The 55,844-nt window shown below is 72.9% G+C and carries 57 protein-coding genes and 1 riboswitch (1 of these 58 running past the window's edge); of the genes, 26 read left to right on the plus strand and 31 right to left on the minus strand.

All coding sequences use genetic code 11. The annotated features are described in order from the left end of the window. Window positions 1-606: 606 nt before the first annotated feature. Window positions 607-1,218, minus strand: coding sequence for a DNA-3-methyladenine glycosylase (locus tag C593_RS0117065; protein ID WP_018848515.1), 612 nt, complete (start codon window positions 1,216-1,218; stop codon window positions 607-609). 366 nt (window positions 1,219-1,584) lie between these two features. Here C593_RS0117065 and C593_RS31820 point away from each other — a divergent pair, with 366 nt between their 5' ends. The 4 genes from C593_RS31820 to C593_RS0117085 all read left to right on the plus strand — a co-directional run bounded on the left by C593_RS31820 (window position 1,585) and on the right by C593_RS0117085 (window position 5,014). Further along, the gene (locus C593_RS31820) at window positions 1,585-2,820 is read left to right on the plus strand and encodes an ABC transporter substrate-binding protein (RefSeq protein WP_078521627.1); all 1,236 of its coding nucleotides are present in this window, start codon (window positions 1,585-1,587) and stop codon (window positions 2,818-2,820) included. Between the two features lie 79 nt (window positions 2,821-2,899). Next, a complete protein-coding gene (locus tag C593_RS0117075; RefSeq protein ID WP_018848517.1) occupies window positions 2,900-3,682 on the plus strand; it encodes a sporulation protein in 783 nt (260 codons plus the stop codon). 86 nt (window positions 3,683-3,768) lie between these two features. Then, entirely contained in the window at window positions 3,769-4,305 is a 537-nt protein-coding gene (locus C593_RS0117080) for a YbhB/YbcL family Raf kinase inhibitor-like protein (RefSeq protein ID WP_020610333.1), read from the plus strand. Window positions 4,306-4,501: 196 nt separating this feature from the next. Further along, complete coding sequence (locus C593_RS0117085; RefSeq protein WP_026277781.1) at window positions 4,502-5,014, plus strand: HNH endonuclease; 513 nt, start codon at window positions 4,502-4,504, stop codon at window positions 5,012-5,014. Window positions 5,015-5,038: 24 nt separating this feature from the next. On the opposite strand, the gene C593_RS0117090 is transcribed toward C593_RS0117085, so the two are convergent. The 4 genes from C593_RS0117090 to C593_RS0117105 all read right to left on the minus strand — a co-directional run bounded on the left by C593_RS0117090 (window position 5,039) and on the right by C593_RS0117105 (window position 8,379). Beyond that, complete coding sequence (locus tag C593_RS0117090; protein ID WP_199790052.1) at window positions 5,039-5,812, minus strand: sulfite exporter TauE/SafE family protein; 774 nt, start codon at window positions 5,810-5,812, stop codon at window positions 5,039-5,041. An 83-nt stretch (window positions 5,813-5,895) separates the two neighbouring features. Next, on the minus strand, window positions 5,896-6,849 hold the full coding sequence (locus tag C593_RS0117095) for an SPFH domain-containing protein (RefSeq protein ID WP_018848521.1): 954 nt from the start codon (window positions 6,847-6,849) through the stop codon (window positions 5,896-5,898). 175 nt (window positions 6,850-7,024) lie between these two features. After that, window positions 7,025-7,453, minus strand: a complete 429-nt coding sequence (locus C593_RS0117100) for an NfeD family protein (RefSeq protein ID WP_026277782.1) — start codon at window positions 7,451-7,453, stop codon at window positions 7,025-7,027. Window positions 7,454-7,587: 134 nt separating this feature from the next. Beyond that, the gene (locus C593_RS0117105) at window positions 7,588-8,379 is read right to left on the minus strand and encodes an ABC transporter ATP-binding protein (protein WP_018848523.1); all 792 of its coding nucleotides are present in this window, start codon (window positions 8,377-8,379) and stop codon (window positions 7,588-7,590) included. A gap of 213 nt (window positions 8,380-8,592) precedes the next feature. Between C593_RS0117105 and C593_RS0117110 the strand changes: the two genes are divergently transcribed. Further along, complete coding sequence (locus C593_RS0117110) at window positions 8,593-9,384, plus strand: hypothetical protein (protein ID WP_020610334.1); 792 nt, start codon at window positions 8,593-8,595, stop codon at window positions 9,382-9,384. A gap of 72 nt (window positions 9,385-9,456) precedes the next feature. On the opposite strand, the gene C593_RS0117115 is transcribed toward C593_RS0117110, so the two are convergent. The 3 genes from C593_RS0117115 to C593_RS0117125 form a co-directional block, all read right to left on the minus strand. Then, window positions 9,457-9,705, minus strand: coding sequence for a chaplin (locus C593_RS0117115; RefSeq protein WP_018848525.1), 249 nt, complete (start codon window positions 9,703-9,705; stop codon window positions 9,457-9,459). A 200-nt stretch (window positions 9,706-9,905) separates the two neighbouring features. After that, window positions 9,906-10,550 (minus strand): response regulator transcription factor, encoded by a 645-nt coding sequence (locus C593_RS0117120; protein WP_018848526.1) that lies wholly within the window; start codon window positions 10,548-10,550, stop codon window positions 9,906-9,908. Further along, complete coding sequence (locus tag C593_RS0117125; protein ID WP_020610335.1) at window positions 10,543-11,688, minus strand: GAF domain-containing sensor histidine kinase; 1,146 nt, start codon at window positions 11,686-11,688, stop codon at window positions 10,543-10,545. The genes C593_RS0117120 and C593_RS0117125 overlap by 8 nt, the downstream gene beginning before the upstream one ends. Before the next feature lie 206 nt (window positions 11,689-11,894). On the opposite strand from C593_RS0117125, the gene C593_RS0117130 reads away from it, so the two are divergent. From C593_RS0117130 to C593_RS0117140, 3 genes are all read left to right on the plus strand, one after another. After that, window positions 11,895-12,590 carry an SDR family oxidoreductase gene (locus C593_RS0117130; protein WP_018848528.1) on the plus strand — a complete coding sequence of 232 codons (696 nt, stop codon included), beginning with the start codon at window positions 11,895-11,897 and terminating at the stop codon, window positions 12,588-12,590. Window positions 12,591-12,595: 5 nt separating this feature from the next. Beyond that, window positions 12,596-13,693: an S-adenosylmethionine:tRNA ribosyltransferase-isomerase gene (locus C593_RS0117135; RefSeq protein WP_018848529.1), complete on the plus strand. Its 1,098-nt coding sequence runs from the start codon at window positions 12,596-12,598 to the stop codon at window positions 13,691-13,693. A 281-nt stretch (window positions 13,694-13,974) separates the two neighbouring features. Continuing rightward, window positions 13,975-14,697 (plus strand): transglycosylase SLT domain-containing protein, encoded by a 723-nt coding sequence (locus C593_RS0117140; protein ID WP_018848530.1) that lies wholly within the window; start codon window positions 13,975-13,977, stop codon window positions 14,695-14,697. Window positions 14,698-14,840: 143 nt separating this feature from the next. Here the strand turns inward: C593_RS0117140 and C593_RS0117145 are convergent, their stop codons facing one another. Continuing rightward, window positions 14,841-17,402 (minus strand): ABC transporter ATP-binding protein/permease, encoded by a 2,562-nt coding sequence (locus C593_RS0117145; RefSeq protein WP_026277784.1) that lies wholly within the window; start codon window positions 17,400-17,402, stop codon window positions 14,841-14,843. A 368-nt stretch (window positions 17,403-17,770) separates the two neighbouring features. Between C593_RS0117145 and serB the strand changes: the two genes are divergently transcribed. After that, window positions 17,771-18,991, plus strand: a complete 1,221-nt coding sequence (gene serB / locus C593_RS0117150) for a phosphoserine phosphatase SerB (protein ID WP_026277785.1) — start codon at window positions 17,771-17,773, stop codon at window positions 18,989-18,991. Between the two features lie 80 nt (window positions 18,992-19,071). Here the strand turns inward: serB and C593_RS0117155 are convergent, their stop codons facing one another. The 4 genes from C593_RS0117155 to C593_RS0117170 form a co-directional block, all read right to left on the minus strand. Beyond that, window positions 19,072-19,623, minus strand: coding sequence for a SixA phosphatase family protein (locus C593_RS0117155; RefSeq protein ID WP_037746180.1), 552 nt, complete (start codon window positions 19,621-19,623; stop codon window positions 19,072-19,074). Between the two features lie 72 nt (window positions 19,624-19,695). Beyond that, on the minus strand, window positions 19,696-19,908 hold the full coding sequence (locus C593_RS0117160) for a hypothetical protein (protein ID WP_018848534.1): 213 nt from the start codon (window positions 19,906-19,908) through the stop codon (window positions 19,696-19,698). A 195-nt stretch (window positions 19,909-20,103) separates the two neighbouring features. Then, a complete protein-coding gene (locus tag C593_RS33840) occupies window positions 20,104-20,214 on the minus strand; it encodes an SGM_5486 family transporter-associated protein (protein ID WP_486591150.1) in 111 nt (36 codons plus the stop codon). 7 nt (window positions 20,215-20,221) lie between these two features. Further along, window positions 20,222-21,610 (minus strand): CynX/NimT family MFS transporter, encoded by a 1,389-nt coding sequence (locus C593_RS0117170; protein ID WP_037746233.1) that lies wholly within the window; start codon window positions 21,608-21,610, stop codon window positions 20,222-20,224. Window positions 21,611-21,738: 128 nt separating this feature from the next. Between C593_RS0117170 and C593_RS0117175 the strand changes: the two genes are divergently transcribed. Then, entirely contained in the window at window positions 21,739-22,425 is a 687-nt protein-coding gene (locus C593_RS0117175) for a FadR/GntR family transcriptional regulator (protein WP_018848537.1), read from the plus strand. Here the strand turns inward: C593_RS0117175 and C593_RS0117180 are convergent. The 3 genes from C593_RS0117180 to fabG form a co-directional block, all read right to left on the minus strand. Then, complete coding sequence (locus tag C593_RS0117180; protein WP_018848538.1) at window positions 22,388-22,768, minus strand: hypothetical protein; 381 nt, start codon at window positions 22,766-22,768, stop codon at window positions 22,388-22,390. The two genes, C593_RS0117175 and C593_RS0117180, sit on opposite strands and share 38 nt — an antisense overlap. Window positions 22,769-22,947: 179 nt before the next feature. Continuing rightward, entirely contained in the window at window positions 22,948-23,715 is a 768-nt protein-coding gene (gene fabI / locus C593_RS0117185; protein WP_018848539.1) for an enoyl-ACP reductase FabI, read from the minus strand. A 4-nt stretch (window positions 23,716-23,719) separates the two neighbouring features. Beyond that, the gene (gene fabG, locus C593_RS0117190) at window positions 23,720-24,439 is read right to left on the minus strand and encodes a 3-oxoacyl-[acyl-carrier-protein] reductase (RefSeq protein ID WP_018848540.1); all 720 of its coding nucleotides are present in this window, start codon (window positions 24,437-24,439) and stop codon (window positions 23,720-23,722) included. A gap of 173 nt (window positions 24,440-24,612) precedes the next feature. On the opposite strand from fabG, the gene C593_RS0117195 reads away from it, so the two are divergent. From C593_RS0117195 to tyrS, 3 genes are all read left to right on the plus strand, one after another. Then, the gene (locus tag C593_RS0117195; RefSeq protein ID WP_486591146.1) at window positions 24,613-26,175 is read left to right on the plus strand and encodes a TldD/PmbA family protein; all 1,563 of its coding nucleotides are present in this window, start codon (window positions 24,613-24,615) and stop codon (window positions 26,173-26,175) included. 186 nt (window positions 26,176-26,361) lie between these two features. Further along, window positions 26,362-27,756 carry a metallopeptidase TldD-related protein gene (locus tag C593_RS0117200; protein ID WP_018848542.1) on the plus strand — a complete coding sequence of 465 codons (1,395 nt, stop codon included), beginning with the start codon at window positions 26,362-26,364 and terminating at the stop codon, window positions 27,754-27,756. A 152-nt stretch (window positions 27,757-27,908) separates the two neighbouring features. Continuing rightward, window positions 27,909-29,177 (plus strand): tyrosine--tRNA ligase, encoded by a 1,269-nt coding sequence (gene tyrS, locus C593_RS0117205; protein WP_018848543.1) that lies wholly within the window; start codon window positions 27,909-27,911, stop codon window positions 29,175-29,177. A gap of 308 nt (window positions 29,178-29,485) precedes the next feature. Here the strand turns inward: tyrS and C593_RS0117210 are convergent, their stop codons facing one another. Next, a complete protein-coding gene (locus C593_RS0117210) occupies window positions 29,486-29,764 on the minus strand; it encodes a GlsB/YeaQ/YmgE family stress response membrane protein (RefSeq protein WP_018848544.1) in 279 nt (92 codons plus the stop codon). Between the two features lie 254 nt (window positions 29,765-30,018). On the opposite strand from C593_RS0117210, the gene C593_RS0117215 reads away from it, so the two are divergent. Together C593_RS0117215 and C593_RS0117220 are read left to right on the plus strand one after the other, a co-directional pair. Next, a complete protein-coding gene (locus C593_RS0117215; RefSeq protein WP_018848545.1) occupies window positions 30,019-30,384 on the plus strand; it encodes a DUF3099 domain-containing protein in 366 nt (121 codons plus the stop codon). Window positions 30,385-30,518: 134 nt separating this feature from the next. Continuing rightward, entirely contained in the window at window positions 30,519-30,746 is a 228-nt protein-coding gene (locus C593_RS0117220; RefSeq protein ID WP_018848546.1) for a hypothetical protein, read from the plus strand. 64 nt (window positions 30,747-30,810) lie between these two features. On the opposite strand, the gene moaA is transcribed toward C593_RS0117220, so the two are convergent. The 3 genes from moaA to C593_RS0117235 form a co-directional block, all read right to left on the minus strand. Continuing rightward, window positions 30,811-31,800 (minus strand): GTP 3',8-cyclase MoaA, encoded by a 990-nt coding sequence (moaA, locus tag C593_RS0117225; protein ID WP_018848547.1) that lies wholly within the window; start codon window positions 31,798-31,800, stop codon window positions 30,811-30,813. Window positions 31,801-31,954: 154 nt separating this feature from the next. Beyond that, window positions 31,955-33,577 carry a sodium/solute symporter gene (locus tag C593_RS0117230; protein WP_018848548.1) on the minus strand — a complete coding sequence of 541 codons (1,623 nt, stop codon included), beginning with the start codon at window positions 33,575-33,577 and terminating at the stop codon, window positions 31,955-31,957. Continuing rightward, a complete protein-coding gene (locus C593_RS0117235; protein ID WP_018848549.1) occupies window positions 33,574-33,942 on the minus strand; it encodes a DUF485 domain-containing protein in 369 nt (122 codons plus the stop codon). Before C593_RS0117235 ends, C593_RS0117230 begins: the two co-directional genes overlap by 4 nt. Before the next feature lie 271 nt (window positions 33,943-34,213). Between C593_RS0117235 and C593_RS0117240 the strand changes: the two genes are divergently transcribed. The 7 genes from C593_RS0117240 (at window position 34,214) to C593_RS0117270 (ending at window position 42,632) form a co-directional block, all read left to right on the plus strand. Next, window positions 34,214-35,743, plus strand: coding sequence for a S8 family serine peptidase (locus C593_RS0117240; RefSeq protein WP_018848550.1), 1,530 nt, complete (start codon window positions 34,214-34,216; stop codon window positions 35,741-35,743). Window positions 35,744-35,950: 207 nt separating this feature from the next. Then, window positions 35,951-37,381, plus strand: coding sequence for a CoA transferase (locus tag C593_RS0117245; protein ID WP_051093721.1), 1,431 nt, complete (start codon window positions 35,951-35,953; stop codon window positions 37,379-37,381). Between the two features lie 434 nt (window positions 37,382-37,815). Continuing rightward, a complete protein-coding gene (locus C593_RS29930; RefSeq protein WP_018848552.1) occupies window positions 37,816-38,844 on the plus strand; it encodes a DEDDh family exonuclease in 1,029 nt (342 codons plus the stop codon). 63 nt (window positions 38,845-38,907) lie between these two features. After that, a complete protein-coding gene (locus C593_RS0117255; protein WP_005319131.1) occupies window positions 38,908-39,141 on the plus strand; it encodes a hypothetical protein in 234 nt (77 codons plus the stop codon). 127 nt (window positions 39,142-39,268) lie between these two features. Then, on the plus strand, window positions 39,269-40,057 hold the full coding sequence (locus C593_RS0117260) for an SURF1 family cytochrome oxidase biogenesis protein (RefSeq protein WP_018848554.1): 789 nt from the start codon (window positions 39,269-39,271) through the stop codon (window positions 40,055-40,057). Window positions 40,058-40,087: 30 nt separating this feature from the next. Continuing rightward, complete coding sequence (locus C593_RS0117265) at window positions 40,088-41,872, plus strand: glycoside hydrolase family 15 protein (RefSeq protein WP_018848555.1); 1,785 nt, start codon at window positions 40,088-40,090, stop codon at window positions 41,870-41,872. A 4-nt stretch (window positions 41,873-41,876) separates the two neighbouring features. Then, window positions 41,877-42,632 carry an SDR family oxidoreductase gene (locus C593_RS0117270; protein ID WP_018848556.1) on the plus strand — a complete coding sequence of 252 codons (756 nt, stop codon included), beginning with the start codon at window positions 41,877-41,879 and terminating at the stop codon, window positions 42,630-42,632. Between the two features lie 218 nt (window positions 42,633-42,850). On the opposite strand, the gene amaP is transcribed toward C593_RS0117270, so the two are convergent. The 8 genes from amaP to C593_RS0117310 form a co-directional block, all read right to left on the minus strand. Further along, window positions 42,851-43,429, minus strand: a complete 579-nt coding sequence (gene amaP, locus C593_RS0117275) for an alkaline shock response membrane anchor protein AmaP (RefSeq protein ID WP_106434690.1) — start codon at window positions 43,427-43,429, stop codon at window positions 42,851-42,853. A 5-nt stretch (window positions 43,430-43,434) separates the two neighbouring features. Then, on the minus strand, window positions 43,435-44,103 hold the full coding sequence (locus C593_RS0117280; RefSeq protein ID WP_018848558.1) for a DUF6286 domain-containing protein: 669 nt from the start codon (window positions 44,101-44,103) through the stop codon (window positions 43,435-43,437). After that, a complete protein-coding gene (locus C593_RS0117285; protein WP_018848559.1) occupies window positions 44,100-44,471 on the minus strand; it encodes an Asp23/Gls24 family envelope stress response protein in 372 nt (123 codons plus the stop codon). The genes C593_RS0117280 and C593_RS0117285 overlap by 4 nt, the downstream gene beginning before the upstream one ends. Window positions 44,472-44,477: 6 nt before the next feature. Continuing rightward, window positions 44,478-44,666 (minus strand): hypothetical protein, encoded by a 189-nt coding sequence (locus tag C593_RS0117290; protein WP_018848560.1) that lies wholly within the window; start codon window positions 44,664-44,666, stop codon window positions 44,478-44,480. A 30-nt stretch (window positions 44,667-44,696) separates the two neighbouring features. After that, window positions 44,697-45,185, minus strand: coding sequence for an Asp23/Gls24 family envelope stress response protein (locus tag C593_RS0117295; RefSeq protein ID WP_018848561.1), 489 nt, complete (start codon window positions 45,183-45,185; stop codon window positions 44,697-44,699). Between the two features lie 265 nt (window positions 45,186-45,450). Next, window positions 45,451-46,242 (minus strand): enoyl-CoA hydratase/isomerase family protein, encoded by a 792-nt coding sequence (locus C593_RS0117300; RefSeq protein WP_018848562.1) that lies wholly within the window; start codon window positions 46,240-46,242, stop codon window positions 45,451-45,453. A gap of 138 nt (window positions 46,243-46,380) precedes the next feature. After that, window positions 46,381-46,602 carry a helix-turn-helix domain-containing protein gene (locus tag C593_RS0117305; RefSeq protein ID WP_018848563.1) on the minus strand — a complete coding sequence of 74 codons (222 nt, stop codon included), beginning with the start codon at window positions 46,600-46,602 and terminating at the stop codon, window positions 46,381-46,383. Between the two features lie 387 nt (window positions 46,603-46,989). Then, window positions 46,990-48,588 carry an ABC-F family ATP-binding cassette domain-containing protein gene (locus tag C593_RS0117310; RefSeq protein ID WP_026277788.1) on the minus strand — a complete coding sequence of 533 codons (1,599 nt, stop codon included), beginning with the start codon at window positions 48,586-48,588 and terminating at the stop codon, window positions 46,990-46,992. A 265-nt stretch (window positions 48,589-48,853) separates the two neighbouring features. On the opposite strand from C593_RS0117310, the gene C593_RS0117315 reads away from it, so the two are divergent. Continuing rightward, complete coding sequence (locus tag C593_RS0117315) at window positions 48,854-49,261, plus strand: VOC family protein (protein ID WP_018848565.1); 408 nt, start codon at window positions 48,854-48,856, stop codon at window positions 49,259-49,261. Between the two features lie 34 nt (window positions 49,262-49,295). On the opposite strand, the gene C593_RS0117320 is transcribed toward C593_RS0117315, so the two are convergent. From C593_RS0117320 to C593_RS0117330, 3 genes are all read right to left on the minus strand, one after another. Then, complete coding sequence (locus C593_RS0117320) at window positions 49,296-50,681, minus strand: hypothetical protein (protein WP_078521631.1); 1,386 nt, start codon at window positions 50,679-50,681, stop codon at window positions 49,296-49,298. Window positions 50,682-51,049: 368 nt separating this feature from the next. Then, complete coding sequence (locus C593_RS0117325; RefSeq protein ID WP_018848567.1) at window positions 51,050-52,177, minus strand: alpha/beta fold hydrolase; 1,128 nt, start codon at window positions 52,175-52,177, stop codon at window positions 51,050-51,052. Window positions 52,178-52,263: 86 nt separating this feature from the next. Continuing rightward, a complete protein-coding gene (locus tag C593_RS0117330) occupies window positions 52,264-52,941 on the minus strand; it encodes a class II aldolase/adducin family protein (protein WP_018848568.1) in 678 nt (225 codons plus the stop codon). 243 nt (window positions 52,942-53,184) lie between these two features. Here C593_RS0117330 and C593_RS0117335 point away from each other — a divergent pair, with 243 nt between their 5' ends. The 3 genes from C593_RS0117335 to C593_RS0117345 all read left to right on the plus strand — a co-directional run. Then, a complete protein-coding gene (locus tag C593_RS0117335) occupies window positions 53,185-54,438 on the plus strand; it encodes an inorganic phosphate transporter (RefSeq protein WP_018848569.1) in 1,254 nt (417 codons plus the stop codon). Window positions 54,439-54,450: 12 nt separating this feature from the next. After that, window positions 54,451-54,672, plus strand: a complete 222-nt coding sequence (locus C593_RS0117340) for a hypothetical protein (protein WP_018848570.1) — start codon at window positions 54,451-54,453, stop codon at window positions 54,670-54,672. Window positions 54,673-54,839: 167 nt separating this feature from the next. Beyond that, a riboswitch (cobalamin riboswitch) is annotated at window positions 54,840-54,981 on the plus strand. A 32-nt stretch (window positions 54,982-55,013) separates the two neighbouring features. Next, window positions 55,014-55,844: the 5' portion of a cobalamin biosynthesis protein gene (locus C593_RS0117345; RefSeq protein WP_018848571.1), read on the plus strand. 222 nt of this gene lie beyond the right edge of the window; the window shows 831 of its 1,053 coding nt (coding positions 1-831); it begins with the start codon at window positions 55,014-55,016; the stop codon falls past the right edge of the window.

Raw genomic sequence — 55,844 nt, forward strand, 5'->3', positions numbered from 1 at the left:
CAAACTCTCCATGAATGTTTACCCGTGATCGGGTCGACACATCACAGGGAGCGGAACCAGCCGGGCGGAAAATACCCGACGGTTCACAGCGTCCTCGCTGTTGTGTTTCTTCAAAGGAACCTCGACCAACCAACAACTCACGTCGGCTGGACGGGGTATCAACTAATCTGGCGTTGATTTTTGGCACGCTGTTGAGTTCTCAAGGAACGGACGCTTCCTTTGTACTCACCCCCAGAACTTCTGTGGGCTTTCCTCCGGGCGCTTCCCTTCGGTCTTGCGTTTCCGACTCTATCAGACTCTTTCGTGTCCGATTCCCGGCCGGCGGGAATGCTTCAAAGGAATCGCTTTCGCGTTTCCCTTTCGGCGTGGTCACTACGTTAGCCGATTTCCCGGGCGACTCATAATCGAGTCATTCGGACTGTATTTCGGCATGCCGAAACAAGACCCGTCCGGGCTTCGTCTTGTAGTAGTGGGTGGCCGCTCCGGGGCTGCCGATCAGCAGCGTCCCGTTCAAACGGCTCGGACTACATTAGGGGCCCATGCGGGACGAGTCAAGTCCGGCGACGTCCCGGGACGTGGGTTGTCGCGTGCCGGGCCCACGGCCGCTCAGATGCCGGCGGACGGCCCGGCCCTCCGGCTGAGCCGGTACGCCGAGACCGTCGGATCACCGGCGAGGGAGAAACGGTGCTGCCAGTCGTGGGCCCTGCTCACGCCGACCCGAGGCCCGACCCGGATGAGGGCGGCGGGTACGGGTTCCCCCTCGGACAGCGTGACCGCCATACCTGTCAGGAGGTTGACGCCGTTGTGCTCCGCCGTGATGCCGAGTGCCTGGCCGAGGTTCCCCGGACCGCGGGCCAGACGTGGGCTCTCGACCCTCTCCCCTCGCCGGTTGCGGGCCAGTTCCTCGCCCTCGATGACTCTGCCTGCACGGATGAGGACGGCCGAGGCGATGCCGTCCGTCCCGGTGACGACGTTGACACACCAGTGCAGACCGTGGGAGAGGTAGACGTACAGGTGTCCCGCGGGTCCGAACATGACGGCGTTGCGGGGGGTGCGGCCCCGGTAGGCGTGGGAGGCCGGGTCCTCCGCACCGGAGTACGCCTCGGTCTCCGTGATGGCGATGCTCACGGCCCCCTCCGGGGTCGTGCTGCTGAGGATGCTCCCCAGCAGTGCGGGGGCGACCTCCTCGGCCGGACGGGCGAGGGCCTCACCGTTCACAGCCACCGCCCCTGAGGGCCCGGGCGTGCCGGCCCCGTCGGACGCCGTGGCTTCGCCCCGCGGTCCGGAACGCCGTTCGTGGAGAGCATGTGCCAGCCCCATCAGACATTCGAAGATCTCCGCCGACGCACGTTCCGCACCTGTGGGGCACCCCCGGCCTCGGCAACTGGTACGACCGTCCGGTTCGACCGTCCGGTCGGGCCGGTCAGACCGAGGCCGCACCCGGCCACCCGGGTCCTGGACCGGGGGCCTTGACGCCCACTGCCGCACGACACCTTACCGTCGTCCCGCCGGGCACCGGCTCCGGCGGCAGGGCCCCAGCGGCTGCGTGCGATCAGCCATGCGGCGCGTGGAGTGTCGCGTTCGATGCGAGGTGTACCGGCCCGGTGGTCCGCCCATGCTCGGGGCGTCCGCCTCGCGGTGGACCAGTTCAACTCCGCCGCCTCCGAGGAGTTCCTCCTGGACCTGGTGGTCCACGACGACGGTGGTGAACCGGAGCGTGCGCGGGCCGTCGCGGGCCGGCTCTCCGCCGACGAGCGGGTCCTCGCCGTGCTCGGGCCGAGCGACGACACCTGCGCGGCGGCCGCGGTCGACCGGTACCAGCAGGCCCTGCTCGCCATGGTGTCGGTGTCCCTGGGACGCCCTCTCGCACGGACGGTGGGCACCCACCGCGTCTTCGTGGCCACCCGCCCCCGCGACGACCCCCTGGCCGCACCGCTGGTGGCCCATCTCTCCCGCACCGTGCGGACCCGGCACACGATGCTGCTCGCGGACGCCGCCCTGGGCGATGCCGGCTGGTTCCTGTGCCGGCACACGGCCGAGGCGCTGGGCGGAAAGGTCCGCACCGGGCTGCGGACCGTCGCGGGCGGCGGCGGTCCCGGGGGTTGGGGTGCCGTGGCCGGTCAGGTCGTGGCGAGCGGCGCGGACGCGGTGGTCTTCGCGGGCGGTACGGAGCCCGCGGCGCGTCTGGCGCGCGCCCTCGGCTCGGCCGGTTCACCGGCGCCCGGCTGGGCACGCACCACGCCATGGCGCCCGGGTTCCTCGACCTCGCCGGGGACGAGGCGCGGGGCTGGGTCTTCGCCGCGCCCTTCCTGGACCCGCGGAGGGAGAAGTCCGCCGAGGCGTTCACCGCCGCGCACCGGGAGCGCTTCGAGGGCGCCGACCCGCCCTGGTACGCGGCCGAGGCGTACGACGCGGCGCTGTTCCTCGTACGGGCCATCACCGAACTGGGTGCGGCCGGCTCGAACGGGGCGGTCTCGTGCGGCAGTTGCGCAGGATCCGCTACGAGGGCATCACCAAGGTGCTGCACTACGACCCCGGGGCCGGGGCCCACAACACCGACGCGCTGTACCTCTTCCGGGTGGACAGGGGCGCCTTCGTCTACCGGGGCAGGGCGCCGGCGCGGGAGCCGAGTCCGGCCCCGGCGACGAGCAGCTGGGCGTGCGCGGGGCGGTTTCCGGTCCGGGCGCCGGGCGCCGCGGCCGTCGCGCCCCCGGTCGGCCGCTGGGCGCCCCACCTGGGAACCGGGGCGGGCCGGGCCGGAGCGAGGCCCTGCTCGCCCACGGCGTACGGTCGGTGGTCCCGGTCACCGCATCGAGGTGACCGGGAACCGACCGCGGGCCCGTCGGCGTAATCGCTACCGGTACCGACGGGACCGACAAGATCGATCTAGGAGTGGGACATGGGCTTCAAGAAGCTGCTCGCGAGCCTGGGCGCCGGCGGCGCGTCCGTGGAGACGGTGCTGTCCGAGGAGAACGTCGTTCCGGGCGGCGTGGTGCAGGGTGAGGTCCGTGTCCAGGGCGGGTCCGTCGACCAGCAGATCGAGGGGCTGTCCGTCGGACTTCAGGCCAAGGTCGAGGTCGAGAGCGGCGACCAGGAGGTCAAGCAGAACATCGAGTTCACCAAGCTGCGGCTCGGCGGCGCGTTCGAGGTGAAGGCCGGTGCGGTGCACGTCGTGCCGTTCGGGCTGGAGATCCCGTGGGAGACGCCGGTCACCGCGATCGACGGGCAGATCCTGCGCGGGATGCACATCGGTGTGACCACGGAGCTGGAGATCGCGCGGGCCGTGGACTCGGGTGACCTGGACCCGGTCAACGTGCACCCGCTGCCCTCGCAGAAGGCGCTCCTCGACGCGTTCATCCAGCTCGGCTTCCGCTTCAAGAGCGCGGACATGGAGCGCGGCCACATCCGCGGGACGCGTCAGCGGCTGCCGTTCTACCAGGAGATCGAGTTCTACGCGCCGCAGCAGTACCGGGGCCTGAACGAGGTCGAGCTGACGTTCGTCGCGGACGACCGCGAGATGGACGTGATCCTGGAGATGGACAAGAAGCCGGGTCTGTTCACCGAGGGCAGCGACTCCTACAAGGCGTTCACGGTGGGTCACCACGACTTCGCCGGCACCGACTGGGCAGGATTCCTGAACCAGTGGCTCGCCGACGTCGGCGGGCGCCGTAACTGGTTCTAGGACACCGGGGCCCGGAGCCCCTGGTGTCCGGGTCCGCGGACAGAGGGTCCGAGGACACGACACAGCCGAACCCGGAGGTTTTCGACGTGGCCGAGCAGCAGCGGGCGCCCCTTCCGCACGACTTCCACCCGCCGGTGCACGAGTTCACCGTGGTGAGCGACGACATCGAGCACGGGGCCGAGCTGGCGGACGCCCAGGTACAGGCCGCGGGCAACACCTCGCCGCACCTGCGCTGGGAGGGGTTCCCCGAGGGGACCAGGAGCTTCGCCGTGACGTGCTTCGACCCCGACGCGCCGACGGGCAGCGGGTTCTGGCACTGGGTGCTGTTCGACATCCCGGTGTCGGTGACCGAGCTGCCCGCGGGCGCCGGCGGCGGGAAGTTCGAGGGGCTGCCCGAGGGGGCGCTCCATGTCCGCAACGACTACGGGACGAAGGACTTCGGGGGTGCCGCTCCCCCGGCGGGTGAGCGGCACCGCTATGTGTTCACGGTCTACGCGGTGGACAGCGAGAAGCTGGGCCCGGACGAGGACGCCTCGCCGGCCGTCGTGGGCTTCAATCTCCGCTTCCACACGCTCGGCCGGGCGCATCTGGTCGCCGAGTTCGAGGAGCCCGCGGCGGGCTGATTGTTCGTTTCCCGTTTGCCCTGCCCTGGTCCTGGAGAGATCAGGGCAGGGCAGTTTTTTGTTGCCGTGGCCGGGGGTTCGCTCCTTGGGCCGGCACGGATATTGCGTTGTCCATCCCGGCGCGCCCGGCCAGAGTTGATGCGAGCCCGAGCCCGTCGACTGGGCCGGCCGGGCCGGTGAACGGGAGGTGGGCATGATGCGGGACACGCTGGTGCTGAACGCGAGCTTCGAGCCGCTGTCGACGGTGACGCTGAACCGTGCGGTGGTGCTGGTGCTCCAGGACAAGGCCGTCGTCGAGCAGGCGCACCCCGGTCTGCGTGTCCGTGCCGCCGCCTTCGATCTGCCGGTGCCGCGGGTGATCAGGCTCTCCCGGTACGTACGGGTGCCCTTCCGAAGACAGGCCCCGTGGTCGAGGCGGGGTGTCCTGGTCCGGGACCAGCACCGGTGCGCCTACTGCGGTGGGCGCGCCACCACGGTGGACCACGTGGTGCCGAAGTCGCGCGGTGGCGCGGACTCCTGGCTGAACACGGTGGCGTCCTGTGCCGCGGACAACCACAGGAAGGCGGACCGGACTCCGGAGCAGGCGGGGATGCCGTTGCTGCGGGAGCCGTTCGAGCCGTCGCCGGCGCAGGCGATGCTGCTCGGGCTGCGGGCCGGTGAGCGGGAGGTGCTGCCGGACTGGCTGGTGACGGCGCGGGCCGCCGCCTGAGGCCCGGTCCGGTCGGCCGGCGGCTCAGCGCAGCAGCAGCTGGACGATCGCGGAGACGCCGACGACCACGATGAAGACGCGCAGAACCGTCGGCGGCAGCCGCCGTCCGACCTTCGCGCCGATCTGCCCGCCGATGGCGGAGCCGATGGCGATGAGGAGGACGGCGGTCCAGTCGAAGTCGGCGACGAAGAGGAAGAACAGCGCGGCGATGCTGTTCACGACGGCGGCGAGGACGTTCTTGACGGCGTTGAGGCGCTGGAGGGTGTCGTCCAGCAGGGTGCCCATCAGGGAGAGGTAGATGATCCCCTGGGCGGCGGTGAAGTAGCCGCCGTAGACGCTGGCCAGGAGGAGTCCGCCGAAGAGGACGGGCCCGCCGTCGCCCCGGACGGCGGTGCCCCGGCGCTCCCGTCGCCGCTGGACGGCGGCCGAGATGCGCGGCTGGAGGACGACGAGGACGAGGGCCAGGGCCACCAGGACGGGGACGATGGTCTCGAACGCGGTCTCGGGGAGCAGCAGGAGCAGTATCGCGCCGCTCAGGCCGCCGATCGCGGCGGCGGCGCCGAGGCGCAGCACCAGGCGGCGCTGGCCTCTGAGTTCCGCCCGGTAGCCGATGGCTCCGCTGATGGAACCGGAGACGAGGCCGAGGGCGTTGGAGACGGTGGCCGTGACCGGGGGGAGGCCGGTGGCGAGCAGGACGGGGAAGGTGATCAGGGTCCCGGATCCGACGATGGTGTTGATCGTGCCGGCGCCCATGCCCGCGGCGAAGACCGCCAGTGACTCCCAGAGGGACAAAGCCATCTCCTCATGTTCGGTGGGGCCTCCCCGCCGTTTAGGTCGAGGGGTCGAGGGGCCTCACCGATCATGCATGACGGCCGTGCCGGTCAGTCGATGGGGGGCTGCTCCCGGCGCTCGGTGCCGCCGGTCTGCTTGGGGACGCTGTTGCCGCCGCCCATGCCGGCCATCGGGTTGAAGTTGCCCATGGCTCCGCTGAGGCCCTTGAGGGCGTCGCCGATCTCGCTGGGGACGATCCAGAGCTTGTTGGCGTCGCCCTCGGCGATCTTGGGGAGCATCTGGAGGTACTGGTAGGCCAGCAGCTTCTGGTCGGCGTCTCCGGCGTGGATGGACTCGAAGACGGTCCGGATGGCCTGGGCCTCGCCTTCGGCCTTGAGGGCGGCGGCCTTGGCCTCGCCCTCGGCGCGCAGGATGGCGGACTGCTTCTCGCCCTCGGCGGTGAGGATCTGGGACTGGCGGATGCCCTCGGCGGTGAGGATCGCGGCGCGCTTGTCGCGGTCGGCGCGCATCTGCTTCTCCATCGAGTCCTGGATGGAGGTGGGCGGTTCGATCGCCTTGAGCTCGACGCGGTTGACGCGGATGCCCCACTTGCCGGTCGCCTCGTCGAGGACGCCGCGCAGGGCCGCGTTGATCTCCTCGCGGGAGGTGAGGGTCCGCTCCAGGTCCATTCCGCCGATGATGTTGCGCAGGGTGGTGACGGTGAGCTGCTCGATGGCCTGGATGTAGCTGGCGACCTCGTAGGTGGCGGCGCGCGCGTCGGTCACCTGGTAGTAGATGACGGTGTCGATGTTGACGACGAGGTTGTCCTGGGTGATCACCGGCTGCGGCGGGAAGGGGACGACCTGTTCGCGGAGGTCGATGCGGTTGCGGATCGAGTCGATGAACGGCACGACGATGTTGAGGCCCGCGTTGAGGGTGCGGGTGTAGCGGCCGAAGCGTTCGACGATGGCGGCGCTGGCCTGCGGGATGACCTGGATGGTCTTGATCAGGGCGATGAAGACCAGCACCACCAGAATGATCAGGACGATGATGATCGGTTGCATCGCGTTCCCTGTGCCCTTCGCTGCGGATGTCCTCGGTGGACCGTGCCGGGGGCCGGTCGATGATCAGTTTCCCAGAACGGATGATCAGTTTCCCAGAACTGGGGCCGTGGTGCGGGCCGTTCCGCGTCTTCGGCCGCGGCCGAAGGTCCGGTGCGGGTCTCCGGCCGCGCGGGCCTCACATGACGAGGGCGGTGGCACCGTCGATCTCGACGACGTCGACCTGGTGACCGACCTCGAAGGCGGCGGTCTCGTCGTAGGCGCGGGCGGACCAGATCTCGCCGGCGAGCTTGATGCGCCCGCTCTGGCCGTCGACGCGTTCGACGACGACGGCCTGACGGCCCCTCAGGGCGTCGACACCGCTGGCGAATCCGGGTTTCTGCGCGCGCTGGCGGGCGGCGAGGGGGCGGACGACGGCGATGAGCGCCACCGAGACCGCCACGAAGACGAGTACCTGCGCCACCACTCCGCCGCCGAGGGCGGCGGTGCCGGCTCCGGCGACCGCTCCCGCCGAGAACATGCCGAATTCGGGCATCGCGGTGAGCACCAGGGGAATGCCCAGTGCGACCGCGCCGATCAGCCACCACACCCATGCGTCGATGTCCACGCCGCCCATGGTAGGTCCGCCGGTCGTGCTCGGGACAGGGGGCGTGGCGGACCGGCGTCGGGGGTCCGGGGCGCTGCTGGGCTCGCAACGGGCTTACGGCGGTCGGGGGTTCGGCCGCCGGGTGCGGGCGGCGGTCAGCCGAGGGGCAGGCCCTGGGCACTCCAGCGCTCGCCGGTGCGCTCGACGACGAGCGGCAGTCCGAAGCAGAGGGAGAGGTTGCGGGAGGTCAGCTCGGTCTCCATCGGGCCGGCCGCGAGGATCTTGCCCTGACGGATCATCAGGACGTGGGTGAAGCCGGGGGCGATCTCCTCGACGTGGTGGGTCACCATGATCATGGAGGGGGCGTACGGGTCGCGGGCGAGGCGGCCGAGGCGGCGGACCAGGTCCTCGCGGCCGCCGAGGTCGAGTCCGGCGGCCGGCTCGTCGAGGAGGAGGAGTTCGGGGTCGGTCATCATCGCGCGGGCGATGAGGGTGCGCTTGCGCTCGCCCTCGGAGAGGGTGCCGAAGCGCCGGTCGAGGTACTCGGTCATGCCGAGGCGGTCGAGGAAGGCGCGGGCGCGCTGCTCGTCGACGTCGTCGTAGTCCTCGTGCCAGGTGGCGGTCATGCCGTAGGCGGCGGTGAGGACGGTCTGCAGGACGGTCTGGCGGGTGGGGAGCTTGTCGGCCATGGCGACGCCGGCCATGCCGATGCGGGGGCGCAGTTCGAAGACGTCGACGCCGCCGAGGCGCTCACCGAGGATCCGGGCGGTGCCGGAGGTCGGGAAGAGGTAGCTGGAGGCGAGGTTGAGGAGGGTGGTCTTGCCGGCGCCGTTGGGGCCGAGGATGACCCAGCGCTCGCCCTCCTTGACCGACCAGGAGACGTCGTCCACCAGAGCGCGTCCGTCGCGGACCACGGATACGTCCACCAGCTCCAGTACATCGCTCATGAGCGCGTTGTCTCCCCATGCGTCGTCTGCGTCGTCTGCGTCGTCTGCGTCCTCGCGGTGCCGCGAGATGTTACGAGGTGTTGCCGGGTGCTGCGGGCGGCGGTGCTCGTACGGGACAGCTGCGGGCACAGCGCCCAGGGGAAAACCTACGCCACCCGCCGGGCGGCCCGGTGCCCGGTCCCCGGGCTCGCGGGAACGCCTACGCTGGTCGCCATGCTGTGGGAACCACGTTCGGGGCGGCTGGCCGCCTGGGGGAACGCCGTACTGGCCGGGCTCGTCGCACCCGACGACGCGGTGGAGGCGATCGTCGGCGACGACGTCCGGCACCGGGTCGAGGATCTGCCCGGGGAGTCGGGCCGGGTCGGGCTGACGCTGGCGCTGGGGCGGCTGCGCGCGCTGGGGGTCACCGGGTTCCGGGTGGCGCTGCCCGCGCCGGGGCATCCGCTGGGGCTGAGCGGCCCGCCGGAGTTCAACGCCCGGGCCCTGGAGGCCGAGGAGGCCGTGGTGGGGACGGGGGCCGCGTGGGGTCTGGTGCCGGAGGTGCACGAGGCCGGTCCGGACGGGGACGTGCACACCGAGGTCGTGTGGCACTGCCTGCCGGTGCGCGAGGGGCCGCCCGCCGACGTGCCCTCCCTCGGTGAGGCGGAACGGGAGCTGGCCGAGGCGCTGCGGGAGGCGACGACGGTGCTGACCCGGCTGGACGTCGCCGGGTCCGGGCCGGTGGCCGAGGCGGCGGTGGACGCCTACCGGGCGCGGGCGGAGCGGGGTGCGGCCGAGCGGCTGGCGCCCGGGTATCCGCCTCGGTCGGTGCGGGTGCTGGAGCTGGCGCAGCGGGTCGGGCTGCTGATCTCGGTGGCGTACGAGAACGGTCACGGCGGGGCGGTGAGCGCCTCGCAGATGGCGGCGCGGGCGGAGGCGTTGCGTCCGGTCGAGCGGGTGGCCCGGCGTGCGCGGGTGGCCGCGTACAACGCGTTCGTCGAGGAGCAGGAGCGCCGGCGGGGCTGAGCGGCCGGCCGCACGGTCACGCGCCCGGTCCCGCGGTGTGCGGGGCCGGGCGCGTACGCGTGGTGCGGGGCGTCAGCCGTTGAGGCCGGCGTTGCCGAACGCGGGGTTCAGCAGGCCGATGACGTTGACGGAGTTGCCGACGAGGTTCACCGGGACGTGGACCGGGACCTGGACGAGGTTGCCGGAGGCGACGCCCGGGGACTTCACGGCCTCGCCGTGGGCGTGCGCGCCGCCGCTGGTGGCGGAGGCGGCGCCCGCGCTCACGGCCACGAGGCTGCCGGCGATCATGGTGAGGGCCGCGGCCTTCTTGACGTTCTTCACTGCTGTCATCCTCCTGAGCGTTCGCCGCGGCCGGCCGCCGCGGCTCGCACTGGAGAACGCCGCACGGCGCACGGGGATGCGCCATGTGAGTGACGTCCACCCGACAGTATGAATCTCGGATCGGAGCGTGACGTTCCGCACGCCTGCTCGTACGGACGCCTGTTCCGGCCGTCCGGCCACCCGGGGCGGCGCGCGGGCGGTCAGCCGGTCAGCCCGTGCCGCACCGCCCAGAGCGCCGCCTGGGTGCGGTCGGCCAGGTCGAGCTTCATCAGGATGTTCGAGACATGGGTCTTGACCGTCTTCTCCGAGAGGACCAGCGCGCGGGCGATCTCCCGGTTGGAGCGGCCGTCCGCGATCAGGCCGAGGACCTCGCGCTCCCGCTCGGTCAGGCTCGGGCCCCGGCCGGTGCCCGGCCCCGGGGCGTCGTCCGAGAGCAGCGCCCCCGCCACCTCCTGCTGGAGCAGGACATGGCCCGCGTGCACCGAGCGGATGGCCCGGGCGAGCGCCTCCGGGTCCACGTCCTTGTAGACATAGCCCGAGGCCCCGGCGCGCAGGGCGGGGACGACGGTGCGCTGCTCGGTGAAGCTGGTGACGATCAGCACCTTGGCCGGGTTCTCCAGCTCACGCAGCTTGCGCAGGGCGTCGATGCCGTCCGTGCCGGGCATTTTGACGTCCATCAGCACGACGTGGGGCTTCAGCTCCTCGGCGCGGGCCACGCCCTCCGCGCCGTCGCCCGCCTCGCCGACGACCTCGATGTCGTCCTGCACCTCCAGGAAGGTGCGCAGCCCGCGCCGGACCACCTGGTGGTCGTCGACCAGCAGCACGCGGATCCTGTCCTCAGCCACCGGGGACCTCCATCTCGATCGTGGTGCCCTTGCCGGGCGCCGATTCCACCGTGAGGCCGCCGCCCACGCCGCCCGCCCGGTCCCGCATGGAGACCAGGCCGAGGTGGCGCCCGGCGCGACGCACCGAGCCCGGCTCGAAGCCCTTGCCGTCGTCGCTGACCCGCAGGACCGCGCCCTGGCCCCGGCGGGCGAGGCTCACCTCGACCCGCCCGGCCTCCGCGTGCCGCAGGGCGTTGTGCAGGGCCTCCTGGGCGACGCGCAGCAGGGCCTCCTCCTGGGCGGCCGGCAGGGCCCGTATCCCGCGGGTCTCGAAGGTGACGCGGGCGGTGTGGGCCCGGTCAAGGACCTGGATCTGGGTGCGGAGGGTGTTGACCAGCCCGTCCTCGTCGAGCGCGGCGGGGCGGAGTTCGACGACGGCGGCCCGCAGCTCGTCGGCGGCCTCGGCGGCGAGCGCGGCGACCTGCTGGAGCTCCCCCTTGGCGCGGGCCGGGTCGCGGTCGACCAGGGCGGCCGCGGCCTGGGCGGTGAGCCGCAGGGAGAAGAGCTTCTGGCTGACGGCGTCGTGCAGCTCGTGGGCGAGGCGGGAGCGCTCCTCGGCGATGGTCAGCTCGCGGCTGCGCTCGTAGAGCCGGGCGTTGGTGAGGGCGATGGCGGCGTGCTGGGCGAGGATGCCGAGGAGTTCCTCGTCGTCCTCGGTGAAACCGCAGCTGCCGGCCGGGCGGGGGCAGCGCTTGTTGGCGAGGAACAGGGCGCCGATGACGTCCTCGCCGTCCTTGATGGGCAGGCCGAGGAAGTCGGACATGTCGGGGTGGGCGGCGGGCCAGCCCTCGAAGCGGGGGTCCTCGCGCACGTCGGCGAGCCGCTCGGTCCGGGCGCCCTGGAGCATCGCGGCGAGGATGCCGTGCTGGCGCGGGAGGGGGCCGATGGCCTTCCACTGCTCGTCGCTGACGCCGTCGACGACGAACTGGGCGAAGCCGCCGTGGTCGTCGGGGACGCCGAGCGCCGCGTACTCCGCGTCCAGCAGGTCCCGGGCGGAGGCCACGATCGTCTTGAGCACGTCGCGCACCTCCAGATGCCTGCTCATGGCGAGGAGCGCGGTGCTCACGGCGGCCAGGCCGGAGCTCGGTCGGTGACTCATGACCTCACCGTACCGGTGGGTTGTGACGGTCCGTATCGGGCCGGGGACGGCCCCGGCCCGGGTCGCTGGTCGTAGGCCGAAGTGCCCTGGCCGGTGGGGTCCGGCGCACGAGGCGGCCGCCCGGCGGGCGTTCCTACGGTGACGGCACAGGTGGCGGCGCAGATGATGCCGCTCACCCCGAGACCCGAGGGAGAGGGGCGGTCGTCATGCCGGTTGCGGTGATCACAGGGGCGTCGAAGGGGCTGGGCCGGGCGCTGGCCGAGCGGCTCGCGGCGCAGGGCTGGGACCTGGTGCTCGGGGCGCGGACCGGGGAGGTGCTGAAGGAGAGCGCCGCGTCCGCCGGGGCGCACGGGACGCGGGTGGTGGCCGTGGCGGGTGATGTCACGGACCCGGCGCACCGGGCGGAGCTGGTGGCCGCCGCGGGGGCGCTGGGCGGTCTCGATCTGCTGGTGAGCAACGCGAGCGCGCTGGGGGCCGAGCCTCTGGTGCGGCTGGCGGAACTGCCGCTGGACGGGTTCCGGGCGGCGCTGGAGACCAACGCGGTGGCCGCCCTGGGGCTGGTGCAGGAGGCGCTGCCGCTGCTGCGGCGCTCGGCGCGGGGCGCCGTGCTGGCGGTCAGCTCGGATGCGGCCGTGGAGGCGTACGGGACCTGGGGCGGGTACGGGGCGTCGAAGGCGGCGCTGGACCTGCTGGCGGGGGTGCTGGCGGTGGAGGAGCCGGAGCTGCGGGTGTGGAGCGTGGACCCGGGGGACATGGCGACGGATCTGTACGCGGCGGCGGTGCCGGACGACGAGGAGCCGCGGCCCTCGCCGGCGCAGGTGGCGCCGGACTTCGCGCGGCTGGTCGCGGAGCGGCCGGCGAGCGGCCGGGGCACCGCCCGGGATCTGCTGGGGTCCCGGTGAGGGCGGTGGCGGCGCTGCCGGCGCTGGAGTCGCTGAGGGTGCCGGAGGGACTGTCGGCCCGGGTGCCCGCGGAGGAGCGCGGCACGGGCCGGGACGACGTGCGGCTGCTGGTCTCACGGGGCGCGCGGGTGACGCACCACGCGTTCCGGGACCTGGGCGGGCTGCTGCGGGCGGGGGACGTGCTCGTGGTGAACACCTCCCCCACCCTGGCCGCCGCGGTCGACGGGCGGATCGGCGCGGAGCCGGTGGTGGTGCACTTCTCGACTCGCCGGGACGGCGGGCGGCAGTGGGCGGTGGAGCTGCGCACGCCGGACGGGTCGGGGACCACGGGGCCGCGTCCGGGCGGGCCACCGGGTCTGGTGGTGCGGCTGCGGGGCGGTGCGCGGTTGGTGCTGGAGGAGCGGCTCGCGCCGGGGGCGGACCGGCTGTGGTGGGCGTCGGTGTCGGTCCCGGTGCCGGGGCTGCTGGCGCGGTACGGGCGGCCGATCCGCTACCGGTACACGGCCCGGGACCAGCCGCTCGCGGCGTACCAGACGGTGTTCGCGCGGCCCTCGCCGGACGGGGCCGGGTCGGCGGAGATGCCGAGCGCGGCGCGGCCGTTCACGGCGCCGCTGGTGGCGGAGCTGGTGAGCCGGGGGGTGCAGTTCGCGCCGGTGGTGCTGCACACGGGGGTGGCGTCGGCGGAGGCGCACGAGCCGCCGTACCCGGAGCCCTTCGCGGTGCCGGCGGCGACCGCGCGGCTGGTGAACGCGGCCCGGGCGGGCGGCGGGCGGGTGGTCGCGGTGGGGACGACAGCGGTGCGGGCGCTGGAGTCGGCGGCGGCGCCTTCGGGGGTGGTGGCGCCCGCGTCCGGGTGGACGGACCTGGTCGTCACCCCGAGGCGCGGGGTGCGGGTGGTGGACGGGCTGCTGACCGGGCTGCACGAGCCGGAGGCGTCCCATCTGCTGATGCTGGGGGCCGTCGCGGGGACGGGCGAGCAGGACGGGGAAGGGGCACTGGCCTCGGCGTACGCCGAGGCGCTGAGGCTGCGCTACCTCTGGCACGAGTTCGGGGACACGCATCTCCTCCTCCCGGATGAGGGCACTCACGGTGTGGGTTGCTGATGCAACAGACGGTGAGGCGGAGGGGCGCCCCGTGTGAGCCCGCGCATAGGGCGTGGGTCACTTACGAACCGCCCTAGTGGATACATAAGGGGCATGTGAGCACGGACAGCGCGGGTGAAACGGACGTATGGGGCAAGGGTGATCCACTACCACGGATAGTACGTCACACCTTTGCCACGGGATTTTGCTGCCGCTAAGAATTGCCGACGTCGCTTCCACGAACAGCGCAGAGCCGAACCGGCCCTGGAGCGACTCCCCGCTATTCGAAGAGGTACATCTGTATGTCCGCGTTCAACACTTCCGCTCTCCGTCGTCTCCGATCGCGCAAGGCCGCGGTCACCGGTGTCGCCGTCGCCGCCTCCGCCGCCGTGGCGCTCTCCCTCGCGCCGGCCGACGCCGAGGCCGGCACGACCGCCGAGGTCGCGGCCGCCCCGGCCGCCTGGAAGGCCAGCCCCGAGCAGGCCGCCAAGGTGCAGGAGAGCATCGCCACGCAGCAGACGTCCTTCGAGGCCCAGCTCAAGGCGGCGCAGGCGAAGAAGAAGGCGGAGGCCGAGGCCGCGAAGAAGGCCGCCGAGGCCAAGAAGAAGGCCGAGGCGAAGGCCGCCGCGGAGAAGCGCGCCAAGGAGAAGGCGGCCGCCGACCGGTCCGCCCGCGCCGCCGCGAAGCCCGCCAAGGTGACCTACCCGAACAACCTGGACGGCTGGATCCGCGAGGCCCTGTCCATCATGAAGAAGCACGACATCCCCGGCTCGTACGAGGGCATCCACCGCAACATCATGCGTGAGTCCAGCGGCAACCCGCGTGCGATCAACAACTGGGACATCAACGCCATCAACGGCGTCCCGTCGAAGGGCCTGCTCCAGGTCATCAAGCCCACCTTCGACGCCTACCACGTCCCGGGCACCAAGAAGGACCAGTACGACCCGGTCGCCAACATCGTCGCCGCCTGCAACTACGCGGCCGACCGCTACGGCTCCATGGACAACGTCAACAGCGCCTACTGAGCCTGCGCGGACCTGCCACCGGGCAGCACCCGCGGCCCCGCGACGGAGCGGAGCGCGCGCCACGACATACGCCGGAGGGCGCACCCGACACGGGTGCGCCCTCCGGGCGTCGCGCGGTGCCTGCGGGCCCGGGCCCGCACGGGTCACTTGCGCATGACCTCCGGCTCGTGGCGGCGCAGGAAGCGCGCCACCAGGAAGGCGCAGAGCGCGCCGAGGGCGAGCAGTGCGCCCATGTCCAGCATCCAGGCCCCGGCGTCGTGGTCCCAGAGCGGGTCCGTGCTGGCCGGGTCGTCCGTGTTGGGGTTGATCCGGTTGAAGTCCAGCGTGGTGCCGGCCGCGGCGACCGCCCAGCGCGAGGGCATCAGATACGAGAACTCGTTGACGCCGACGGTGCCGTGCAGGATGAACAGGCAGCCGGTGAAGACGACCTGGACGATCGCGAACATCACCAGCAGCGGCATGGTCTTCTCGGCGGTCTTGACCAGGGCCGAGATGATCAGGCCGAACATCATCGAGGTGAAGCCCAGCGCCATGATCGGCAGGGACAGCTCCAGCAGGACCGCGCTGCCGAGGATCAGGCCCTCCTCCGGCAGCTCACGGGTGGCGAAGCCGATCGCGCCGACCAGCGCGCCCTGGAGGACGGTGATCGCGCCGAGGACGATCACCTTGGACATCAGGTAGGCGGAGCGCGACAGGCCGGTGGCCCGTTCCCGCTCGTAGATCACCCGTTCCTTGATCAGCTCGCGGACCGAGTTGGCGGCGCCCGCGAAGCAGGCGCCCACCACCAGGATCAGCAGGACCGTGGTCGCCGTGCCGTTAGGGATGACCCGCCCGGTCTGCTCGTTCACGTTGACCAGCAGGCCCTTGTCCGGGTCGATCACCAGGCTGACCGCTCCCAGGACCGCCGGCAGGATCAGCATCAGGGCCATGAAGCCCTTGTCCGAGGCGATCACCGAGACATAGCGCCGGATCAGGGTGAACAGCTGCGAGCCCCAGCTCTGCGGCTTCGGCGGCCGCATCTGCTGCGCGGACGGCATGCTCACCGCCTGCGGGGCGACCGCGTCGAGGTCCGCCGCGTACATCTGGTAGTGCTGGGAGCCCTTCCAGCGGCCCGCCCAGTCGTAGTCGCGGTAGTTCTCGAAGGCGGAGAAGACATCGGCCCAGGTGCTGTAGCCGAAGAAGTTCAGCGCCTCCTCGGGCGGCCCGAAGTACGCCACCGCGCCACCCGGCGCCATGACCAGCAGCTTGTCGCAGAGCGCCAGCTCGGCGACCGAGTGCGTGACCACCAGGACCGTGCGGCCGTCGTCCGCGAGGCCGCGCAGCAGCTGCATGACATCGCGGTCCATGCCCGGGTCGAGGCCCGAGGTCGGCTCGTCCAGGAAGATCAGGGAGGGCTTGGTCAGCAGCTCCAGGGCGACCGAGACGCGCTTGCGCTGGCCGCCGGAGAGGGCGGTGACCTTCTTGTCCTTGTGGATGTCGAGCTTCAGCTCGCGCAGCACCTCGCCGATGCGCGCCTCGCGCTCGGCCTCGGTGGTGTCCGCGGGGAAGCGCAGCTTCGCCGCGTACTTCAGCGCCTTACGGACGGTGAGCTCCTTGTGCAGGATGTCGTCCTGCGGGACCAGACCGATGCGCTGGCGCAGCTCGGCGAACTGCTTGTAGAGGCTGCGGTTGTCGTAGAGGACGTCGCCCTGGTTGGCGGGCCGGTAGCCGGTGAGCGCCTTGAGCAGGGTGGACTTTCCGGAGCCGGACGGGCCGATGACGCCGATCAGCGACTTCTCGGGCACCCCGAAGGAGACGTCGCGCAGGATCTGCTTGCCGCCGTCGACGGTCACCGTCAGGTGCCGGGCCGAGAAGGAGACCTCGCCGGTGTCGACGAACTCCTCCAGCCGGTCGCCGACCAGCCGGAAGGTGGAGTGGCCGACGCCGACGATGTCGTTCGGACCGATGAGGACCGTGGAGGACTTGGCGATCGGCTGGCCGTTGACATAGGTGCCGTTGTGCGAACCGAGGTCACGGATCTCGAAGCGGCCGTCGGGCGTCGCGACGAACTCCGCGTGGTGCCGGGAGACCTGGAGGTCGGAGACGACCAGCTCGTTCTCCAGGGCGCGGCCGATGCGCATCACACGCCCGAGGGCGAGCTGGTGGAACGTGGTCGGGCTGCGGTCGCCGTGGACGAAGCCGCCGCCGTGGTGGCCCTGGCCGCCCTGCTGGTGCGGGACCTGCGGCTGCGCGGCCGGCGGCTGCTGCGGCCAGCCCTGCTGCTGGGGCGGCTGCCCGGGGGCGGGGGCGCCCTGCCAGCCCTGCTGAGGGGCATGCTGGGGGGCCTGGTGGGGAGCCGCCTGCGGCGCCTGGGGCGCGGCCTGCTGGGCGGCGGCCTGCTGCGGGGCCGCGGCCTGCGCGCTGTAGGCTCCGGCCGCGGCGGTCAGATTCAGCCGGGGGCCGTCGGTGGCGTTGCCCAGATGCACGGCGGAGCCGGCGCCGATCTCCAGCTGCTGGATCCGCCGGCCCTGCGCATAGGTGCCGTTGGTGCTGCCGTGGTCCTCGATGGCCCAACTGCGGCCGTTCCAGCTGATCGTGGCGTGCCGCCACGAGACTCTGGCGTCGTCGACCACCACATCACCCTGGGGATCACGGCCCAGGGAGTACGCCCTGGCCGGATCGAGGGTCCAGGTGCTTCCGTTCAATTCCAGTACGAGTTCCGGCACTCCATGCCCCACTAGTTGTCCCCCGAACTTCCCCCGTCGCCGGGAGTCTAGGGATGGCGAACATCGTGGGGAACTATTTCAGGCCCGGTCCCGTATCCGAAAGTCAGGCCCGGTGAAGACCGCCTTCGTCACGGAGTTGGGACCTTCGTCGCCGACCGGGGACGCCGACCGGCGACGCGAAGGAAGGCCTATCCGGTCGGAACACCGCCGAACGCACCCAAACGGAACCAAAACTCCGATTCCTCCCGGACGGTGCTCCGGCCCGCGGGCCCCCACCGGGCCTGTCCGCCCGGCCCGCCCGCCGGGGCTGTCCGTCAGGCGGGACGGCGGGCCCGGGCCCGGCCCGCGCCGGATACGGTGGGAACACCATGAGTGCAGCGCAGACCCCTCCGGGCACAGACGTCCCCACCCTTCTCGTGAAGATCTTCGGGAAGGACCGCCCCGGTATCACCGCCGGGCTCTTCGACACCCTGGCCGCCTACGCGGTCGACGTGGTCGACATCGAGCAGGTCGTCTCCCGTGGACGCCTCGTCCTGTGCGCCCTGGTGACCGCGCCGCGGGGAGCCTCGGAGGGCGATCTGCGGGCGACCGTGCACAGCTGGGCCGAGTCCCTGAAGCTCCAGGCCGAGATCATCTCCGGCACCGGCGACAACCGGCCACGCGGCAGCGGCCGTTCCCATGTGACCGTGCTGGGCAACCCGCTGACCGCCGAGTCCACCGCCGCCATAGCGGCCAGGATGAGCGACATGGGCGCCAACATCGACCGGGTGTTCCGGCTGGCGAAGTATCCGGTCACGGCGGTCGAGTTCGCGGTCTCCGGCGTCGAGACGGAACCGCTGCGCACCGCCCTCGCGCCCCTCGCGCACGGCATCGGGGTGGACGTGGCCGTCGTCTCGGCGGGCCTGCACCGGCGCGCCCAGCGCCTGGTCGTGATGGACGTCGACTCGACCCTGATCCAGGACGAGGTCATCGAGCTGTTCGCGGCCCACGCCGGCTGCGAGGACGAGGTCGCCGCGGTGACCGAGTCGGCGATGCGCGGCGAGCTGGACTTCGAGCAGTCGCTGCACGCCCGGGTGGCGCTCCTCGCGGGCCTGGACGCGTCGGTGGTGGACAAGGTGCGCGCCGAGGTGCGCCTCACCCCCGGCGCCCGGACCCTGATCCGCACGCTGAAGCGCCTGGGCTACCAAGTGGGCGTGGTGTCCGGCGGTTTCACCCAGGTCACCGACGACCTCCGGGAGCGCCTGGGCCTGGACTTCGCCTCCGCCAACACCCTGGAGATCGTCGACGGCAAGCTCACCGGCCGGGTGATCGGCGAGGTGGTGGACCGGGCGGGCAAGGCGCGGCTGCTGCGCCGTTTCGCCGCGGAGGCCGGGGTGCCGCTCTCCCAGACGGTGGCCATCGGCGACGGCGCCAACGACCTGGACATGCTGAACGCGGCGGGCCTGGGCGTCGCCTTCAACGCCAAGCCGGTGGTCCGCGAAGCCGCGCACACGGCGGTGAACGTGCCGTTCCTGGACACCGTGCTGTATCTGCTGGGCGTCACCCGCGAAGAGGTCGAGGCCGCGGACGACGGCACCGAGGAGCACTGACGCCCCCGTACGCCGAAGGTCCCCGGCGCACCTGACCGGTGCGCCGGGGACCTCGGCTTCCGGGCGGGGGCCGGGCGGGGTCAGTCGTGCGGGGCCCAGTAGTCGAGCAGCGTGCCGACGCCGTGCTCCAGGGACTTCCACGAGCCGGTGAAGGACACCACGGCGAACGCGGCGGTCGGGAAGCCGGAACGGGTCATCCGGTTGTGCGCGTCACCCTCCGCGCTGCCGGAGAGGGCGTCGGAGAGCGCGTGCATACCGGGGTTGTGGCCGATGACGAGGAGATCGGCCACGTCGTCGGGCGTCTCGTTGAGGAGGGCGATCAGTTCGCCGAGCGAGGCCTCGTACAAGCGGTCCTCGTAGACGGTCCGCGGGCGCTCGGGCAGCTCGTGGACGGCGAGCTTCCACGTCTCTCGCGTTCGGACGGCGGTGGAGCACAGGGCGAGGCCGAAGGGGATGCCGGTCTCGGCGAGCCGGCGTCCGGCTACGGGGGCGTCCATGCGGCCGCGCTCGGCGAGCGGGCGGTCGTGATCGGCGACCTGGGGCCAGTCGGCCTTGGCGTGCCGGAGAAGAACGATCCTGCGGGACTCGGGAGATCCGGGGGCTTTCCCTCCGGATGACACAGCGGCGCTCATGCATCCCAGCTTCGCATGAAACGCGCCATCGGGCGCAGGGTGTTGACGTCTCTCCCTCGAAGGAGGAGGGCCTCAGCGGACCAGCATGTCCCGCAGGTGCGCCAGCAGCTCGGGGACCACCGGCGCGCTCCCGGCGGCGTGCGCGTCACCGGCCCCGGCGATCAGCGCGAGCAGTGCGGCGAAGGCGACGACGGGGAGGGCGAGCGCCCACCACGGCAACCGCGCGGCGCGGGCACCGACGACCGGGGTCTGCGGGTGGGACCGGGTGCGTGTGCGGGCCGGCATCGCCGCCTCCGTGGGTCGGTTTCCTGTGTATACGGAAACCGTACGGATCTTGGGGCTCGGGCCCCATCCGGAGACCCACCCACTCGACCCTGACCCTGGCCCCCTAGGGGGTAGGGGGAATCCCCTACCGAGGCCGGGGGTGGGGCCCCGGTATCCGTTGGCAGCACCCCGGAGGCGAACCGAGCCCCTGAGAGATCACGGCGCCGCGATGGTGGCGATGACCGAGATCACCACGCCGATGAGGAGGATGAGGCCGAAGATCCCGAGGAGCTTCTTCTGGCCGTTCTGGGGGTTCGGGTCGAGCACCATGCGCTCAGTGTCGCAGACCCTTCTCGTCCTCGATCGTGCGGTCCCGTCCCGCCAGCGTGCCGACGATCATCTGTGGCACCAGCAGCCCGGCCATCAGCAGCAGCGGTACGGTCCAGCCTCCGCTGTGCTGGTAGAGGACGCCGACGAGCAGCGGGCCCGGAATGGAGATCAGGTACCCCGTGGACTGCGCGAAGGCCGAGAGCCGCACCACCCCCGCCCCCGTCCGCGAGCGCATGCCGATCATGGTGAGGGCCAGCGGGAACGCGCAGTTGGAGATGCCGAGCAGCAGCGCCCACGCCCAGGCCCCGGCGGCCGGGGCGAGCAGCAGGCCGAGGTAGCCGGTGAGTCCGCAGAGGCCGAGTGCGACGACGATCGGGCCCTGGTTGCGCAGCCGGGTCGCGAGGCGCGGGATGACGAAGGCGAGCGGGACGCCCATGACCATGGTGACGGCCAGCAGCACGCCCGCCGTGGAGGCGGAGACGCCCGCGTCACGGAAGATCTGCGGCATCCAGCCCATGGTGATGTACGCGCCGGTGGCCTGGAGGCCGAAGAAGCAGCCGAGCGCCCAGGCCGTGGGGCTGCGGGTGATACGCGGCGCCGGGCCGGCGGTCCGAGCCGCGCGCGCCTGCCCGCCTGCGGGCCGCTCCCCTGCCCCGTTCCGGTCGCGGACCAGGGCGAGCCAGGGCAGCACGGCGAGGACGCCGAGGAGCGCCCAGACCGCGAGCCCGGTGCGCCAACTCCCGCCCAGGGCCGAGGTGACGGGGACCGTCGCGGCCGCCGCCAGGGAGGTGCCGAGGGCGAGGGCCATGGAGTAGAGACCGGTCATCGAGCCGACCCGGTCCGGGAAGTACTTCTTCACGATCACCGGCATCAGCACATTGCTGACGGCGATGCCCATGAGGGCGAGGGCGCTGGCCGCGAGGAAGCCCGCGGAGCCGCCCGCGAAGGGCCGGACGGCGAGGCCGAGGGCGATGGCCGCCATGCCCGCGCACACCACGGCGGCCGGCCCGAAGCGGCGGGCGAGCCGGGGCGCGGCGATACCGAAGACGGCGAAGCAGAGCGGGGGCACGGAGGTGAGGAGTCCGGCGACCGTGCCGCTCATGTGCAGGCCGACGCGGGCCTCTTCGAGGAGCGCGCCGAGGCTGGTGATCGCGGGCCGGAGGTTGAGGGCCGCGAGGACGATGCCGAGCACCACGAGCCGGACGGTCCACACCGAGGCCGCCGGACCCGCAAGGTCCGGCGGACCGGCCAGGTCCGCCCGAGCCGCCGGGCCCACCACGCGCCCCGCCGCTCCCCGGGGCGCCTGACGCCCGGCCGGCGGCGCGGCGGGAGAATCGGCGGAGGTACGGGGTGCCGGGTGGGCGGGTCGCAGGGTTCGGATCTCGTCACGCATGGTACCCATCATAGAATCATGGGATGATTGGTTGTCCACCCGCGTCCCCACCGCGTCCCCACCGGGTCCCGACCGGTCCCACCCCCTCCCCGCGCACGCCCCACCCGCGCCCGACGAAGAGGAGCACCATGGCGCTGTCCTCACCCCGCCGTTCCGCGCTCTCCGACCAGGTGATCGCACAGCTGCGGAACCAGATCACCTCGGGCGAGTGGCCGGTCGGTTCGCGCATCCCGACCGAGCCGGAGCTCGTCGAGCAGCTCGGCGTGGCCCGCAACACGGTCCGCGAGGCGGTGCGCGCGCTGGCGCACAACGGTCTGCTGGACATCCGCCAGGGTTCGGGCACCTATGTCGTGGCGACCAGCGAGCTGGCCGGGGTGATGCACCGCCGCTTCGCCGGCGCCGACCCGCGCCATGTGGCCGAGCTGCGCTCCACCCTGGAGTCCTCGGGCGCCCGGCTGGCGGCGGAGCGGCGCACGGACAAGGACCTGGCCCAGCTCGACGCGCTGCTGGCGCGGCGCGAGGAGGCGTGGGCGTCCGGTGACGCGGAGCGTTTCGTCGCCGCGGACGCCACCTTCCACCTGGCGGTGGTCGCCGCCTCGCACAACGAGGTCCTCACGGAGCTGTACGCGGACCTGGCGGACCTGCTGCGCGACTGGCTCCGCGACGACGTGGGGCAGGAGCTCCGGCCGGAGCACCACATGGACCACGCGCGGATGGTGGAGGCGATCCGGGCGGGCGACGGGGAGACGGCCGCCGCGGAGGCCGCCGGCTATCCGTTCATGTGCCTGCGGCGGCCGGAACCGGCTGGTGGCTGACCCAGACCGCGCGTATCTCCTTCCAGCACCGCTGGCTCAGCTCCGTGTACCCGGCGGGGAGCAGCTCGACGGGGGTGGTGTCCGCGTCCAGGTCCCACCAGCGCTCGCACTCGACGTGCAGCCGTATGCGGTCGGCGTTGGGGAAGGGGTTGTGGCAGTGCGCGGTGACCCGGGAGCCGTCGACCACGGTCCGGCAGACGGCCTCGTAGACGGGCTCCTTCTTCGGCGGGGGCTGCTGGGGGCCGCCGGCGCCGGGGAGCAGATGGGAGGTGGCGGTGGGGGTCGCCCAGAGGAGTACCGTCGCCGCGGCAAGCACGGTGGCGTTGCGCCAGTTCGTCACCATCGGCAGGACACCCCCTCGGCCGAACTGCGGCGCGTGCGCCGCAAAAGCACCACAAGGAAGATTGCCCCTCCAGCATCACCGCCGCCCCCGGCCACCGCTCACCCGTAGGGCCGAACGGGGGACGCCCCGCCCTCCGCGCAGGGCGGGGGACGGGGCGTCCGGAAGTGCGTCGGTGCTGGTCAGGCGCCCATGATGTGCACGCCGCCGTCGACGTGGACGATCTCGCCGGTGGTCTTCGGGAACCAGTCGGAGAGCAGGGCGACCACACCGCGGCCGGTGGGCTCCGGGTCCGCCATGTCCCAGGCGAGCGGGGAGCGGTCGTCCCAGACCTTGGCCAGGTCCGTGAAGCCCGGGATGGACTTGGCGGCCATGGAGCCGATCGGACCGGCGGAGATCAGGTTGCAGCGCACGCCCTGCTTGCCCAGGTCGCGGGCGAGGTAGCGGCTGGTGGCCTCCAGGGCGGCCTTGGCCGGGCCCATCCAGTCGTACTGCGGCCAGGCGAACTGCGCGTCGAAGGTGAGGCCGACGACGGAGCCGCCCTCCTCCATCAGCGGCAGGCAGGCCATGGTCAGCGACTTCAGCGAGAACGCCGAGACGTGCATCGCCGTGGCGACCGACTCGAAGGGCGTGTTCAGGAAGTTGCCGCCGAGGGCGTCCTGTGGGGCGAAGCCGATGGAGTGCACGACGCCGTCGAGGCCGCCGAGCTCGTCGCGCACCAGACCGGCCAGCCGGTCCAGGTGCTCGTCGTTGGTGACGTCCAGCTCGATGACCTTGGCGGGCTTCGGCAGCTTCTTGGCGATGCGCTCGGTGAGCGTGGGCCGCGGGAACGCCGTGAGGACGACCTCGGCGCCCTGCTCCTGGGCCAGCTTCGCGGTGTGGAAGGCGATGGAGGACTCCATCAGCACACCGGTGACGAGGATGCGCTTGCCGGCGAGGATTCCACTCATGTGATCAGTGACCCATGCCCAATCCGCCGTCAACGGGGATGACGGCTCCAGTGATGTACGAGGCGTCGTCGGAGGAGAGGAACCGCACCGCGGCGGCGATCTCCTCCGGCTGCGCGTAGCGCCCGAGCGGCACCTGCGAGACGATCCCGGCGCGCTGCTCGTCGGTGAGCACCTGGGTCATGTCGGTGTCGACAAAACCGGGGGCGACGACGTTGAAGGTGATGTTGCGCGAGCCCAGCTCGCGGGCGAGGGAACGCGCGAAGCCGACGAGACCGGCCTTGGAGGCGGCGTAGTTGGCCTGGCCGGCCGAGCCGAGCAGCCCGACGACGGAGGAGATGAGGACGACGCGGCCCTTCTTCGCCCGCAGCATGCCGCGGTTGGCGCGCTTGACCACGCGGAAGGTGCCGGTGAGGTTGGTGTCGAGGACGGACGTGAAGTCCTCCTCGGACATGCGCATCAGCAACTGGTCCTTGGTGATGCCGGCGTTGGCGACCAGCACCTCCACGGGACCGTGCTTCTCCTCGATCTCCTTGTAGGCCTGCTCCACCTGCTCGGCGTCGGTGATGTCGCACCTGACCGCGAGGCAGCCCGCCTCGGTCAGGACCGCCGGGGGCTCCCCCGAGCGGTAGGTGATGGCCACCTTGTCGCCGGCGTCGGCGAACGCGCGGGCGATGGCGAGGCCGATGCCCCGGTTTCCTCCGGTGACGAGAACCGAGCGGCTCAACGGATCACCCTTTCCCTGTTCGGTCTGGTACGCCTTGCAAACTATCGGTACCGGCCACCGGACGGGGAATCGGGCCCTGACAGCGCCGTACGGCCACCGCTGTCGGGTCCCTACAGAACCCGGCGGGCCGCTTCCGCGTCGAACCCGCTGGCAACGGCACCCCGCGACGCGACATGATCGGGGCGTTCCGTCTCGACGACAGGAGACATTCCGTGCCTCATTCCATCGACGCGGCGTTCACCGCGCTGCCGTTGCGCGCGCTGGCCGACGCGGCGCTCGCCCGCGCCCGCGCGCTCGGGGCCGAGCACGCCGACTTCCGCCTGGAGCGGGTGCGCAGCGCCTCGTGGCGGCTGCGCGACGCCAAGCCCTCGGGCTCGTCCGACACCACCGACCTCGGGTACGCGGTGCGGGTGGTGCACGGCGGGGCGTGGGGGTTCGCCTCCGGGGTGGACATGACCATGGACGCGGCGGCCCGGGTGGCCGGGCAGGCGGTCGCGATGGCGAAGCTCTCCGCGCAGGTGATCGCGGCCGCCGGCTCGGACGAGAGGGTCGAGCTGGCCGAGGAGCCGGTGCACGCCGAGAAGACGTGGATCTCCTCGTACGAGGTGAACCCCTTCGAGGTGCCCGACGAGGAGAAGTCCGGGCTGCTGGCCGACTGGAGCGCGCGGCTGCTGCGCGCGGACGGCGTGGCGCATGTGGACGCCTCGCTGCTCACCGTCCAGGAGAACAAGTTCTACGCGGACACCGCCGGCACGGTGACCACCCAGCAGCGGGTGCGGCTGCATCCGCAGCTCACGGCCGTCGCCGTGGACGGCACCTCCGGCGAGTTCGACTCCATGCGCACCATCGCGCCGCCGGCGGGCCGCGGCTGGGAGTACCTGACCGGCACCGGCTGGGACTGGGATGCGGAGCTGGAGGAGATCCCCGGGCTGCTGGCGGAGAAGATGCGCGCGCCGGGCGTCGAGGCGGGCCGCTACGACCTGGTCGTGGACCCGTCGAACCTGTGGCTGACCATCCACGAGTCCATCGGCCACGCCACCGAGCTGGACCGGGCGCTCGGCTACGAGGCGGCGTACGCGGGGACCTCGTTCGCCACCTTCGACCAGCTGGGCAAGCTGGCGTACGGATCCTCGGTGATGAACGTGACGGGCGACCGCACGGCCGAGCACGGGCTCGCGACCATCGGCTACGACGACGAGGGAGTGGCGGCGCAGAGCTGGGACCTGGTGAAGGACGGCACCCTGGTCGGCTACCAGACCGACCGCCGGATCGCGAAGCTCACGGGCCTGGGCCGTTCCAACGGCTGCGCCTTCGCCGACTCCCCCGGGCACGTCCCGGTGCAGCGGATGGCGAACGTCTCCCTCCAGCCGGACCCGGGCGGGCTGTCCACGGAGGACCTGATCGGGGGCGTGGAGCGCGGGATCTACGTGGTCGGGGACCGGTCCTGGTCGATCGACATGCAGCGCTACAACTTCCAGTTCACCGGGCAGCGCTTCTTCCGGATCGAGAACGGCCGGCTGGCCGGCCAGCTGCGAGACGTGGCGTACCAGGCGACGACCACCGAGTTCTGGGGCTCGATGGAGCAGGTCGGCGGCCCGCAGACCTATGTCCTCGGCGGCGCGTTCAACTGCGGCAAGGCCCAGCCGGGCCAGGTCGCGGCGGTCTCCCACGGCTGCCCCTCCGCCCTCTTCCGGGGTGTCAACATCCTCAACACGACGCAGGAGGCGGGTCGATGAGCGGGCGCACGGACCACAGGGCCCCCTGCCGGGGGTCCGGGGGTCGCCCCCCGGGCAAGCACAGCCTCAACACGACGCAGGAGGCGGGTCGATGAGCGGGCGCACGGACCACAGGAACCCCTGCCGGGGGTCCGGGGGTCGCCCCCCGGGCAAGCACAGTCTCAACACGACGCAGGAGGCGGGTCGATGAGCCCCCGGACCACCAAGCCGCACGAGATCGTCGAGCGCGCCCTGGAGCTGTCCACGGCGGACGGCTGTGTCGTCGTCGCCGACGAGCAGTCCTCGGCGAACCTGCGCTGGGCGGGCAACGCGCTGACCACCAACGGCGTCACCCGGGGCCGCACCCTCACCGTGATCGCCACCGTGGACGGCGCCGAGGGCACCGCCTCCGGCGTGATCTCGCGGTCGGCGGTCACCGCGGAGGAGCTGGAGCCGCTGGTGCGGGCCGCCGAGGCCGCCGCGCGCGGTGCCGGGCCCGCCGAGGACGCCCGGCCCCTGGTGACCGGGGTGCCCGCCTCCCCGGACTTCACGGACGCGCCTGCCGAGACCTCGTCCGCCGTGTTCACGGACTTCGCACCGGCCCTCGGCGAGGCGTTCGCCCGGGCCCGTGCGGGCGGCCGGGAGCTGTACGGCTTCGCCAACCACGAGCTGACCTCGACCTACCTCGGCACCTCCACCGGTCTGCGGCTCCGGCACGACCAGCCCAGCGGCACCCTGGAGCTGAACGCCAAGTCCCCGGACCGCGCCCGGTCCGCGTGGGCGGGGCGCTCGACGCGGGACTTCAAGAACGTGGACCCGGCGGCCCTCGACGCGGAGCTGGCCGAGCGGCTCGGCTGGGCGGAGCGCCGGATCGAGCTGCCGGCCGGCCGCTACGAGACCCTGCTCCCGCCGACCGCCGTGGCCGATCTGCTGATCTACCAGCTCTGGTCCTCGGCGGCCCGGGACGCGGCGGAGGGCCGTACGGTCTTCTCGCGTCCGGGCGGCGGCACCCGCGTCGGCGAGAGCCTGTCGCCGCTGCCGCTGACCCTGCGCAGCGACCCGCACGAGCCGGGTCTGGAGTCCGCGCCGTTCGTGATCGCGCACTCCTCCGGCGACGACGCCTCGGTCTTCGACAACGGGCTCCCACTGGCGCCGACCCGGTGGATGAGCGAGGGGAAGCTGGAGCGCCTGGTCACCACCCGGCACAGCGCCGCTCTGACCGGCCTGCCGGTGGCCCCGGCCGCGGACAACCTGATCCTGGACGCGGGCGGCGAGCGCTCGCTCGCGGACATGGTCGCGGCCACCGAGCGGGGTCTGCTGCTGACCTGCCTCTGGTACATCCGCGAGGTGGACCCGGCGACCCTGCTGCTCACGGGCCTGACCCGGGACGGGGTGTACCTGGTGGAGAACGGCGAGGTCGTCGGCGCGGTGAACAACTTCCGCTTCAACGAGTCCCCCGTGGACCTGCTGGGCCGGGCCTCGGAAGCCGGGCGCACCGAGAAGACGCTGCCGCGCGAGTGGGGCGACTGGTTCACCCGGGCGGCGATGCCGGCGCTGCGGGTGCCGGACTTCAACATGAGCTCGGTGAGCCAGGGCGTCTGACACCTGGCCGGGCCGGGCCGCGAGGCCCGGCCCGGCGGGGTCATAGACTGGCTGCCACGATCCACCCACCGATCCACCCACCCATCCGCGCACGTCGATCCACGCACGTCGATCCACGCACGCGTGCGCGCACCCGAGGAGACCGAAGAACCGTGACGGACATCGTCGACGAGCTGACGTGGCGCGGGCTGATCGCCCAGTCCACGGACGAGGACGCTTTGCGCAAGGCTCTCGCGGACGGTCCCGTCACCTTCTATTGCGGCTTCGACCCGACCGCGGCCAGTCTGCACGTCGGGCACCTGGTGCAGGTGCTGACCGTGCGCCGCCTCCAGCAGGCCGGGCACCGTCCGCTGGCGCTGGTCGGCGGGGCGACGGGCCAGATCGGCGACCCGCGGCCGACCGCGGAGCGCACCCTGAACGACCCGGAGACCATCGCCCAGTGGGTGACCCGGCTGCGGAGCCAGATCGAACCGTTCCTCTCCTTCGAGGGCGAGAACGCGGCGGTCATGGTGAACAACCTGGACTGGACCGCGGGCATGTCGGCGATCGAGTTCCTGCGGGACATCGGCAAGCACTTCCGCGTCAACAAGATGCTCACCAAGGACTCGGTCGCCCGCCGGCTGGAGTCCGAACAGGGCATCAGCTACACCGAGTTCAGCTACCAGCTGCTCCAGGGCATGGACTTCCTGGAGCTGTACCGGCGCTACGGCTGCACCCTCCAGCAGGGCGGCAGCGACCAGTGGGGCAATCTGACGGCCGGCCTGGACCTGATCCACCGCCTGGAGCCGGACGCCCATGTCCACGCCCTGGCGACGCCGCTGATGACCAAGGCGGACGGCACCAAGTTCGGCAAGTCCGAGGGCGGCGCGCTGTGGCTGGACCCGGAGATGACCACGCCGTACGCGTTCTACCAGTACTGGCTGAACACGGACGACCGGGACATCTCCCGTTTCCTGCGGATCCTGTCCTTCCGCTCCCGTGCGGAGCTGGAGGAGCTGGAGCGGCAGACCGAGGAGCGTCCGCAGGCGCGCGCCGCCCAGCGGGCGCTGGCCGAGGAGCTGACCACCCTGGTGCACGGCGCGGACCAGTGCGCGGCGGTGGTCGCCGCGTCGAAGGCGCTGTTCGGCCAGGGCGAGCTGGGCGACCTGGACGAGGCGACGCTGCGCGCCGCCCTCTCCGAGCTGCCGCACGCCCGGGTCACGGAGCTGCTGCCGGTCGTGGACCTGCTGACCGAGGTCGGTCTGGCGCCCAGCAAGTCGGGCGCGCGCCGCACGGTCAAGGAGGGCGGCGCCTACGTGAACAACGTGAAGGTCACCGCCGAGGACGCGGTCCCGGCCGCCTCGGACCTGCTGCACGGGCGCTGGCTGGTGCTGCGCCGGGGCAAGCGGAACCTGGCGGCGGTCGAGGTCGCGGCCGGCTGAGCCCGGACGGGTGAACGGCGGAGGCCGGGCGGACGAGGTGTCCGCCCGGCCTCCGCCGGTTCCGTGGGGTGGACGCTAAGGCCTGTCTGACACATCCCGTCTGGGCTGCGGCGCCCTGCACGCACTCCCCCTGGCTTCGCCGGGCGGTGCCCCCATGCCGCGTTGTCGGTCGTCGGCGCAGCCCGCTGCGCTCTCTCCCCCTGCGCCTGGCGGCGCGGGAGGTGCCCCCACCCTCCGCCTTGCGATCGCACGCACCGGACACCGCAGCCCCGCCCTCCGGGCGAACGACGCCATGTGTCAGACAGGCCTTAGGCGCGTTCGCGCTTGTTGCCCCTGATCGAGGTGTAGGCCATGTCGCCGAGGAAGACGATCACGATCGCCGCCCCCAGCTGGAAGATGTGCCGGCCCCAGTCGATGCCGGGGGTGGACTCGATGCCGAACGCCCTGGCCAGGGCGTTGCCCGCGATGGCGCCGAGAATGCCGAAGATGGTGGTCAGCCAGAGCGGACTGTGCTGCTTGCCCGGGATGATCGCCTTCGCGATCAGACCGAGCACGAATCCCACGATGATCGCCCACAACCAGCCCATGGCTGCCTCCTTGTACGGCTCCGCGTGAGCAGTTACGCCTGCCAGTGTCGTGCCGCTCACGCTGCGCCGCACCTCGGGGCGCCGCCGGGCGGCGCGACGGCCGCCCGGGGACGGCCGCCCGGCGGGGGCCCGGTCCCGTGCCGGCCACCCGACGGGGCCCCTCTCGTGGGGCGCGGGGCCGCGGCGTACCGTGGAGGCGGTCAGGGCGGCTGGTCCGGGAACGCCCGGCACGGGACACGAGGTGGTGGAGCGTGATGCTCAAGCGCGGCGAGGCCGAGGTCTTCCGGATCACGGGCGCGCGGCAGGGGCTCGCCGACGACGTGCGGGGGCGGCAGCGGCGCTATGTGATCTCGATGTCCGTGCGGACCGTCTCCGTGATCCTCGCGGCGGCGCTGTGGGACGTGGAGCGTTATGTCGCCGTCGTGGCGCTGGCCCTCGGCATCCTGCTCCCGTACATCGCGGTGGTGATCGCCAACGCGGGCCGGGAGAACGCCCCTTCGCTGCCCTCTGCGTATGTGACGGCCGCCCCGCTGCCGCCGATGATCGCCCCGGCGGGGGCGGACGCCACGGCGGAAAACGAGCCCTTCGAGAACCTCAAGAAAACCTCAGATCAATCATGAAGTTCCTGTGCACGCCGAGCCGTTGCTCGTGACATACTTCGTACGCGCTCCGCATCCCCCGTCGGGGCGACGGACCGACGCCGGGCAGCTCCCCCCGTGGCTGCCCGGCGTCGCCATGCGGGGACAATGACCGGGTGAACGACGAGACGCCGATCTGTTCTGCGAAGGGCTGCCGGGTGCCGGCCGTATGGGTCCTCGCCTGGAACAACCCCACCCTGCACACGCCCGAGCGGCGCAAGACCTGGCTCGCGTGCGAGGAGCACCGCGAGCATCTGTCGCAGTTCCTGGGGGTGCGCGGCTTCCTCAAGGACGTGGTGACGCTGCCGGAGTGGGAGCGCCGGCAGGCAGAGGACGCTCCGTAGCGCCGCGCACACCCCGCAACGCCCCACGGGCACGCGCCCCGGCGGGCCGGGGCCGGTGCGGCGGTCAGCCGCCGATCGCGGACATCGGGCGGTCGGGCTGGAGGAACGACGGGTCGTCCAGACCGGATCCGGCCTTCTTTCCCCACATCGCCCGCTTCCAGATCCCGGCGATCTCCTCGTCCGGCGCCTGGGAGCGCAGCGCCGCCCGCAGGTCGGTCTCCTCGGTGGCGAAGAGGCAGGTGCGCACCTGTCCGTCGGCGGTGAGCCGGGTGCGGTCGCAGGCGCGGCAGAAGGGGCGGGTCACCGAGGCGATGACGCCGACGCGGTGCGGTCCGCCGTCGACCGTCCAGCGCTCCGCGGGGGCGGAGCCGCGCTGCTCGTCACCCTCGGGAGTGAGGGTGAAGCGGGTGCGCAGGGAGGCGAGGATGTCACCGGCCGTGATCATGCCGTCGCGCTTCCAGCCGTGCTGGGCGTCGAGCGGCATCTGCTCGATGAAGCGCAGCTCGTAGTCGTTCTCGACGGCCCAGGCGAGCAGGTCGGGGGCCTCGTCGTCGTTCAGTCCGGGCATCAGGACGGCGTTCACCTTGACCGGAGTGAGGCCCGCGTCGCGGGCGGCGGCCAGGCCGTCCAGGACGTCGCGGTGGCGGTCGCGGCGGGTGAGGGTCTTGAAGACCTCGGGGCGCAGGGTGTCCAGCGAGACGTTGACCCGGTCCAGGCCGGCGGCGCGCAGGGCCTCGGCGGTACGGCGCAGGCCGATGCCGTTGGTCGTCAGGGACATCCGGGGGCGGGGCTCCAGGGCCGCGACCCGTTCGACGATGCCGACGAGGCCGGGGCGGAGCAGCGGCTCGCCGCCGGTGAAGCGCACCTCGTCGATCCCCAGCTCGGCGACCGCGATCCGGATCAGCCGGACGATCTCGTCGTCCGTGAGGAGATCGGGCTTGGCCAGCCACTGGAGCCCTTCCTCGGGCATGCAGTAGGTGCAGCGCAGATTGCAGCGGTCCGTGAGGGAGACCCGCAGGTCGGTGGCCACACGGCCGTAGGTGTCGATGAGCACGGTGGGCCCCCTCCCCTGGTTCGCGTAACTGACGTGTTCGAGCCTACGCCAGTGGTCCGTCGGCGGGCCGGGACGTTTGGCACGAGGCACGGCACGGCCGTGTCGTAGGACCCTACGACACGGCCGTGGCGGGATGCGGGTCGCGCGGGGAGGGTCAGTGGGCGCCGACGCCCGTCAGGGACTTGACCTCCAGTTCCGCGTACTTGCCCTTGTCCGGCTCCTCCTTCGAGAGCAGCGAGCCGAGCCAGCCGAGCAGGAAACCGACCGGAATCGAGACCAGGCCGGGGTTCTCCAGCGGGAACCAGGCGAAGTCCACGTCCGGGAACATCGAGCTGGCCTTGCCGGAGACCACCGGCGAGAACAGCACCAGGAGGACCGAGGTGGCCAGGCCGCCGTAGATGGACCACAGGGCGCCCCGGGTGGTGAAACGCTTCCAGAACAGGCTGTAGAGGATCGTCGGCAGGTTGGCGGAGGCGGCGACCGCGAAGGCGAGCGCGACCAGGCCGGCCACGTTGAGGTCTCGGGCGAGGGCGCCCAGGGCGATGGAGACGACGCCGATGAAGACCGTGGCCCAGCGGGCGGCCCGGACCTCCTCCTGCTCGGTGGCCTGGCCCTTGCGGATGACGTTGGCGTAGATGTCGTGCGCGAAGGACGAGGAGGAGGCGAGGGTGAGGCCCGCGACCACGGCGAGGATGGTGGCGAAGGCGACGGCGGAGATCACGGCGAGCAGGATCGCGCCGGCCGCCGAGTCGGTGCCGCCCAGATGGAGCGCGAGCAGCGGGGCGGCGGTGTTGCCCGCCTTGTTGGACTCGGTGATGGTCTCCGGGCCGACGATCGCGGCGGCGCCGAAGCCGAGGGCGATGGTCATCAGGTAGAAGGCGCCGATGATGCCGATGGCCCAGATCACGGACTTACGGGCGGCCTTGGCCGTGGGCACCGTGTAGAAGCGGATCAGGATGTGCGGCAGACCGGCGGTGCCGAGGACGAGGGCGATGCCGAGGGAGATGAAGTCCAGCTTGGAGGTCTCGGAGACGCCGTACTTGAGGCCGGGCTCCAGGAACGACGCCCCGTGGCCACTGTTCTCGGCGGCCTTGCCGAGCAGGTCGGAGACGTTGAAGTCGAACTTCCACAGCACCAGGAAGGTGATCAGCAGGGTGCCCGCGATCAGCAGGACGGCCTTGACCATCTGCACCCAGGTGGTGCCCTTCATCCCGCCGATGGTCACGTAGACGATCATCAGCAGGCCGACCAGGGCCACGATCGCGATCTTCCCGGCGTCGCTGGTGATGCCGAGCAGCAGGGAGACGAGGACACCCGCGCCCGCCATCTGCGCGAGCAGATAGAAGATCGAGACGACGATGGTGGAGGTGCCGGCGGCGGTGCGGACGGGCCGCTGGCGCATCCGGTAGGCGAGGACGTCGCCCATCGTGTAGCGGCCGGAGTTGCGCAGCGGTTCGGCGACCAGCAGCAGGGCGACCAGCCAGGCCACCAGGAAGCCGATGGAGTAGAGGAAGCCGTCGTAGCCGAAGAGGGCGATGGCGCCCGCGATGCCGAGGAAGGAGGCGGCGGACATGTAGTCGCCGGAGATCGCGAGGCCGTTCTGGAAGCCGGTGAACTGGCGGCCGCCCGCGTAGAAGTCGGCGGCGTCCTTGGTCTGGCGGCCGGCCCAGACGGTGATGAACAGGGTCGCGACGACGAAGGCCGCGAACAGGGTGATGATCAGCGGCCGGTGCTCGGTGGTGGCGTTCGATGCCGCGAGCTGCACCACGGGGCTCATACGTCGGCCTCCATACGGGACTTGATGGCGTCCGCCTTCGGGTCGAGCTTCGCGGACGCGTGCCGCGAGTAGAACCAGGCGATGAGGAAGGTGGTCAGGAACTGGGCGAGCCCGAGGACCAGGGCGACGTTGATGTTGCCGAAGAGCCTGGTGCCCATGAAGCCGCCCGCGTAGTTGGACAGCAGGACGTACAGCAGGTACCAGGCGATGAACGCGACGGTCAGCGGGAAGGCGAAGGAACGGTAGGTGCGGCGCAGTTCGCCGAATTCCGGACTCTCCTGCGCCTGGACGAACTGCTCCGTCGTGGGCTGGGCCGGGCCGGGGACCGGGCCGCTCGGGGGCGGCGGCGGCGCTTCGGTGGTCACGGAATCTCCTCGCGACGCGGAAGTGACGGTGGTCAGGGACGTGATGCCTGCGGGGGTGGCCTGTTGACGTTCCACTCCCTGACAACGGCACGGCGGCCGAGGCGAACCGGTTCACGTCCGGTCTTTTTCCTTCGCGTTCCGTGTCCGCCGAGTTGTTTGCCTTCCCGGATCCATTGAAGAGCCGACATGATCGGCGATAGCTTCACTCGTCATGAACCCGCCCATTCGCAAGGGGTGTCTGGGCGGTTGTCACGGATGATGTGGAGAACCCATGGCTCATCTGGGATCCGGACGACGGCGCGCACTCGCGCTCCCCGTCGGTCTGGCACTCACGGCATCGCTGGGCTTCCTGCCGACGGGTACGGCGTCGGCAGCCGTCGCCGAGGATGTCCCCGCCGCGGTCTCGACGGACGGCCCGAAGCTGTCCTACGTGGTGAACGTCAAGAAGGGCGGCGACAAGAAGGCCGTCAGGAAGGCGATAGCCAAGGCAGGCGGCACGGTCGTCCACGCGTACGACCAGATAGGCGTGATCGTCGTCCACTCGCAGAACCCGGCGTTCGCGCACTCGGTCCGCAAGGCCCGCGGTGTGCAGTCGGCGGGTGTCACGCGCACGGCGCCGATCGCCCCCGCGAAGGACATGGCCATCGAGTCGGAGCGCCCGCTGGCGTCGGCCGAGGCGAAGGCCGCGGCCGAGAAGGCGGTGGACGGCCAGGACCCGCTGGAGCCGCTGCAGTGGGACCTGCCCGCCATCAAGGCGGACAAGGCGCACAAGAAGTCGCTCGGCAGCAGCAAGGTGACCGTCGCGGTCATCGACACGGGCGTGGACGACACCCACCCGGACCTCGCGCCGAACTTCGACCGCAAGGCGTCGGTGAGCTGCGTCGGCGGCGTGCCGAACAAGGCCGACGGCGCCTGGCGTCCGGGCCCGGGCGAGTCCGACCACGGCACGCATGTCGCGGGCACCATCGCCGCCGCGAAGAACGGCGTCGGCATCACGGGTGTCGCGCCGGGCGTGAAGGTCTCCGGCATCAAGGTCTCCCAGCCGGACGGGTTCTTCTACACCGAGGCCGTCGTCTGCGGCTTCGTGTGGGCGGCCGAGCACGGCGTGGACGTGACCAACAACAGCTACTACACCGACCCGTGGCTGTTCGCCTGCAAGAACGACGCCGACCAGAAGGCCCTCGTGGAGGCCGTCTCGCGCGCCGCGGGCTACGCGGAGCGCAAGGGCGCGGTCAACGTCGCGGCGGCGGGCAACTCGCGGATGGACCTCGCCGCGAAGGAGCTCAAGGACACCACCAGCCCGAACGACTCCACCCCGGTGGAGCGGACGGTCAACCCGCGTGAGTGCCTGGACATCCCGACGCAGATCCCGGGCGTCGTCACGGTGTCCGCGCTCGGCGCGAAGGGCCTGAAGGCCTCGTACTCCAACTACGGCAAGGGCGTCGTCGACATCTCCGCTCCCGGTGGCGACTCGACCGCGTTCCAGCCGCCGGAGGGGCCGGCGGTCGACGGCCGCATCCTGTCCACGCTGCCCGGCGGGGGCTACGGCTACAAGGGCGGCACCTCGATGGCCTCCCCGCATGTCGCGGGTGTCGCCGCGCTGGTGAAGTCGACCCACCCGTACGCGCCCCCGGCGCTGGTGAAGGGCCTGCTGTACGCCCAGGCCGACGACAGGGCGTGCACCAACCCGTACGACATCAACAACGACGGGACGGTCGACGCGGTCTGCGAGGGCGGCAAGCGCGACAACGGCTTCTACGGCACGGGTGTCACGGACGCCCTGGACGCGGTCCGCTGGTAGTCGTTCCCGGCTGACCCACTCGGCCCCAGGGGCCCGGCGCGTCCGCGCGCCGGGCCCTCTGCCGTGCGCGAGGCTTCCCCGTGCCGGGACCACCGGCGCAGGCCCGATTCGCTTCCGTGCAGGGGGACTTGGCGCGCGGGCCGCCGCCGTGCCGTCCGCCGGCGGCCCGCGGCCCCGGGCCCGGCGGTGCGGTGGGACACTGGCCGCATGAGCGACGATCACTCTGCCGTGGACGGCCGGGCACCGGTGGACGGTGTGGCCGAGGTCTGGGCCGCGCTCGGCGGGAGCCCCGGGCCGCCACCCGGACCGGCCGTCACCGGCCGGGCCGGTCTGCCGGGGCGACTGCCCGCGCAGGCGCTCGCCCGCTCCTGCGTCGCGGTCTGCTCACTGGCCGCCGCCGAACTCTCCGCGCTGCGCACCGGCGGCCCCGTCCCGGCCGTCCGCGTGGACGACGCCGCCGTGGCGACCGCTTTCCTCGGCGACCGGCTGGTACGGGTCGACGGCCGGGCGCCCACCACCTTCGCGCCCCTGTCCCGCTTCTGGCGCACCGCCGACGGCTGGGTGCGCACCCACGCCAACTACCCCCACCACCGGGCCCGGTTGCTCGGCGCCCTCCGCCTGCCCTCCGACGCGGACCCGGACGCCCTCGCGGCGGCGCTGGCCGGGCTGCCGGCGGCCGAGGTCGAGGAGACCGTCTGCGCGGCGGGCGGACTCGCCGTCGCCGTACGCACCCCCGAGCAGTGGGCGGCCCACCCGCAGGGCGCCGCGGCCGCCGCGCACCCGTTGCCGGCCCTGCGGACGGCCGGGGCGGAGTGCGCACCGCGGGCCGTCGTCCCCGCCCCGGCCGCGCTCCCCTGCGCGGGGCTCCGCGTTCTGGACCTGACCCGGGTCCTCGCCGGGCCGGTGGCCACCAGGACCCTGGCCCTCCTCGGTGCGGACGTGCTCCGCCTGGACCCGCCCGCGCTGCCCGAGGCCCAGGAAATCCACGACGACACGGGCCTCGGCAAGCGGTCCGCGCTGCTGGACCTGGCCCGGCCCGGCGACCGGGCGGTGTTCGAGAAGCTGCTCGCCTCGGCCGACGTGGTGGTGACCGGCTACCGCCCGGGCGCGCTGGACCGGTTCGGGCTGTCCCCCGGGGAACTGGCCGCCCGGCGGCCCGGGCTGGTGGTGGGCCGGATCTCCGCCTGGGGCCGGACCGGGCCGTGGGGCGGCCGGCGCGGCTTCGACAGCCTGGTGCAGGCGGCCTCGGGGATCGCGGTCACGGAAGGCACGGGCCCCGACATGCCCGGCGCCCTGCCCGCGCAGGCCCTGGACCACGGGTCGGGGTATCTGCTCGCGGCGGGTGTGCTGCGCGCGCTGACGGACCAGCACCGGCGGGGCGGGGCCCGGGTGGTGGACGTGTCGCTGGCGGGCACCGCCGCCTGGCTGACCGGCGGCCCCTTCCGCCGCACTCCGGACCGCACGGACCGCCCGGCTCCCGACGCCGGCTTCGAGCCGGAGGAGTGGCTCACCGAGACCGACACCCCGCGGGGCCGGCTCCGCCACGCGCTCCCCGCCGTCGCCTACGACGGCGGCCCGGCCGGCTGGGCGTCCCCCTCCGGGCTGCTCGGCGCGGACCCGCCCGCCTGGCTCGGCTGAGGCGTCCGCGGCGGGCCGCCGCCCGGCCGGCCGCGTACCCGGCGGCGTCCTCGTCGGGACGCAGGCGGCAGCTCACCGCCTCCACGGCGGCGCGCAGGACGAAGGCGGGGATCGGCCACAGCACGACGTGGGGCGGGTTCGGCATGCGTGCACGGCAGAGCCGCCGTCCACCCGGTGGACAGATGTTCTCACCGACAAGTAGGCAGTCTCCTGGCCCGCCGGATTCTGTGCGTTCCCGACAGTGGTCCCCCGCCCGGCCCCGCTCCCGCACCCGGGTGCGGGAGCCCGTGCCGGACCCGACCGGGCGTCAACCCGCCGTCCGCGGAACCCTTTTGGGGGTGGTCGCCACCGCACCCCGCCCGGCCACGGCTCCCGCACCCCGGCCGGCGACCGGGCGCGGACGCTGTCGGTGGCGGCCCGTATTCTCTGTGACCATGCTCGACGACCGTACGACCGCAGCGACGACATGGCCGGCCGCCTACCCCGAGGGGTACGCGGTCGTCGACGTGGAGACCACCGGCCTCGCCCGGGACGACCGCATCGTCTCCGCTGCCGTCTACCGGCTCGACGCCCGGGGCGCGGTGGAGGACCACTGGTACACCCTGGTCAACCCGGAGCGGGACCCGGGCCCGGTGTGGATCCACGGTCTGACCTCCGATGTGCTCGCGGGCGCGCCCCTGTTCGGCGAGATCGCGGCCGAGTTCGCCGCCCGGCTGGAGGGCCGGGTCCTGGTCGCGCACAACGCCGGCTTCGACTGGGGGATGATCTCGCGGGAGTACGCGCGCTCGCGCGGCGAGGCCCCGACCCGGCAGCGCCTGTGCACCATCGCCCTGGCCAAGGAGCTGCGCCTGCCGCTGCCCAATCTCAAGCTGGAGTCGCTGGCGGCGCACTTCGGGGTGGTGCAGCGGCGCGCCCACCACGCCCTGGACGACGCGCGGGTGCTGGCCGAGGCGTTCCGCCCGAGTCTGCACGCGGCGGCGCGGGACGGCGTCCGGCTGCCGCTGCTGGAGTGCCGCCCGCTCACCGAGTGGTCCGAGACCCCCGCCGCCCCGCGCGTCGGCTACCAGTCCTCCTACGGACACCGCACCTGGCGGCCCTCGCGCCGGCGGCCCGCCTGCCCGTACCCCAACCCCGGGCGGTACGAACCGGGCAAGCGGCTGGTGCAGGGCATGCGGGTGGCGTTCTCCGGCGACACCTCGACCGCACGCGAGCTGCTGGAGGACCGGGCGGTCGAGGCGGGCCTGCACATCGCCACGAGCGTGTCCCGGCTGACGAGCCTGCTGGTCACCAACGACCCGGGGGCCGCCACGTCCAAGTCGGTGAAGGCCGCGTCCTACGGGACCCCGGTCGTCGACGAGGCGGCCTTCACCCAGCTCCTGGCGGACGTGGCCCCGGCGCCGGGCGCCGCCGCGTCCACGCCGGCGAAGCCCGCGGGCGAGGGCCCGGCACCCGCATCGGAGTGAATTGCGCGGCGACTCGCCCCGGGCCGCCCGTCCACCGCGCGGAACCGTTTCACCCTGTGGCGCATGGCACGTTGCGAGGTTTGCGGAAACGACTACGGCATGTCCTTCGAGGTGCACGCGCAGGGCGCGGTGCACGTCTTCGACTGCTTCTCCTGCGCCATCCACCGCATGGCGCCCATCTGTGAGCACTGCCGGGTCCAGATCATCGGCCAGGGCGTCGAGGCGGAGGGCCACTGGTACTGCGGGGCGCACTGCGCCCGGGCGGAGGGGAGGGCGGGCATCGTGGACCGGGTGTGAAACGGACGGACCGGACGGACCGGATGGACCGGAAGGACCGCATGGACCGCATGGACCGGGCAGCGGGGCCGGGGGCGACCCGACCCCGTTGTCCGGTCCGCCCGGGAGTGCGGGTACGGTCGACGCCGTGTACCGCTTCCTGTTGACCCGGCAGTGGGTGATCCTCACCCTGCTCGCCCTCGTGCTCATCCCCACCATGGTCGAGCTGGGCTTCTGGCAGTTCCACCGCCACGAGCGCCGGGTCGCGCAGAACGAGCTGATCGCGAAGAGCCTGGAAGCGAAGCCCGTCCCCGTGGCGGATCTCACCTCCCCCGGCCACACCGTGCCGCGCGCCGACTACTGGCGCACCGTGCGGGCGACCGGCACCTTCGACACCGAGCACGAGGTCGTGGTGCGCCGGCGCACCAACGCCGACGACCGGGTCGGCTTCCATGTGCTCACCCCGCTGGTCCTCGCCGACGGCCGGGCCGTCCTGGTCAACCGCGGCTGGGTCCCCGCCGCCGCCGACCAGCGCGCCTTCCCCGAGGTCCCGGCCCCGCCCGCCGGCACGGTGACCGTCACCGGCCGCCTCAAGGCCGACGAGACCACCGGCGCCAGCGGCATCAAGGACCTGGCCGGCCTCCCGCCGCGCCAGGTCATGCTGATCAACAGCGGACAGCAGGCCGAGCTCCTGGACCGGGAGGTTCTCGGCGGCTACGTCGAGCAGACCGCTCCCGCGGCCGGCGCCGAGGGCCCCGAACAGATCCCCGAGCCCGACCACGCCTCCATCGGCGCGCACATGGCCTACGCCGTCCAGTGGTGGCTGTTCGCGGCGGCCGTGCCCGTGGGCTGGGTGATTCTCGTCCGCCGCGAGAAGCAGGACCGCGCCGCCGCGCCCGGGAAGAGCGCCCCGGAGTCCGCCCCCGCCGCTGCTTAACGGGCGACTGAGCAGGGAACACGCCTCAGCGTGACCCAACGCATCGAGGACTACGCCGTCATCGGCGACCTGCAGACAGCCGCCCTGGTCGGCGCGGACGGTTCGATCGACTGGCTGTGCCTGCCCCGGTTCGACTCCGCCGCCTGCTTCGCCGCACTCGTCGGCGACGAGGAGAACGGCCACTGGCGGCTCGCGCCCAAAGGAGCCGGCCGCTGCACCCGGCGGGGCTACGTCGGGGACTCCCTGGTGCTGGAGACCGTCTGGGAGACCCGCACGGGCACCGTCCGGGTGCTCGACTTCATGCCCCAGCGGGACACCGCCCCCGACGTGGTCCGCCTCGTCGAGGGCGTCAGCGGCAGCGTCGAGATGGCCGGCACCCTGCGGCTGCGCTTCGACTACGGCTCGGTGGTCCCCTGGATGCGGCGGGTGGACGGGCACCGGGTCGCGGTCGCCGGGCCCGACTCGGTGTGGCTGCGCAGCGAACCCGAGGTCAAGACCTGGGGGCAGCAGTTCAGCACCTGCTCCGCGTTCACCGTGGCCGAGGGCGAGTCGGTCGCCTTCGTCCTCACCTGGCACCCCTCCCACGAGGAGCGGCCCCGCCGGATCGACCCGCACGAGTCCCTGCGGCACTGCCTGGAGGACTGGGCGTCCTGGGCCGCGCAATGCACCTACGAGGGTCCCTACCGCGCCCAGGTGATGCGCTCCCTGATCACCCTCAAGGGCCTCACGTACGCCCCCACCGGCGGTATCGTCGCCGCGCCCACCACCTCCCTGCCGGAGGAACTGGGCGGGGTGCGGAACTGGGACTACCGCTTCTGCTGGCTGCGGGACTCCACCCTCACCCTCGGCTCCCTGGTCGCGGTCGGCTATCTGGCCGAGGCGGCGGCCTGGCGGAACTGGCTGCTGCGCGCCGTCGCGGGCGACCCCGCCGACCTCCAGATCATGTACGGTCTGGCGGGCGAGCGCCGGCTCCCCGAGTTCGAGGTGAACTGGCTCGGCGGCTACGAGGGCTCGGTCCCGGTCCGCGTCGGCAACGACGCGGCCAGCCAGCTCCAACTGGACGTCTACGGCGAGGTGATGGACTCGCTGTTCATCGCCCGGCAGGCCGGCCTGGCCCCCGAGAAGCACGTCTGGAACCTCCAGTTGAGCCTGCTCGGCTTCCTGGAGTCCACCTGGCGCGAACCGGACGAGGGCCTGTGGGAGGTACGCGGGCCGCGCCGCCACTTCGTCCACTCCAAGGTCATGGCCTGGGTGGCCGCCGACCGCGCGGTGCGCACCCTGGAGAACGACCGGTCCCTGCACGGCGAGGCCGAACGCTGGCGGGCGCTGCGGGACGAGATCCACCGCGAGGTGTGCGAGAAGGGCTACGACCCCGAGCGCAACACCTTCACCCAGTACTACGGCTCCCGGGAACTCGACGCGGCCACCCTGCTGATCCCCCACTCGGGCTTCCTGCCGCCCGACGACCCGAGAGTCCTCGGCACCATCAAGGCCGTCCAGGAGGAGCTGTCCGACGGCCCCCTGGTACGCCGCTACAGCACCGCGGCCGGGTCGGTGGACGGCCTCCCCGGCGGCGAGGGAACGTTTCTCGCCTGCTCGTTCTGGCTCACGGACGCCCTGTGCATGACCGGCCGCCACGACGAGGCACGCGATCTGTTCGAACAACTCCTGGCGCTCCGCAACGACGTGGGGCTGCTCTCCGAGGAGTACGACCCGGTCGCCGGCCGGCTGCTGGGCAACTTCCCGCAGGCCTTCAGCCACATCGGACTGGTGAACACGGCCCTCGCGCTCCAGCACCGCGACACGGCAGGATAGCGCCATGGATCTTGGACTGAAGGACCGTGTCTACGTCGTCACCGGCGCCTCCCGGGGCCTGGGCAACGCCACCGCCCGGGCGCTGGTGGCCGAGGGCGCGAAGGTCGTCGTCACCGGCCGGGACGAGCAGACCGTCGCGGACGCCGCCGCCGAACTCGGCGCCGGGGCGGTGGCCCTGGCCGCCGACAACGCCGACCCGGCCGCCGCGGAGCGCCTGGTCGCCGCGGCCCGGGCGCACTTCGGGCGCTTCGACGGCGTACTGATCAGCGTCGGCGGCCCGGCCCCCGGCTTCGTCGCGGACAACACGGACGAGCAGTGGCGGTCCGCGTTCGAGTCCGTCTTCCTCGGGGCGGTACGCCTGGCCCGCGCGGCGGCCGCGGAGCTGTCCGAGGGCGGGGTGATCGGCTTCGTGCTCTCCGGCTCGGTGCACGAACCCATCCCCGGACTGACCATCTCCAACGGCCTCCGCCCGGGCCTCGCCGGCTTCGCCAAATCCCTCTCGGACGAGCTGGGCCCGCGCGGCATCCGCGTCGTCGGCCTCCTCCCGGCCCGCATCGACACCGACCGCGTGCGCGAGCTGGACGCCCTCTCCGGCGACGCGGAGGCGGCGCGCACCGCGAACGAGTCCCGCATCCCGCTGCGGCGCTACGGCACTCCGGAGGAGTTCGGCACGGTGGCGGCGTTCCTGCTGTCCCCGGCGGCTTCCTACCTGACGGGCGTGATGCTCCCGGTCGACGGCGGCGCGAGGAGTGGGTTCTAGGCACCCGCCCCGAGCCCGGCCGGAGCCGAGCCCTCCCGCCCGGGAGTTCGCCCGGCCTGTCCCGGGCCGGGCGTCCGCCCCGTGTGCGCCGACGAGTGAGCCGAAGGGGCGCGCGGGTGCCGAAAGGGAGGCCGCGCAGGCGCCGGGGAACGAGGTGCCGAGCACGGCCGCCGCCACCCGCTGAAAGCGCCCCGGAGGCGAACCGAGCCCTCAAAAGATCACGTCACGCGCTCCGCGCCGTGTCTGGAGGCGCGGAGGCGGGCCTCCGCCGGGAGGGGCGCGAGTCCCGTGGACTGCTCCGCGTGGGTGAGGACCTCGCCCACCAGCCGCGTCAGCGTCTCCGCGGGCGCGGCATGCGGTTCGAGGCGCAAGCGCAACCGCGCCTTGGGCGCCGTGCGGCGGCCCGCGAGCGTCACCGCCGCCTGGGACACCCCGTCCAGGGACTCCGCCTCGGCCGTCATCACGGACTCCAGCGCCCGCCCCCGCAGCAGCGCCCCGTCGCCGTCGCCGCTGTCCACCAGGACCTCGGCGAGGCGGGAGCGGCGCACCTGGGCGAGCAGCCACCACAGGGCCAGCAGGACGAGCACCGCGAGGACGGCGATGACGGTGGGCCACCACCAGCCCTCCTCGCGCCACCGGGCCCGGTCCGCGTCGCTGAGGAGGACGTCGCCGGGCCCGTACCAGGGCCACCAGGAGGGCACCGGGAGCCCCGCCCCGGTCGCCAGCACCGCGCCGCCCGCGCAGACGAGGACGAGCCCCGCGAGCCCGATCAGGATCCGGTTGACCACAGGCCGCACGCTGCTCACCCCTTCTTCCCGGAGGGCCGCCCGACGCGGACGGCGAGAGCCGGCGGGTGCGCGAGTCCCAGCTCCCGCAGCCCCACGGCCAGCGCGGCGTCGAGGTCGGTGCGCACCTCGTCGAGTTCACGGAAGTGCGACAGGGCGCGCACCGACGCCTTGCGCCGGCCGACCTTGACGCGGGCGGACTGCACGCCGGAGACCTCCATCGCCCGGTCGCGCAGCGCCAGCGCGGCGGCCTCCCGGTCGAGTCCGGCCCGGACCCCGCCGCGGACGCTCCGCATCGGCAGCAGGGCGCGCAGTCCGGGGGTGGCCGCGAGGAGGATCAGCCAGAGGCCGACGAGGACCACCGCCGCGGCGACCGCGAGAACCGCGACCTCGTCCAGGTGCCGGCTCGCCAGATGGTCCGCGAGCCGGCGGCGCCACTCCATGGCGGGCCGGTCGGCGCGCACGGCGGCCACGTCGTAGAGCAGCAGTCCCGAGGCGCCGAGGACGACGAGTGCGAGCAGTGCGGCGGGGACGCGGCGGGCCGACCAGAAGCGACCCGTGCGCCCGCCCTCGCCGCCGTCGGCCGCGGGGACGGGCTCATGGGCGGCGGCCGACGAGGGCGGGGCCACCTCCAGGGTGTCGCCGGCGGACCGCTCGGCGGCGTCGCCGGACGCGGGCCCGGTCATCGGATCCTCTCCTTCGCCGTGCCGCGCGAGTGCGCCGAGTGCAGCCGCTCGACCTGCACCACGACCTCCGGGACCGTCATCCCCGCGAGATCGTTCACGCGCTCGGTCACCCGGCCGCGCACGGCGGCGCACTGGCCGCCGATGTCGGAGGGGTAGTCGAGTTCGAGGCTGACCCGGACCCGGGCGACGTCGTGGTGCACCACGACCATGGCGCTGGGCGCCGCGCCTGCCCGGGGCACGGCGTCCAGCGCCTCACGGGCGGCCCGGGCGGCGATCTTGGCGACGACGCGGTCGGCGATCGTCGTCGACCCGCGTTCGGCCGCGGGCACCCGGCGCGGCGGCACGGCGGACACCTCCCCGGTGGTCACTCCGCCTCACCGCCGTCCGTCGCGGTCGCGGCCGCGGAGGAAGTCGCCGACCTCCAGGTCGCCGTCGAGGAGCCGGCCGACGACGAAGCCGACCGCTCCCAGGGCCGCGACCAGCAGGAAGGCCCCGAATCCGCCGAAGTACCCGGCGAACGCGAGAGCCATGCCGGCCAGCATGCCGACCAGGGCCATGCTCATGATGGGCTCCTTCTCCTGGGTGGGCTTGCGCTATCGGATGCGAGGTTCCGTGTCGTCGTCATCCTCCTCGTCGGGCAACTTGACGTCGCTGACGGCGATATTGACCTCGACGACCTCCAGGCTGGTCATCCGCTCGACCGCGGAGACCACGTTCTCCCGTACGTCCCGGGCGACATCGGCGATGGAGTAGCCGTAGTCGACGACGATCTCCAGGTCCAGTGCGGTCTGCACCTCGCCGACCTCGGCCTTGACGCCGCGGGTGACGCCGGCCTTGCTGCTGCCGACGGGAACACGGTCGCGGACCGCGCCGAGGGTGCGGGAGAGCCCGCCGCCCATCGCGTGCACGCCTTCGACGTCCCGGGCGGCGAGCCCGGCGATCTTCTCGACGACGCCGTCCGCGATCGTGGTGCGGCCGCGCACGCCTGATTCGTCGCGTTTGCTGAGGGCGTTCCGGCGGGAGCCGTCTCCCTGGTCACCGGAGTTGTGCTGCGGTCGGTTGCGCTCGCCTGCCTCGCTCATCGCGTCTTCCTTTCCGGGCGGGTGTGTCCTCCCCCGGGCCGGGCTTCTTCGCCGTGTGCGGCCGGCTGTGTGTCCCGGCTTGCCTGACGGGTTCGCCCCCTGCCCACAGTAAGGGCGGATGCCCACTCCCGCGCCGGGGATGCGGCAGCCGGGCGCCACGGGGCGGAACGGCCCCCGGAACGCCCCCCGGAACGGCGAACGGCCGGTGCGGCCGCGCCCCGGGCGGGGCGCGGCCGCACCGGCCGCGGGGGCCGGGGGCTCCGGGTCAGTCGGACAGGCCCGCGAGGTCCCGCAGCCGGCGGGCCTGCGCGGCCCGCTCCGCGGCGCGCTGCTCGTCGTAGGTGCGGTCCGCCGCGCCCTGGAGGAGCGCCTTGGTCTCGATCACGGCGTCCCGGGGGGCGGCGATCAGCGCTGCGGCCAGGTCGGCGACGGCGGCGTCGAGTTCGGCCGCGGGGACGACGAGGTTGGCCAGGCCGGTGCGTTCGGCCTCCTCGGCGTGGACGAAGCGCCCGGTCGCGCAGATCTCCAGCGCGCGGGCGTAGCCGACGAGGGAGACGAGGGGGTGGGTGCCCGTGAGGTCGGGCACCAGACCGAGGCTGGTCTCGCGCATGGCCAACTGCACGTCCTCGGCGACGACCCGGAGGTCGCAGGCGAGGGCGAGTTGGAAGCCGGCGCCGATCGCGTGTCCCTGGACAGCGGCGATCGTCACCAGGTCGGCCCGCCGCCACCAGGTGAACGCCTCCTGGAACTCGGCGACGGCGGCGTCGATCTCGGCGTCGGCGCTGCGCGCGAGGTCGATGAAGGACGGCTCGCCGTCGAAGCCCTCGGGAGTGAAGGCCTGCCGGTCGAGGCCCGCGGAGAAGGACTTGCCCTCGCCGCGCAGCACCACGACCCGCACGTCGCCCGGCAGCGACCGGCCCGCCTGCGTCAATGCCCGCCACAGCGCGAAGTCCTGGGCATTGCGCTTGTCCGGCCTGGCCAGTGTGACCGTGGCGACGGCGCCGTCGACGGTGAGTCGTACGCCGTCCTTGTCCAGCACGGGGTCGAGCGAAGTCATGAGACGCCTCCGGTTCGGTGCGGTAGGCCCGCGACTGGCGGGCTACTGCACAGTAACCACCCGGGGGTCCATCGGACCGACCGGGTGGTCACCGCGAGAGAACCGCGTCGACCGGAGAGCTTCTCGCCGACGCCAGGCTCAGGCCGAGGGGGCCTTCTTGCCTCGCGTCGCTCCGCCGCGTCCGCGCAGGACCACTCCGGACTCACTGAGCATCCGGTGGACGAACCCGTAGGAGCGGCCGGTTTCCTCGGCCAGCGCCCGGATGCTCGCACCGGAGTCGTACTTCTTCTTCAGGTCTGCCGCGAGCTTGTCGCGCGCGGCGCCGGTCACCCGGCTGCCCTTCTTCAGAGTCTCGGCCACCCGTGCCTCCTCATGGGAAGTGCGCTCTGGACTTCTCATGATCACCCCTCCCGCCCGTCCTGGCCACCCATTCGACAAGGTCGGTACGGAACGTATGGGCGCGGTCACAGCGGCGAACACGGACAGAACGCGTCCCTCCACTCGTGCCGCCGGACGCCCCGACCGGCCCGTCCCACCGAAACGGCAGGTCAGAAGCGCCGCCCTGGCAAAACTCCACGGCAAGAGCGGAGTGATCCCGTCCGCCAGCCGCCACGCCGGGGTACGAGACCGCCTCACACAGATGACGGATCACCGGTAGGCCGAATGATCCATACGGAGATCCATACGGAGATCGACAGGGAGTGGATCAACGAGCTCGCGGCAGGGCGGGAGGGCGGTCCGGCGGGCTCAGGCGAGCGCGACCAGGTCCGCGTAGTCGGCGCCCCACAGGTCCTCGACGCCGTCCGGCAGCAGGATGATCCGCTCCGGCTCCAGCGCCTCGACCGCGCCCTCGTCGTGGGTGACGAGGATGACCGCGCCCTTGTAGGTGCGCAGCGCCCCGAGGATCTCCTCGCGGCTGGCGGGGTCGAGGTTGTTGGTGGGCTCGTCGAGAAGCAGGACGTTGGCCGAGGAGACCACCAGGGTGGCCAGTGCGAGCCGGGTCTTCTCACCGCCCGAGAGGACACCGGCGGGCTTGTCCACGTCGTCGCCGGAGAACAGGAAGGAGCCCAGGGTCTTGCGGACCTCGACCAGGTCCAGGTCGGGGGCGGCCGAGCGCATGTTCTCCAGGACCGTGCGGTCCGGGTCCAGGGTCTCGTGCTCCTGCGCGTAGTAGCCGAGCTTGAGGCCGTGGCCGGGAGTGACGGCTCCGGTGTCGGGCTGCTCCACGCCCGCGAGAAGGCGGAGCAGGGTGGTCTTGCCGGCGCCGTTGAGGCCGAGGATGACGACCCGGGAGCCCTTGTCGACGGCCAGGTCGACATCGGTGAAGATCTCCAGCGAGCCGTACGACTTGGAGAGGCCCTCGGCGGTGAGCGGGGTCCGGCCGCAGGGGGCGGGCTCGGGGAAGCGGAGCTTGGCGACCTTGTCGGAGACCCGCACCTCCTCCAGGCCGGAGAGCAGGCGCTCGGCGCGGCGGGCCATGTTCTGCGCGGCGACCGTCTTGGTGGCCTTGGCGCGCATCTTGTCGGCCTGCGAGTTGAGGGCGGCGGCCTTCTTCTCGGCGTTCTGGCGCTCCCGCTTGCGGCGCTTCTCGTCGGCCTCGCGCTGCTGCTGGTAGAGCTTCCAGCCCATGTTGTACACGTCGATCCGGGAGCGGTTGGCGTCCAGGTAGAAGACCTTGTTGACGACCGTCTCCACGAGATCGACGTCGTGGGAGATGACGATGAAGCCGCCGCGGTAGGTCTTGAGGTAGTCGCGCAGCCAGACGATCGAGTCGGCGTCGAGGTGGTTGGTCGGCTCGTCGAGGAGGAGGGTGTCGGCGTCCGAGAAGAGGATGCGGGCCAGCTCCACGCGGCGCCGCTGACCGCCGGAGAGGGTGTGCAGCGGCTGGGTGAGCACCCGGTCGGGCAGGCCGAGGGCGGCTGCGATGGTGGCGGCCTCCGCCTCGGCGGCGTACCCGCCCTTGGTGAGGAACTCGGTCTCCTGGCGCTCGTACTGCTTGAGGGCCTTCTCGCGGGTGGAGCCCTGGCCGGTGGCGATGCGGTCCTCGTTCTGGCGCATCTTGCGCAGCAGGACGTCGAGTCCGCGGGCGGAGAGGATCCGGTCGCGGGCGAGGACGTCGAGGTCGCCGGTGCGGGGGTCCTGCGGGAGGTAGCCGACCTCGCCGGAGCGGCTGATGGTGCCGCCGGCGGGGATGCCTTCGCCGGCCAGGCACTTGGTGAGCGTGGTCTTGCCCGCGCCGTTGCGGCCGACCAGGCCGATGCGGTCGCCCTTCGCGATACGGAAGGAGGCGGACTCGATGAGGACGCGCGCACCGGCGCGCAGCTCGATACCGGAAGCGGTGATCACGGGGGACATACTCCAGGGCGTGATGGACGGCGGAAGGAACGGTGAGCGACGCTTCGACGCCGTCTAATGCACGGGGAGATATGCCATACGGCCCAGTCTAACGGGACGGGGCAAGTACTTTTCCGGGTCCGGGCACACCGTGACGGGTGCCACGGACCACCACCCTGGACCCCCGCGGCCACCCCGGAAGAAGTGGCGGAGCGGGGCGGCCCGACGGATGCCAGACTGAGACGTGGATCACATCACGCCGCCGAGGAAGTGAGGAGTGATCGCCGTGACCCAGTCGCCGGGCATCTGCCCGACCCTGGTCTACGAGGACGCCAAGGCCGCCGTCGGGCAGCTCAAGGAGGCGTTCGGCTTCACCGTCCACGCGCTCTACGAGAACGAGGACGGCTCCGTCGCCCATGCCGAACTCGCCTTCGGGAACGGCATGGTGATGCTGGGGAGCAGGGGCACGGGCAGCGAGTTCGACAAGGTGATGCGGGGCTCGGGCCCGGCGGGGATCTTCGTCCATGTCGACGACGTGGACGGCCACCACGCCAGAGCGGTCGAGCACGGCGCGGAGATCGTGATGCCGCCGACCGACCAGGACTACGGCGCCCGGGACTACATGGCCCGGGACCGCGAGGGGAACGTCTGGAGCTTCGGCACGTACACCCCGGGGGCGGCGTAGCCGGGCGCCCCCGGGGGTGCGCGGTGGCGCGGGGTCAGACGCCGCCCGTGTGCACCTGGAAGGCGGCCCGGCGGACGGCCTTGGCCAGGGCGGGGTCCGGGTGGGCCGCCGCGAGGGCGACGAGCACCTGCACGGTGCGCGGGTGGCCGCCGGCGCGGACCTCCTCGATCAGGGCGGGCACGGTGCCCTGCACGGCGGAGTCCAGGTGGCGCAGGAGCAGCTGCGGCTCGCCGTGGTCGGCGACGGCGGCGGCGGTGTCGACCCAGAGCCAGGTGGCCTCCTCGCGGGTGAGGATCTCGGCCGCCTCCTCGGGGTCGGCTCCCTCGTACTCGGCGAGCCAGAGGAGGGCGTAGGGCCGCAGAGAGGGTTCGGCGGCGGCCGCGCGCACCTCGGGCTCGGCGGGGGCGCCGACGACGCGCAGGGCCTCGAAGGCGAGGCCGCGCAGCAGGGCGTCCTCGCCGCGGGCGACGGCAAGGAGTTCGGCGACCGCGCCGGCGACGGTACGGGCGGCGAGCCAGGCGCGGTACTCGGCGCGGGCGGGGCCGGGGGTGAGGCGGGCGCAGCCGCGGAGCATGTCCTCGGCGGACTGCTCGATGTTGCCCGCGGGGCTCTGCGCGGCCACGCAGATCTGCTCCAGCTTGACCCAGACCGCCCAGTTCCCGAGGGGGGTGAGGGTGGCCTGGCCGCGGTCCAGGGTCAGCGCGCCGACGGAGGCGAGCCCGTCCAGGGCCCAGTCCAGGAGCACGGAGACGGGCACGTCCTCGGGCGCGGGCTCCGGAGCGGCGAGGCCGTCCGGGGCGGGCAGCTCGCAGCGCTCCTCGCGCAGCTCGGCCACGCGCTGCTGGAGGAGGTCCAGCAGGGCGGGCTTGGGCACGGGCCCGGCGGAGAGCTGGAGGAGGGAGAGCACCTGGGGCACGGCCTCGACGACCTCGGCCACACCGGTGGGCACCAGGTCCTCGGCGGCGGGGTGGGCCAGCGACCACGCGTCGAAGAGGGCGACCCAGCCACGCAGGACCGCCATGTCGTCGCGGTCCCAGGCGCGCAGCCGCCAGCCGGGGCGCGCGGTCTCGCCGTGCATCTCGATGAGTCCGGCCAGCCGGGCGCGGTCCCAGCCCGCGCGCACCTCGTCCGGGGTCAGGTCCAGGGCGGCGGCGGCCCGCTGCCGCGCCTCGGGGAGGGAGCGGGCGGAGCCGGGTCCGCGTTCCACCGCCGCCCAGCGGGCGATCCGCACGGCGTCGGCGAGGACCGCGCGGGCCTGTCGGGCCAGCTCGGCGGGGGCGGGGGTGCCCTCGGGTGGACGGGTCGCCGGACGGGTGCGCCGGGTCGTCACGGCCCGTCGCGCCGTGGCCAGCGACCGCGGGCGGACGAGACGGAGTCTGGAGTTGCGCGCCAACTGCTCATCAGGCTTTCGGGACGTCACAGGGAGCAGTCTTCCCGCTGTCGGCCCGAAAGCCCAAACGGAGCCCTCCGAACCGCCCCGGGCAGCACGGCGGGAGCGGCCGGGGCGGGGACGGCGGGAGCCTCCGGACCGGGGCCCGGGACACGGGCGCCCGCGCAGGGGAGCGCCTTCCGCGCGCCGGGCCCGGCGTCCGCCCCGTTCCGGGCCCGGCGTCCGCCCCGTTCCGGGCCGGCGAGTGAGCCGAAGGGCGCGTGGGTGCCGAAAGGGAGGCCGCGCGCAGGACCCGAGGGACCAGGTGGCGAGCACGGCCGAGCGCCGGCACCCGCTGAAAGCGCCCGGGGCGAGCCGAGCCTCAGAAGAGGGGCCGGAGGCGAACCGAGCCCCGGAATTCAGAACAGCGGGACCAGGAAGCGGCGGAGGGCCTCCTCGTAGGCGTGGGGGTCCGCGTTCCACATGGCGGTGTGCGGGGCGCCGGTCACCGTGTGGAGGGTGACGAGGTCGGGGCGGGCCGCGGCGAGGAGTTGGGAGGACTGCCAGGGGGCGAGGGTGTCGTCCGGGCCGTGGAAGACCAGGGCCGGCACCCTGAGCGCGTCCGGGTCGGCGGCCTCCGCCAGCCGGTCGGTGTGCGGCCCGGTGCGGCCGTGGGCGGCGCGGACGGCGAGCGGGAGGAGGAGCGCCGGGGTGCCGTGCGCGGTGGCGAGGGCGCGCAGGGTGGCGTCCCAGTCGAGGACCGGGGAGTCGAGGACGAGCCCTGCGATGCGGTCCCGCAGGCCGGAGCCGGCGGCCGCGTGGAGGGCCATGGCCGCGCCGCTGCCCCAGCCGTGGAGGACGACCCGTTCGGCGCCGTGGCGTACGGCGTGGCGGACGGCGGCGTCCAGGTCGCGCCATTCGGAGTCGCCGAGGCGGCTGAGGCCGTCCGGCGGGCGGGGTGCGCCGTGGTCGCCCCGGTAGGCGAGGTTCAGCACGGGGAGGCGGAGGGTGTGCAGGAGGGGCAGGATGTTCAGCGGGTGTTCCCGGGTGGCACCGAGGCCGTGCACCGTGATGACCCAGGTGGAGCGGTGGCCGGGGACGAACCAGGCGGGCAGGGCGCCGAGTTCGCCGGGGACGCGGACGTCGTGGTACGGGATGCCGAGCGCGGTCGCCGGGTCGCCGCTGTGGACCTGCGGGGTGAAGCGGACCCGTGTGCCGCTGTCGAGTCCACCGCCGGTGACCCGTTCCAGTCGGCGGACGACGGTGTCGGCGGAGGCGGCGGCGCCGTCGAGGACGGGGCCGACCACGGCCCGGAGACCGGAGCCGGCGAGGCCGTAGAGGCCGCGCCGCAGGGAGGCGAGGCTGCGGGTGAGGGTCACCGTGGTGGTGGCCGTCTGATGGACGGTGAGCCGTGGTTCGCCGGGCAGGGGCCGTTTGGCGGGCACCTTGAGGGCGGCGGAGCTCGCGTAGCGGCCGGCGGCGACCGTGGCCGCGCCGACGCCGAACAGTGAGGAGACGGCCGCTGCCGTCGCTGTAGCCGGGCGCACCCGTCCAGTGTCCGCGGGGCGGGGGGCGGCTGCCAGTGGGCCGCGGCACCGGGGTGGCCGTCCCCTTCGCGCCGCTACCCGCCCCGTCAGCCCTCCTCGCCGGCGCCCGGCTGCCCGTAGCCGCGGAACCGCTCCGCCGCCTCGGCGAGCTGGGCGGCGGTGAGGAGGGCGGGGGCGTGCCCGGGGACGGCGGCCGCGGTGAGCCAGAGGCGGCACATCCACTCCAGCTGGGCGGTGCGGTCGTACGCCTGGTCGAGGGTGTCCCCGTAGGCGACGGTGCCGTGGTTGCCGAGGAGGCAGGCGGTGCGGTCGCGCAGGGCGTCCGTCATGTTCCGGGCGAGGGCCTCGGTACCGTAGAGGGCGTAGGGCGCCACCCGGACCGGGCCGCCGAGGGCCGCCGCCATGTAGTGGACGGGCGGCAGCTCGGGGACGAGGACGGAGACGGCCGTCGCGTGGACGGCGTGGGTGTGGACCACCGCGCGGGCGGCCGTGCCGGTGTACACGGCCAGGTGGAGCGGGAGTTCGCTCGTGGGCGCCAGTTCACCGAGGACCTGTCGGCCGGTGAGGTCGGTGGCGACGGTGTCACCGGGTCCGAGCCGGTCGTAGGGGACCCCGCTGGGGGTGACGAGCACGAGGTCGCCGACGCGGACGGAGACGTTCCCGGAGGTACCGACGACGAGTCCTTCGGCGGCGGTTCTGCGGGCGGTGGCGACGAGTCCGGCCCACGCCCCCGCGAGGGCGTCCCGCTCTGTGTGATGGGTCATGCGCCGATCCTGTCAGCGGGGCTCCGAGGGGCCCAGGGGCCGGTGCGGGGCCGGTCCGGGGCGGCCCGCGGCGACGGAGGGTGTTCGAGTGACTGCCCACCGAGGTCAGGGGCGCGGATCCGGCACAAGCGGAACCCGTTGACCCCACTTGCGGACACCACAGCGCCCGACCCAGTTCATCTTCCGTTCATCCAGGTTGCCTACGGTCCACACGTCAATGACGTCAAACGATTGCCTGGGTAAATGGAACACATCACCTTGCTGCTCGCGATTGTGATCGTGACAGCTCTCGTGTTCGATTTCACGAACGGTTTCCACGACACCGCCAACGCGATGGCGACGACCATCTCGACCGGCGCGATGAAGCCCAAGACCGCGGTGGCCATGTCCGCCGTTCTGAACCTCGTCGGCGCGTTCCTGTCGGTGGAGGTCGCCAAGACGATCTCCAGCGGTCTGGTCGACGAATCAGGCATCTCTCCTGAAGTCATCTTCGCGGCGCTCGTCGGCGCCATCCTCTGGAACCTGCTGACCTGGCTCGTGGGTCTGCCGTCCAGCTCCTCCCACGCCCTGATGGGCGGCCTCATCGGCGCCACCGTCGCCTCGGCCGGCTTCTCCGCCGTCAACGGCGGTGTGGTGATCACCAAGGTGCTGATCCCGGCCATCGCCGCCCCGCTCGTCGCCGGCATCGGCGCGATGATCGCCGCCCGGCTGACGTACAAGATCGGCAAGAACACCGATCAGAAGGACACGGCCAAGGGCTACCGCGCCGGCCAGATCGCCTCTGCCGGCCTGGTCTCCCTGGCCCACGGCACCAACGACGCCCAGAAGACGATGGGCATCATCACCCTGGCCCTGGTCGCCGGGAACGTGCTCGCGCCGGGTTCCAACCCCCCGATGTGGGTCATCGTCTCCGCCGGTGTCGCGATCGCCCTCGGTACCTACCTCGGTGGCTGGCGCATCATCCGCACCATGGGCAAGGGCCTCACCGACCTCCAGCCGCAGCAGGGCTTCGCCGCCCAGACCAGCGCCGCGAGCGTCATCCTGGCCTCCTCCAACCTGGGCTTCTCCCTCTCCACCACGCACTCCTGCTCCGGCGCGGTGATGGGTGCGGGCCTCGGCCGCAAGGGCGGTGTGGTCCGCTGGTCGACCGCGACCCGGATGTTCGTCGCCTGGGGTCTGACCCTGCCGGCCGCCGGCCTGGTCGCCGCCGCCTCCGAGTTCGTCACCAAGCAGGGTGACTGGGGCGTCGCCGTGGTCGCGGTCTTCCTGGTCGCCTCCTCACTGGCGATCTGGATCGCCTCCCGCCGCCAGGTTGTCGACCACACCAACGTCAACGACACCGAGGCCCCCGGCGCCGAGGGCGCGGAGGGTTCCGGGGAGCCCGCGGGCGTCGTCACCACCGCCATCGCGGCCGTCACCCCGCCGCCGGCCGGTGAGATCAGGACCACCGTCCCGGCCCCCGCCGAGACCGAGCCGGCCCGACCGGCCGCGGTGTAAGGAAGCAGCAAGATGAAGATCGACTGGGTAGCCCTCGGCTCCGTTTTCGGCGTGAGCCTCGTCGCCACCGTGGCCCTCGTGGGCCTGTTCACCCTCGGCATCATCGGCCTCAGCAAGGGCGAGGCCGCCGTGCGGACCGGCGGCAGCGCCGTGATGGCCCGCACGGGTGCGTACGCCTGCTTCGCGCTCTGCGCGGTGGCCGTCGCGTACGGGATCTTTCTGATCGTCGACTGACGTCCGCCGACCGATCCGTCACCGGCACGGGCCGGGTACCGCCACCGGGCGGTGCCCGGCCCGTGCGCCGTCCGAGTGCGCCGCCTCCGGGCGCCGTCTCCGTGCACCCGCAGCACGAGCCCTCGTGTGGGCCTCGGCACACTGTCCCGCCGCAGGTCAAGGGTGAGTTGACGGGCGTGGGCGGCCGTGGTGGACTGCCGGGGCCATACGGCGGCAGAAGAGGAAGTCCGGTGAGAATCCGGCGCGGTCCCGCCACTGTCACCCGGAGTCCGGGGAGCCAGGAACTCTCGCCGCCGTTCACGTCGAGCCAGGGCGCGGACCCTGAGTGAGGACTCTGCGTCATGCCTGGCCGTGGCCCAGCCCTGCCGTCCGGACCCCCTTCCCGGGACGCCGGCCGCACACGCGGCGGCCGGATCTTCGCCTGCGGCGCCGCCGCGGGGCTCCTCGCCGACCTGCTCGTCGGTGATCCGCGCACCGGGCACCCGGTGGCCGCGTTCGGACGGGCGGCCGCCGCCGTCGAGGGCGTGCTGTGGCGCGACGACCGCGCCCGGGGCGCCCTGCACACGCTGGTGTGCGCCGGGGGCGCGACCGCCGCCGGACTGCTCGCCGCGCGCGCCGTGCGCCGCTCCCCCGCCGCCGCCACCGCCCTGACCGCGGCCGCCACCTGGGCCGTCGTCGGCGGGACGACCCTGGGCCGGGAGGCCCGCGCCGTCGGGGCAGCGCTGGAGGCCGGGGACGTCGAGGCGGCGCGGGCGCGGCTGCCGCACCTGTGCGGGCGGGACCCGCAGGCGCTGGACGCGGACGGGATCGCGCGCGCCGTCGTGGAGTCCGTCGCCGAGAACACCTCCGACGCGGTCGTCGGAGCCTTGGTGTGGGGCGCCGTCGCCGGTGTGCCCGGCCTGCTGGGCTTCCGCGCCGTCAACACCCTGGACGCGATGGTCGGGCACCGCTCGCCGCGCCATCTGCGCTACGGCTGGGCCTCGGCCCGGCTGGACGACGTGGCGGGCTGGCCGGGCGCCCGGCTGACCGCCGTGCTCGCCGCCCTCGCCGGGCCCGATCCGCGGGGCGCGGTGCGCGCCTGGCGGGCCGACGCGGCCGGGCACCCGAGCCCCAACGCGGGCCCGGTGGAGGCGTCGTTCGCGGGGGCGCTCGGTGTGCGGCTGGGCGGGACG

Source organism: Streptomyces sp. CNT372, from assembly GCF_000377145.1.

Bases quoted from the DNA above. Each gene is read 5' to 3' on its own strand.
- C593_RS0117230 (WP_018848548.1), bottom strand. From the start codon at position 33,577: ATGAGCCCCGTGGTGCAGCTCGCGGCATCGAACGCCACCACCGAGCAC.
- C593_RS0117195 (WP_486591146.1), top strand. From the start codon at position 24,613: ATGATCGGGGCGTTCCGTCTCGACGACAGGAGACATTCCGTGCCTCAT.
- C593_RS0117280 (WP_018848558.1), bottom strand. From the start codon at position 44,103: ATGACCGGGCCCGCGTCCGGCGACGCCGCCGAGCGGTCCGCCGGCGAC.
- C593_RS0117085 (WP_026277781.1), top strand. From the start codon at position 4,502: ATGCGGGACACGCTGGTGCTGAACGCGAGCTTCGAGCCGCTGTCGACG.
- C593_RS29930 (WP_018848552.1), top strand. From the start codon at position 37,816: ATGCTCGACGACCGTACGACCGCAGCGACGACATGGCCGGCCGCCTAC.
- C593_RS0117175 (WP_018848537.1), top strand. From the start codon at position 21,739: ATGGCGCTGTCCTCACCCCGCCGTTCCGCGCTCTCCGACCAGGTGATC.
- C593_RS0117295 (WP_018848561.1), bottom strand. From the start codon at position 45,185: ATGAGCGAGGCAGGCGAGCGCAACCGACCGCAGCACAACTCCGGTGAC.
- C593_RS0117160 (WP_018848534.1), bottom strand. From the start codon at position 19,908: ATGCCGGCCCGCACACGCACCCGGTCCCACCCGCAGACCCCGGTCGTC.
- C593_RS0117290 (WP_018848560.1), bottom strand. From the start codon at position 44,666: ATGAGCATGGCCCTGGTCGGCATGCTGGCCGGCATGGCTCTCGCGTTC.
- C593_RS0117125 (WP_020610335.1), bottom strand. From the start codon at position 11,688: ATGAGTCACCGACCGAGCTCCGGCCTGGCCGCCGTGAGCACCGCGCTC.
- C593_RS0117090 (WP_199790052.1), bottom strand. From the start codon at position 5,812: ATGGCTTTGTCCCTCTGGGAGTCACTGGCGGTCTTCGCCGCGGGCATG.
- serB (WP_026277785.1), top strand. From the start codon at position 17,771: ATGAGTGCAGCGCAGACCCCTCCGGGCACAGACGTCCCCACCCTTCTC.
- C593_RS0117075 (WP_018848517.1), top strand. From the start codon at position 2,900: ATGGGCTTCAAGAAGCTGCTCGCGAGCCTGGGCGCCGGCGGCGCGTCC.
- C593_RS0117335 (WP_018848569.1), top strand. From the start codon at position 53,185: ATGGAACACATCACCTTGCTGCTCGCGATTGTGATCGTGACAGCTCTC.
- C593_RS0117130 (WP_018848528.1), top strand. From the start codon at position 11,895: ATGCCGGTTGCGGTGATCACAGGGGCGTCGAAGGGGCTGGGCCGGGCG.
- C593_RS0117110 (WP_020610334.1), top strand. From the start codon at position 8,593: ATGCTGTGGGAACCACGTTCGGGGCGGCTGGCCGCCTGGGGGAACGCC.
- C593_RS0117255 (WP_005319131.1), top strand. From the start codon at position 38,908: ATGGCACGTTGCGAGGTTTGCGGAAACGACTACGGCATGTCCTTCGAG.
- C593_RS0117330 (WP_018848568.1), bottom strand. From the start codon at position 52,941: ATGACCCATCACACAGAGCGGGACGCCCTCGCGGGGGCGTGGGCCGGA.
- C593_RS0117200 (WP_018848542.1), top strand. From the start codon at position 26,362: ATGAGCCCCCGGACCACCAAGCCGCACGAGATCGTCGAGCGCGCCCTG.
- C593_RS0117095 (WP_018848521.1), bottom strand. From the start codon at position 6,849: ATGCAACCGATCATCATCGTCCTGATCATTCTGGTGGTGCTGGTCTTC.
- C593_RS0117210 (WP_018848544.1), bottom strand. From the start codon at position 29,764: ATGGGCTGGTTGTGGGCGATCATCGTGGGATTCGTGCTCGGTCTGATC.
- C593_RS0117180 (WP_018848538.1), bottom strand. From the start codon at position 22,768: ATGGTGACGAACTGGCGCAACGCCACCGTGCTTGCCGCGGCGACGGTA.
- C593_RS0117105 (WP_018848523.1), bottom strand. From the start codon at position 8,379: ATGAGCGATGTACTGGAGCTGGTGGACGTATCCGTGGTCCGCGACGGA.
- C593_RS0117155 (WP_037746180.1), bottom strand. From the start codon at position 19,623: ATGAGCGCCGCTGTGTCATCCGGAGGGAAAGCCCCCGGATCTCCCGAG.
- C593_RS0117140 (WP_018848530.1), top strand. From the start codon at position 13,975: ATGTCCGCGTTCAACACTTCCGCTCTCCGTCGTCTCCGATCGCGCAAG.
- C593_RS0117170 (WP_037746233.1), bottom strand. From the start codon at position 21,610: ATGCGTGACGAGATCCGAACCCTGCGACCCGCCCACCCGGCACCCCGT.
- C593_RS0117240 (WP_018848550.1), top strand. From the start codon at position 34,214: ATGGCTCATCTGGGATCCGGACGACGGCGCGCACTCGCGCTCCCCGTC.
- C593_RS0117300 (WP_018848562.1), bottom strand. From the start codon at position 46,242: ATGACTTCGCTCGACCCCGTGCTGGACAAGGACGGCGTACGACTCACC.
- C593_RS0117270 (WP_018848556.1), top strand. From the start codon at position 41,877: ATGGATCTTGGACTGAAGGACCGTGTCTACGTCGTCACCGGCGCCTCC.
- C593_RS0117340 (WP_018848570.1), top strand. From the start codon at position 54,451: ATGAAGATCGACTGGGTAGCCCTCGGCTCCGTTTTCGGCGTGAGCCTC.
- C593_RS31820 (WP_078521627.1), top strand. From the start codon at position 1,585: ATGCGAGGTGTACCGGCCCGGTGGTCCGCCCATGCTCGGGGCGTCCGC.
- C593_RS0117215 (WP_018848545.1), top strand. From the start codon at position 30,019: ATGCTCAAGCGCGGCGAGGCCGAGGTCTTCCGGATCACGGGCGCGCGG.
- C593_RS0117245 (WP_051093721.1), top strand. From the start codon at position 35,951: ATGAGCGACGATCACTCTGCCGTGGACGGCCGGGCACCGGTGGACGGT.
- fabI (WP_018848539.1), bottom strand. From the start codon at position 23,715: ATGAGTGGAATCCTCGCCGGCAAGCGCATCCTCGTCACCGGTGTGCTG.